The organism is Scandinavium manionii (genome assembly GCF_024764775.1).
In the GTDB taxonomy this organism is placed as follows: domain Bacteria; phylum Pseudomonadota; class Gammaproteobacteria; order Enterobacterales; family Enterobacteriaceae; genus Scandinavium; species Scandinavium manionii.
The window spans coordinates 112,827-169,550 of record NZ_JALIGC010000032.1 but is presented as its reverse complement, the minus strand read 5'-3'; the positions used below and the strand labels follow the sequence as shown (position 1 = coordinate 169,550).

Below are 56,724 nucleotides of genomic sequence, written 5' to 3'. Positions count from 1 at the left end.
TCACATTCCCGTACACCGCCGCCGCAACGTACGGGTCGGCTTCAGCCCAGGCCTGGGCCGCTTCAAGCGACTCAAACTCTGCAATCACCGTCGAACCGCTAAAACCGGCTGCGCCAGGATCGTTACTGTCCACGGCGGGCATTGGGCCTGCGGTCAGCAGACGCCCTTCGTCGTGCAGCAACTGCAGACGGGCAAGATGAGCAGGGCGAACCGACGAACGTTTTTCCAGAGAGTCGGCGACATCTTCAGCATAAATCACGTAAAGCACGGGTACAGTCCTTATCGGTAAATTGTCGAAACACGTTATTTGAAAGCGCGGATGACTGCAATGCAAAGATTCCTGGAGGCCTGACAGGGTGCGACAAGTGTGCTTTTTTTCGCCAACAGCGGCAGAAAGTTGACCGAAGATAAGATGGCTTATTGAATATGATTGCTATTTGCATTTAAAATCGAGGCATCATTTTTCAACTGCAGCGATTATGACTTCAATGACCTTCGATATACCTCGCCGTTTTCCGTGGCCCACGTTGCTTTCTGTGGTCATTCACGGAGCCTTAGTGGCGGGTTTACTCTATACCTCGGTACATCAGGTTATTGAACTGCCCGCACCTGCGCAGCCTATTTCGGTGACGATGGTCGCACCGGCCGATCTGGAGCCGCCTCAGGCTGTTCAACCGCCTCCGCAGCCGGTCGTTGAACCTGAGCCGGAACCCGAACCTGAAGTGGTTCCTGAGCCGCCAAAAGAAGCGCCGGTGGTGATTCATAAGCCTGAACCTAAACCGAAGCCAAAGCCAAAGCCAAAGCCAAAGCCGAAACCGAAACCGGTGAAAAAGGTGGAACAGCCGAAGCCACAGCCGAAACCGGTTGAGCCGCGTCCGGCGTCGCCATTTGAAAATTCGACGACCCAGAGCCGTCCGGCGACAAATACCGCGCCTGCACCCAGCAAACCGGCCGTAACCGCACCTACCGGCCCGCGGGCATTAAGCCGTGGTGAGCCGCAGTATCCGGCCCGCGCCCAGGCGTTGCGTATTGAAGGTAAAGTGCGCGTGAAGTTTGACGTTACGGCAGATGGCCGCGTGGATAATCTTGAGATCCTCTCAGCCCAGCCGTCGAACATGTTTGAGCGTGAGGTGAAAACCGCGATGCGCAAATGGCGCTACGAACCGGGTAAACCGGGTTCGGGGATTGTCATGAATATTGAATTCCGCCTCAAAGGCGTTTCGATTAACTAGCACAGCAATTAATAAAACAAGCCCCGTTAAACGGGGCTTGTTTTATGCGGCCAGCACGCGATCCAGTGCCTTTTGCGCGTTCACCAGATGCTGCCCGCCGAACAGAATGGCGCGGTTAAGCAACGTGTAGAGCTGGTAAACCGGCTGCCGGTCGAGAAAATCAAGTGGTAGCGGCGAGACCGCTTGATAGCCATCATAAATTTGCGGCGGTTGTTCCGGGTGCAGCGGTAGCATCGCTAAATCGCATTCACGGTCGCCCCAATAGCAGGCCGGGTCGAAAATATAGGGGCCAGACGGGCCGAGTGCGCAGTTGCCAGACCACAAATCGCCGTGCAGCAGCGAAGGCTGGGGCTGGTGCGAACTCAGACGCTGGTGGATGTGCTCGACGATGGCATCAATGTTTCCGAACGCGAGGCCTTTTTCGGCGGCGAGCTCCAGCTGCCAGCCAATACGCTGTTCCGCAAAGAAGGTTGACCAGCGTCGTTGCCAGGCATTGGGTTGAGGCGTAGTGGAAAGGTCGTTGTCGAAATCGAGGCCAAACTGCGGTTGCTCGCTCCATTGATGAAGACGAGCCAGCTGCTGGCCGAGCAGGAAGGCGTTGTGCGCATCCAGCGGTCGGGGGGGAAGAAACTCCATCACCACAAAGCTGTAATCACGGTCACTGCCAACGGCGTACACCTCGGGTACGGCAACGGTTTCGCTACGCGCCAGCAGATCGAGTTGATCGGCTTCCGCAGTGAAGATGGGCAGCATTTCTCGCTCATCGCATTTGACGAAATAGTCCTGACCGCTGACGCGTAAATGCCATGCGGCGTGGATTTCTCCGCCGGGCAGTTCATTGCGCAGCTCGATTTCGCCGTCTCCGTGCTCTTTCAACAGGCTACAGATCGCTTGCCACATGCTCTCTCTCCCCATGTTTTCTGCCAGATCATAAGGTTAGCGCATAAATGCGGTGGAAAAACTCGAACTGACGCACAACTGTGCGTTTTAACTTGCCGTATTGGTCGTGTTGTCCTGCAGCCAGTGTTCAAAGGTCACAACGCTGACGTCAGGCTGGTGACCAATTGCGGTTTCCGCCAGGCCGGTGGTGAGGGCTTTGATATCGTCTTCACTTTGCGGACTGACGAGGCCAAACGTATTGGTGCCCAGATCGTGTACTTTACCGTCGTCGTCGCTCAACGTCAGCGTAAACCCGGCGCGGGTCAGATGGTTATTGAGCTCATTGATTTCGGTCAGCGTCTGTTCATGAAAACTGACGGTTACCACGTAACGCGTGATTTCGCCGCTCATCGGGAACCTCGTTGTTAAGCATGGAGTTTTATAGCATAGCCGATTACCGTGATTTTTCGACTCCCGCCACGGTTGCCACCGGAGTGACGGTCAGCTTCGGCACAAGTAATCGTAAATCGTTCGCGTGTTTTCCAGTGAGCACAAACGCGTGCCCTGGTTGATGGTCGCGGCACTCCCGGCGGCCACGCCGTAACGGACCATTTCGTCGAGCGACGCGCTTTCAGCAAGTTTCAGGGTCATTGCGCCGACCATGCTGTCACCAGCCCCGACTGTGCTCTGGCTTTTAACCGGTGGCGGTACGACCTGCACGCTGCCAGTAGCGTCGACACCCAGGGCTCCTTGTGGTCCCAATGAGACCACGACGCGTCGCGCTTTTCCGCTGCGGACAATCTCTTCGGCAGCTTTACGTACGTCATCAGGCTGGGTTAATTCCCGCTGCACCAATGCGCTCAGTTCTTTCTGATTCGGTTTCACCAACTCAATGCCACCGACGTCCAGCGCGGCGGAAAGGGCGTCGCCGGAGCTGTCCACCACGCAGCGTATGCCATGCTGCTGGGCCGATTTGATAAGCTCTACCAGCCTCGCAACGCCCACGCCCGGCGGCAGACTGCCGCTGATCACCAGAATAGCGCCAACTTCGATTTGCAGGACTTTCAGTTCAATCCGGCGGAATTCGTCTTCATTTAACGCAGCACCAGGCATCACAAAGCGATACTGTTCACCGCTGGTTTCGACATGCACGTGCAGGTTTTGACGTGTCCAGTCATGAGCGGAGACCGTCTGCACCGGCACTTGCTCATCAGCCAGCAGGGAGATCAGATGCTCGCCGGTGGCGCCACCAGCCGGGAAAATCGCCGTGGATTTTCCGCCGAGAAACGTAATGGCGCGGGCAACGTTTATCCCTCCGCCGCCGGGTTCAAACACCGGGGCGCTACAGCGTAATTTGCCTTCAGGATAGATTTGCGGAGTCAGCGTTGCGCTGTCGAGAGAGGGTGCCAGCGTAAGCGTATAGATGTTAACCATTCGATTACCTCCATTTATGACCCAGACGAGTCGCCGATTTTATGGTCAGCGGTAAGCCTGGCACCTTACGGGAGGTTAAGAAAGTGACAAGAATATGATTTTTCGCAAATTTACAATCCTTTCTGGCTGCGTTTATATATGAAATAAAATGCTATTTGAGATCCCTCTTATTCAAAAAATGAAACAAGAATTCATTGCTATGTTATTCACGCCTTTTTATAATTTGTTACCTTTCTTAGGACCGCCTGTTGTTGATCCTCGCGAAAGTTTCCGGGACCGTAATGGTCTCTTTTTTTGTTGTACGGACTCATAATAAATGAAGCTTTTCAAGACAGTACCCGCAGTAGTTGTTCTGGCGGGGGGCCTTTTTGCGTCACTGCACGCCGTGGCCGATAATACCGTTTTTACTGTCATGGACGACCCTTCCACAGCGAAGAAACCGTTTGAAGGTAAAATCAACGGCGGTTACCTGGCACAGTCTGGCAATACTAAAAGTTCTTCTCTGACTGCTGATTCCACACTGACCTGGTACGGCGATACGACAGCATGGTCGCTGTGGGGTAACGCCAGCAACACGTCTTCTAACGATGAACGCTCGTCTGAAACCTATTCAGTCGGCGGCCGTTCGCGTTACAACATTACCGACGCTGACTATCTGTTCGGCCAGGCAAGCTGGTTGACCGACCGTTATAACGGCTATCGTCAACGCGATGTGTTCACGGCCGGTTACGGTCGTCAGATCCTCAACGGGCCGGTCCACAGCCTGCGCTTTGAATTCGGTCCTGGTGTGCGTTACGACGAATACACCAACGATGAAACCAAAACTCAGCCGCTGGGTTATGCTTCCGGCACCTACGCCTGGCAGATGACCGACACCACCAAATTTACCCAGGGTCTCTCGGTGTTTGGGGCAGATGACACTACCGTCAACTCCGAGACGGCGCTGGACGTTGCCATTAACGATAACTTTGGTCTGAAAGTGGCCTACAACATCACCTGGAACTCCGAGCCGCCATCATCGGCACCGGAGCATACGGACCGCCGTACGACGGTGACGTTGGGTTATAAGATGTAATTTTTCAGGCCGGAGCAATCCGGCCTGATTGTTTCCGCATTATGAAAACAGCTCCGCCAGCCACGGAATGCCCAGTGCACCCGGCGCGAGAATGCCGAAGGCCTACAGCGGCCAGACGATGAGCGCCCTGAGTGCCAGTTGCGGATGGACGCTGATAAAATCAATGGTGCTTTGTATCAATCCCGTGAAATCCATTTTGTGTCCCTCGTGGTAAAACGGATGAAACAGTGATACACCGTGAGACTTTAACGAAAGACTAGCAGTCAGGAGATCCCCGAAATGCCCGTTGCGCCATCCATTGATTTAAATAGCGATTTAGGCGAAAGCTACGGCCAGTGGACAATGGGCGATGACGCCGCAATTTTGCCGCTGGTCAGCAGTGCCAACGTGGCCTGCGGGTTTCATGCGGGGTCACCGGCGGGCATTCTTGAAACGCTGCGTGCTGCACAGCGCCTGGGCGTAAACGTCGGGGCGCATGTTTCCTATCCTGATTTGGTCGGATTCGGCCGCCGGAATATGGATATCGCCAGCGATGAATTGACCGCCGACGTGATTTACCAAATCGGCGCTTTGCAGGGGTTAGCCGCGGCGGCGGGGACGCGAGTGTGTTACGTCAAGCCGCACGGGGCACTGTATAACACCATTGCGCATGACAAGCGTCAGGCGAGGGCGGTCATCGCCGGTTTGCGGGAAGTAGACGCATCGTTATCGCTGGTGGCATTGGCGGGTTCGGCGCTTATCGACTGGGCGCAAGATGCGGGCATTCATACCGTGGCAGAAGCCTTTGCCGACCGAGCTTATCACCGGGATGGCACGCTGGTGTCCCGACGTGAATCAGGGGCCGTCATTCACGATGCGAATGAGGTGGCTGAACGAGTGGTGCGGATGATTATCGACGGCGGGGTGATCTCCATTGAAGGCGAGTTCACCGCTATTCGTGCGGATTCCATCTGCGTACACGGCGACAGCCCGGGCGCGGTGGAGATGACGCGGCAGATACGCCAGAGACTGGATGCAGAAGGGGTTGTCGTCAGGGGATTTAAGCAGGGCGCTTAACGCGCCCTGCGGTTGTCAGCAGACGAGCGCCTGTGGACGAAGATCGTTGCCGGAAGGGCGCTGATAAATGCGCAGGCCAAACTCTTCAATCACCGCATAAACATGGTCGAAAATATCGGCCTGAATCGCCTCATATTTCAGCCATTCCACGGTATTAGTAAAGGCATAAATTTCCAGCGGCAGACCTTCAGCGCCTGGCGGCAGCTGGCGAACCATCAGCGTCATGTCTTTGCGGATTTTCGGATGCTGATGCAGGTATTCTGTCAGCCAGGCACGGAAAGCACCGATGTTAGTCATGCTTTCGCCATTGAGCACGCTCTGCGCGGCATTGCCGTTCGCCACTTTCTGGCTTTGCTCTTTAAGCCAAGGTTTCAGCAGATCAACCTTACCCAGACGCTGCAGCTCATCGGCTGACATGAAGTGAATGCTGGTGCTATCAATGAACACACTACGTTTGATACGACGCCCGCCGGAAGCTGACATATAGCTCCAGTTTTTGAAGGCATCAGACACCAGTGCATAGGTCGGGATAGTGGTGATGGTGTTATCCCAGTTCTGCACTTTCACCGTCGTCAGGCCGATATCAATTACCGTGCCGTCTGCGCCGTATTTTGGCATTTCTAGCCAGTCACCCATATGCAGCATGGTATTGGCGGAAAGCTGGATCCCTGCGACCAGACCGAGCAGCGGGTCTTTAAACACTAACATCAACACGGCCGCCATGGCACCCAGGCCGCTAAACAGAATGGCTGGGGACTTACCAATCAGCAGGGAAATCATTAGGATAGCGACAATCGATGCGGCGACCAGCTTCACACCCTGGAAAATTCCACGCAGCGGTAATTGCACAGAAAACTTGTACTGGTGCGACAGCTTGAGGATGACGTCCAGCAGCGAGAAGAAGGAGAGCAGGGCGAACAGCAGGATCCACAACTGCACACAGATGTTGAAAAACAGCCCTACGTGGCTGCCGGTTTCGAGATAGAAACTGAGCTGCACGCTGACCAGGATACCCTGCAAAGTCAGCGAAATGCGGTGGAATAACTTATTTTGCGTGAATATTTTCAACCAAGGACGGCTACCCTGTTCCGCATGTTTTTCAATTTTTCTTAAAATAAGCCGTAAAATGAAATGCGCCACGAGTGCGGTCAGGAAAATATAACCGAACACAATAAACAGTGAAGAAGGGTTGTTCAGATCGATGCCATATCGCTGTAAAAAGGCCAGTAGGTGACGCATAAACGCTCCGGGCAAAGGCGCGTATGGTGTGGAAAAAGAGAGTAGCTGGCAATCAACAGGATGTTTCAAGTCTTTATTTAAATTTCAGTGAGGGGCGGGATTGATGCGGGTAGGTCGTATTGCAGAATACTCCTGACGGGATCACATTTTTTTCATAAAGAAGGACCATTTCAGGGGTACGCTAAATAAACGGTGTTCACCGCTAATCAACCGGCTACAGCCGGTTTTTTCTTGCAAACAGGCTGCGAGCGCGGGCGGGGCAAAAGCCCATGTTCTTCATTGGCTTTAATAAATATCAAATGCCGTGTACTATGACCGTTCGTTATCGGCAAGTGAAGGTATGTACATTTTGGTTTTGTACACCCTGATGTACCCAGTTTGCAGAGTGAAGCAAATAAAGCCTTTAAAACTGCTGGTATGACTAAATAAATTATTTTTGCATGTGCTCTTTCGTGTGGGGCACCACTGTGAATAAGGATATGAAATGCCTGTAATTACTCTTCCTGATGGCAGTCAACGCCAGTTCGACCACGCTGTAAGCCCCATGGATGTTGCTCTGGACATTGGTCCAGGTCTGGCGAAAGCCACCATCGCTGGCCGTGTTAACGGTGAGCTGGTAGATGCTTCCGATCTCATTGAACAAGACGCCACTCTGTCGCTGATTACCGCGAAAGATGCTGACGGTCTGGAGATCATTCGTCACTCCTGCGCGCACCTGCTGGGACACGCTATCAAACAGCTGTGGCCGCATACCAAAATGGCTATCGGTCCGGTCATTGATAACGGTTTCTACTACGACGTTGACCTCGACCACACGCTGACCCAGGAAGATATCGACGCCCTCGAAAAGCGGATGCACGAGCTGGCTGAGAAGAACTACGATGTCATCAAGAAAAAGGTGAGCTGGAGCGAAGCGCGCGAAACATTTGTGAATCGCGGTGAGAACTATAAAGTCTCCATTCTTGATGAAAACATCGCCCATGATGACAAGCCTGGCTTGTATCATCACGAAGAATACGTCGACATGTGCCGTGGTCCACACGTGCCGAACATGCGTTTTTGTCATTACTTCAAACTGATGAAAACAGCAGGCGCCTACTGGCGCGGCGACAGTAGCAATAAAATGCTGCAGCGTATCTACGGTACTGCATGGACCGATAAGAAAGCGCTGAACGCCTATCTGCTGCGTCTTGAAGAAGCGGCAAAGCGTGACCACCGTAAGATCGGTAAACAGCTTGACCTGTATCATATGCAGGAAGAAGCGCCGGGTATGGTGTTCTGGCATAACGACGGCTGGACTATCTTCCGTGAACTGGAAACTTTCGTGCGCTCTAAGCTGAAAGAGTACCAATATCAGGAAGTAAAAGGCCCGTTCATGATGGACCGTGTGCTGTGGGAAAGAACCGGGCACTGGGACAACTACAAAGATGCGATGTTCACCACCTCTTCTGAGAACCGTGAATACTGCATCAAGCCGATGAACTGCCCAGGTCACGTGCAGATTTTCAACCAGGGACTCAAATCCTATCGCGATCTGCCGCTGCGTATGGCGGAGTTCGGTAGCTGCCATCGTAACGAGCCATCGGGCGCGCTGCATGGCCTGATGCGCGTTCGTGGGTTTACCCAGGATGATGCACATATCTTCTGTACTGAAGACCAGGTGCGTGATGAAGTCAACGCCTGCATTCGTATGGTCTACGATATGTATAGCACCTTTGGCTTCGAGAAAATCGTCGTCAAACTGTCTACGCGTCCTGAAAAACGCATTGGTAGTGATGAAACATGGGATCGTGCGGAAGCCGATCTGGCCGTGGCTCTGGAAGAAAACAACATCCCGTTCGAGTATCAACTGGGTGAAGGTGCCTTCTACGGCCCGAAAATTGAATTTACACTGTATGACTGCCTCGATCGTGCATGGCAGTGCGGAACAGTACAGCTGGATTTCTCCCTGCCGCAGCGTCTTAACGCCTCTTATGTTGGCGAAAGTAACGAGCGTCAGGTGCCGGTGATGATTCACCGCGCCATTTTGGGTTCCATCGAACGCTTCATCGGTATTCTTACCGAAGAGTTCGCAGGGTTCTTCCCAACCTGGATTGCACCTGTGCAGGTCGTGGTGATGAATATCACTGATTCTCAGGCTGATTACGTCAACGAATTGACTCGTAAACTGCAAAATGCGGGCATTCGCGTAAAAGCAGACTTGAGAAATGAGAAGATTGGCTTTAAAATCCGCGAGCACACATTGCGTCGTGTCCCGTATATGCTGGTTTGTGGCGACAAAGAGGTTGAAGCAGGCAAAGTTGCCGTGCGCACCCGTCGCGGAAAAGACCTCGGCACTGTGGACGTAAACGAAGTGATCGAGAAGCTGCTTAACGAAATACGCAGCCGCAGTCTTCAACAACTGGAGGAATAAAGTATTAAAGGCGGAAAACGAGTACAAACGGCACGTCCGAATCGTATAAATGGCGAGATTCGAGTTCAGGAAGTTCGCTTAACAGGTCTGGAAGGCGAACAGCTTGGTATAGTGAGTCTGAGAGAAGCTCTGGAAAAAGCTGAAGAAGCAGGAGTGGATCTGGTAGAGATCAGCCCTAACGCCGAACCGCCAGTTTGCCGAATCATGGACTACGGCAAATTCCTCTATGAAAAAAGCAAATCTTCTAAGGAACAGAAGAAAAAGCAAAAGATTGTTCAGGTTAAGGAAATTAAATTCCGTCCTGGCACCGACGATGGCGATTACCAGGTAAAACTCCGCAGCCTGGTACGCTTTCTCGAAGAGGGCGATAAGGCCAAAATCACGCTGCGTTTCCGCGGACGTGAGATGGCCCACCAACAGATTGGTATGGAAGTGCTTAATCGCGTCCGTGACGATCTGAGTGAACTGGCAGTAGTCGAATCCTTCCCAACAAGGATCGAAGGCCGTCAGATGATCATGGTGCTCGCTCCTAAGAAGAAACAGTAAGGCCTTCAAGTAGCATTGACCGTGGGACCCTCGGGTCTCACAGTCTTTGTTCGCCTACGTTTCATTTTTCAACAATGCGAAGTGGAAGTTATTAAGATGCCAAAAATTAAGACCGTACGCGGTGCTGCTAAGCGCTTCAAAAAAACCGGTAAAGGTGGTTTTAAGCACAAGCACGCTAACCTGCGTCATATTCTGACCAAAAAAGCTACTAAGCGTAAACGTCACCTGCGCCCGAAAGCCATGGTTTCTAAAGGCGATCTGGGTCTGGTAATCGCGTGCCTTCCGTACGCATAAGTCGTTAACGTTTAACTTTTATTAATCAAGAATATAGAACAGGAGAGCTCATATGGCTCGCGTAAAACGTGGTGTAGTTGCCCGTGCACGTCACAAGAAAATTTTGAAACAAGCCAAAGGCTACTACGGTGCGCGTTCACGCGTATACCGCGTTGCCTTCCAGGCAGTTATCAAAGCAGGTCAGTATGCTTACCGTGACCGTCGTCAACGTAAGCGTCAGTTCCGTCAACTGTGGATTGCGCGTATCAACGCAGCAGCACGTCAGAACGGTATTTCTTACAGCAAATTCATCAACGGCCTGAAAAAAGCCTCTGTTGAAATTGACCGTAAGATCCTGGCTGACATCGCAGTATTCGACAAAGTAGCGTTCACCGCTCTGGTCGAAAAAGCGAAATCTGCACTGGCATAAGCCAGTTGAAGAGGGAGGCTTGCCTCCCTCTTCTCTTTCAAATTATCGTTAAGAATCAGTAAGACGTTGACTTTTCAGAGTGAAAACTTTCCAATAAGTTCTTCACTGCCCTTATCAGACAAGGTAACGCAAGCATGAATGCTGCTATTTTCCGCTTCTTTTTTTACTTTAGCACCTGAATCCAGGAGGCTAGCGCGTGAAAGACGAAACGAAAAACAGCGCCAGAAAGCCTCCCCAGGGAGGCTTTTTTCGTATATAGAATTCAAGAGATTAAGTCCGCAAACGGGTGTTTGCACCGACATTATTGAGGAAAACCATGTCACATCTCGCAGAGCTGGTTGCCAGTGCCAGGGCAGCTATTAATGAAGCTTCAGATGTCGCCGCGCTGGATAACGTGCGTGTCGAATATCTGGGTAAAAAAGGGCATCTGACCCTTCAGATGACAACCCTGCGTGAATTGCCGGCGGAAGAGCGCCCGGCCGCAGGTGCCGTTATCAACGAAGCCAAAGAGCAGGTCCAGCAGGCGCTTAATGGGCGTAAAGCCGCTCTGGAAGGGGCCGCCCTGAATGCGCGTCTGGCCGCAGAAACTATCGATGTTTCTCTGCCGGGGCGTCGTGTTGAAACCGGTGGTTTGCACCCCGTTACCCGTACCATCGACCGCATTGAAAGTTTCTTCGGTGAGCTCGGCTTTACCGTGGCGACTGGCCCGGAAATCGAAGATGACTATCACAACTTCGATGCCCTGAATATTCCAGGCCACCACCCGGCACGTGCTGACCACGACACTTTCTGGTTCGACGCAACGCGTCTGCTGCGTACCCAGACCTCTGGCGTACAGATCCGCACCATGAAAGACCAGCAGCCGCCTATCCGCATTATTGCTCCGGGCCGCGTCTATCGTAACGATTACGATCAGACCCACACTCCAATGTTCCATCAGATGGAAGGCCTGATTGTTGACACCAACATCAGCTTTACCAATCTGAAAGGCACGCTGCACGACTTCCTGCGTAACTTCTTTGAAGAAGATTTGCAGATTCGTTTCCGTCCGTCCTATTTCCCGTTCACCGAACCGTCCGCAGAAGTTGACGTGATGGGCAAAAACGGCAAATGGCTCGAAGTGTTGGGCTGCGGCATGGTTCACCCGAACGTACTGCGTAATGTCGGTATCGATCCGGAAGTTTACTCCGGCTTCGCCTTCGGCATGGGTATGGAGCGTCTGACCATGCTGCGCTACGGCGTCACCGACCTGCGTGCATTCTTCGAAAACGATCTGCGTTTCCTCAAACAGTTTAAATAAGGGCAGGACAGAACAATGAAATTCAGTGAACTGTGGTTACGCGAATGGGTTAACCCGGCGATTGACAGCGAAGCGCTGTCTGGCCAAATCACCATGGCAGGCCTGGAAGTGGACGGCGTTGAGCCCGTTGCAGGCGTGTTCAATGGCGTTGTAGTGGGTGAAGTGGTTGAATGCGGTCAGCATCCAAACGCCGATAAACTGCGTGTGACCAAAATTAACGTTGGTGGCGAGCGACTGCTGGACATCGTCTGCGGTGCGCCAAACTGCCGTCAGGGCCTGAAAGTGGCCGTCGCGACCATCGGTGCCGTTCTGCCTGGCGACTTCAAAATCAAAGCAGCGAAACTTCGCGGTGAGCCGTCCGAAGGCATGCTGTGTTCGTTCTCTGAACTGGGGATTTCTGACGATCACAGCGGCATTATCGAACTGCCTGCTGATGCCCCGCTGGGAACCGACATCCGCGAATACCTGAAACTCGATGACAACACCATCGAAATCAGCGTTACCCCGAACCGTGCTGACTGCTTAGGTATCATCGGCGTGGCGCGTGACGTCGCGGTCCTGAACCAGCAGCCGCTGAACGAGCCAGAAATGGCGCCGGTTGCCGCAACCATCAGTGACACTTTCCCAATTAACGTCGAAGCTGCCGACGCGTGCCCACGTTATTTGGGGCGCGTCGTCAAAGGCATCAACGTTAAGGCGCCAACGCCGCTGTGGATGAAAGAAAAACTGCGTCGTTGTGGCATCCGTTCTATCGATGCGGTGGTGGATGTGACCAACTACGTATTGCTGGAACTGGGTCAGCCGATGCACGCGTTCGACCTCGACCGCATCGACGGCGGCATCGTGGTGCGTATGGCGAAAGAGGGTGAACCTCTGGTTCTGCTGGACGGTAACGAAGCCAAACTGAGTACGGATACGCTGGTCATCGCTGACCACAACAAAGCCCTGGCAATGGGCGGTATCTTCGGTGGTGAGCATTCCGGCGTGAATGACGAAACCCAGAACGTGCTGCTGGAATGTGCATTCTTCAATCCGCTGTCCATCACGGGTCGTGCGCGTCGTCAGGGTCTGCATACCGATGCTTCCCACCGCTACGAACGTGGCGTGGATCCGGCGCTGCAATACAAAGCGATGGAACGTGCAACACGTTTGCTCCTGGACCTTTGCGGCGGGGAAGCGGGCCCGGTCATTGATGTGACCAACGAAGCCACTCTGCCGAAGCGCGCCAGCATTACGCTGCGTCGTAGCAAACTGGACCGCCTGATTGGCCATCACATTGCCGATGAGCAGGTTAGCGATATCTTGCGCCGTCTGGGTTGTGAAGTGACCGAAGGTCAGGACCAGTGGCAGGCCGTCGCGCCAAGCTGGCGTTTCGATATTTCAATCGAAGAAGATCTGGTGGAAGAAGTCGCCCGCGTTTACGGCTACAACAATATCCCGGATGCGCCAGTTCAGGCGGGTCTGATCATGGGGAATCACCAGGAAGCTAACTTGTCTCTTAAGCGTGTGAAAACCATGCTGAATGACAAAGGTTACCAGGAAGTCATCACCTACAGCTTCGTCGATCCGAAAGTGCAGCAGGTGATCCACCCGGGCGAAGAAGCGCTGATCCTGCCAAGCCCAATCTCTAGCGAAATGTCCGCGATGCGTCTTTCTCTGTGGACTGGCCTGCTGAGTACTGTGGTCTACAACCAGAACCGCCAGCAGAGCCGTGTGCGTATCTTCGAAAGCGGTCTGCGTTTCGTTCCGGACACCCAGGCGCCATTGGGCATCCGTCAGGACGTGATGTTGAGCGGCGTTATCTGCGGTAACCGCTATGAAGAACACTGGAATCTGGCGAAAGAGACAGTTGATTTCTATGATATAAAAGGCGATCTCGAATCCGTTCTGGACCTGACCGGCAAACTGGGTGATATCCAGTTCAAAGCTGAAGGCAATCCAGCGCTGCATCCGGGACAGTCTGCGGCGATTTATCTGAAAGGCGAACGTATTGGTTTCATTGGGGTTGTTCATCCTGAGCTGGAACGTAAACTAGACTTGAACGGTCGCACGATGGTGTTTGAACTGGAGTGGAACAAGCTCGCAGACCGCGTGGTGCCTCAGGCGAAAGAGATTTCTCGCTTCCCTGCGAACCGTCGTGACATCGCTGTGGTCGTGGCAGAAAACGTTCCTGCAGCCGATATTCTCAATGAGTGTAAGAAAGTTGGCGTAAATCAGGTAGTTGGCGTAAACTTGTTTGACGTGTACCGCGGTAAGGGCGTAGAGGAAGGTTTCAAGAGCCTCGCTATCAGCCTGATCCTTCAGGATACCAGCCGTACACTCGAAGAAGAGGAGATTGCCGCTACCGTTGCCAAATGTGTAGAGGCATTAAAAGAGCGATTCCAGGCATCATTGAGGGATTGAACCTATGGCGCTTACAAAAGCTGAAATGTCAGAATATCTGTTTGATAAGCTTGGGCTTAGTAAACGGGATGCCAAAGAACTGGTAGAGCTGTTTTTCGAAGAGATTCGTCGCGCTCTTGAAAACGGTGAGCAGGTAAAACTCTCCGGTTTTGGTAACTTCGATTTGCGCGATAAAAATCAACGTCCCGGGCGCAACCCGAAGACGGGCGAAGATATTCCCATTACAGCCCGGCGCGTGGTGACCTTCAGACCCGGCCAGAAGTTGAAAAGTCGTGTCGAAAACGCTTCGCCCAAAGCAGAATAATTTCTGATTAACCAAAAAGGCCGCTCTTGCGGCCTTTTTTCTTTTCTGCGAGCATCAGGCACAATAAAATCAGACACTTCACCTCATTATCTCAGGACATCATGCAACGACTCGCCCAACGTCAGCAGCAACGAAACCAGCGATGGCTGGGACTTTTGCTGTTGCTCCTTCTGCTCGCGGTGTTCATCAGCCTGTGCGCGGGTGATGCGTGGATTGCGCCGGGCGAATGGTTTACCGCTCGCGGTGAGTTGTTTGTCTGGCAAATTCGCCTGCCGCGTACCGTGGCCGTGGTGCTGGTGGGCGCTGCACTGGCGGTGTCCGGGGCGATTATGCAGGCATTATTTGAAAACCCGCTGGCGGAGCCTGGCTTGTTGGGCGTATCTAACGGCGCGGGTGTCGGACTGATAGCCGCCGTATTGCTGGGGAAAGGGCTACCAAACTGGGCGCTGGGCCTGAGTGCCATTGTCGGCGCGCTGACCATCACCGTGATATTACTGCGCTTTGCGCGCCGTCACTTATCGACCAGTCGGCTGCTGCTTGCGGGCGTGGCGCTGGGGATTATTTGCAGCGCGGCAATGACCTGGGCCGTCTATTTTTCGACGTCGTTTGACCTACGCCAGTTGATGTACTGGATGATGGGCGGGTTTGGTGGCGTGGACTGGCATCAGGGTTGGCTAATGCTGGCGCTTGTGCCCGCGATTGGCTGGGTTTGCCTGCAATCGCAGCCGCTGAATTTATTGTCGCTCGGCGAAACGTCTGCCCGCCAGCTCGGGCTGCCACTGTGGCTGTGGCGAAGGCTTCTGGTGCTGGCGACGGGCTGGCTGGTGGGCGTCAGCGTGGCGCTCTCTGGTGCCATTGGCTTTATCGGGCTGGTTATTCCCCATATGCTGCGGCTGTGCGGCCTGACCGACCATCGTGTGCTTCTGCCTGCCTGTGTGCTGGCAGGAGGCGCAACGCTGCTGTTCGCCGATATCGTGGCCCGTATGGCGCTGGCTTCGGCGGAATTGCCTATAGGCGTCGTCACGGCGACCCTGGGCGCACCCGTATTTATCTGGCTACTATTAAGGGCTGGCCGATAAGCGCCGGCTGATAACCCAAGAGGACGCTATGCAACACGATATTCTTAACACCAATGTCACAACCATCGACGGTGAAAACGTCAATCTCGAACAGTTCAAAGGCAATGTATTGCTGGTGGTGAACGTCGCTTCCCAGTGCGGGCTGACGGCACAGTACGAGCAGCTGGAAAATATTCATGAAGCCTGGAGCAAAGACGGTTTCGCCGTGCTGGGCTTCCCATGCAACCAGTTCCTCGGCCAGGAGCCGGGCAGTGACGAAGAAATTAAAACGTTCTGCAGCACTACGTATGGCGTGACGTTCCCGATGTTCAGCAAAATCGATGTCAACGGCGAGCAGCGTCATCCGCTGTATCAGAAACTGACCTCAGCCGCCCCGGTCGCCGTCGCGCCAGAAAGCAGCGGTTTCTACGAGCGTATGGCCAGTAAAGGCCGGGCGCCGAAGGAGGAAGGCGATATTCTGTGGAATTTCGAAAAATTCCTGATTGGTCGTGATGGCGAAGTCATTCAGCGTTTCTCTCCGGACATGACGCCTGAAGATCCGATTGTGATGGAATCCATCAAGCTGGCGCTGGCGAAGTAATCATGTCGCTGATGCAGTTGCAGGGTGTGGCAGAACCGGGACGATTGCACCCGGTCAGCGCAGACGTTTGTCAGGGTGAAATGGTGCATCTTGTCGGCCCCAACGGCGCAGGAAAAAGCACGCTGCTCGCCAGAATGGCAGGCTTAAGCCAGGGCGCGGGGCAGGTTATGCTAAACGGTAGACCGTTGACTGACTGGCCTGCACCAGAACTGGCGCGCCATCGGGCGTATCTGACGCAACATCAGACGCCGCCCTTTGCGATGCCGGTCTGGCATTACCTGACGCTGCATCAGCCCGACAAAACGCAGCACGCATTACAGCAAGAAATCGCCGAAAAGTTGGGTCTGGGGGATAAACTAGCCCGCCAGGTGAACCAGCTTTCCGGCGGTGAATGGCAGCGCGTCCGTCTTGCGGCGGTGGTGCTGCAAATTCACCCGCAGGGAAACCCGGAAGGGAAGCTGCTGTTGCTGGATGAGCCGATGAACAGCCTGGATGTGGCCCAGCAGAGTGGGCTGGATAAACTGCTGACCGAGCTAAGACTTGCCGGTGTTACGGTAGTCATGAGCAGCCACGACTTGAATCACACGTTACGCTTCGCCAGCCAGACGTGGTTATTGCGTCGGGGGCGAATGCTGGCCAGTGGCGACACGCCGCACGTTTTGACGATCGAAAATCTGACGGCTGCGTATGATATGCCCTTCAAAATGCTAAACGCGGACGGCGTACAGATCTTAATTTCTGCGCTGTAACCTTAAGGTTTCTTGCAACTTTGCAAATTCGCAGGCTAAATTATTCTTATAAAAAATATCAGAGGAAACGCCAGGATATGCGTCTCTTATTTATTTTAGTGGCAGCGTTAATTTTAGCCGGGTGCAGCAGCCATCGTGCGCCGCCGCCTAACCCACGCCTTTCGGACTCCATCACAGTTATTGCCAATCTTAATGATCAGCTGGCAAACTGGCGCGGCACGCCATATCGCTACGGGGGAAGTACTCGCGGTGGTGTGGATTGCTCTGCGTTCGTAATGATGACCTTCCGGGACCAGTTTGATTTACAGCTGCCGCGTGATACCAAACAGCAGTCGAAAATCGGCACCGAAATTGATAAGCATGATTTATTGCCGGGCGACCTGGTATTCTTCAACACCGGTTCGGGCGGAAACGGTCTGCATGTCGGCATCTACGACACGGATAATCAATTTATTCATGCCTCAACCAGCCAGGGCGTCACGCGCTCCTCACTGGATAATGTCTACTGGCGAAAGCACTTCTGGCAAGCCAGACGTATTTAGTCGTAAAAACAAAAGGGCCTGATGGCCCTTTTTTGTTAGCAGATAAATATAAAAAAGCACTACGAAATAATTATCAATTGTCATGGCATTCCGCTAATGAATCTCTGGATTGTGCGATTACACGAATATGGATTACAATCATCCCAATGATAAAGCAAAGGAATTCTTGAATTACAAAGGGACGAATGAAATTAATCTTTTTAAAATCAAAGATTTTGTTTTCGACTGGAACCATGCAGCAGCGACCAGGGAGCTCCCTTGAACAAGGGTGGACGTAATGATTGTTACTCTGGATAAAGCCTGGAAAACCGAATTATTATTCCTGCCTGCCAGAAATGGTGGGGGGCAACTTGTCGGATTAGAAATAATCGCGAACGTTGTTGGCGTGGATGATGCGGTGCGTACGCCGACCACGCTGGTGACGTCCCGCCTGAGCGCTGAACAGGAAGTCATCCTGTTTCGCGAAAAACTCGCGTTACTCGAAACCTGCCGAATATTTTTTATTCAACAGCAATTAATTGCGTGGATTAATATAACGCCGGCAATTGCCTTTGCGTTGTTAACACAAAAAGTGTTGGCGGAAGAGGCCGCGCGATTTGCCTTTCTGGAGTTTACGGTCAATGAAAACTTTCCAGAATTGAATGCCATCGACAAAAATCATTTGCTGGTTCAACTGGCAAATCTTTTCCCGCTGATGCTGGCCAATTTTGGTGCCGGAGACGCATCCACCCAGGCTGTTTTCAGTGGGTTGTTCAAACGCGTTATGCTGGATAAAAACTTTATTCAGCAACAGGCGTTATTATTATCGTTTGATCCCTTTATGCGGGCCATAATCGCCCAGGTACAGCCCTGCTGTAGTGCGATTATGGCGGCAGGTGTGGACAACCCGCAGATCCTTGAACGTCTGGAGCCCTGGGGTCTGAGCGCATATCAGGGATTACTGTGGCCCACCGTTGATAGCGCATCGCTAACCCGTCTGATGCAGGAATAACCCTGTATCTCGCCCGTATTTATCTGCCCTCACAGGCACTACACTACAGACAGGAGGAACCATGACCCTGTCTTTTACCCATCACTGGCGCGATGAGCTGCCAGGTTTTTATACCGAACTGTCACCGACGCCGCTGGCTAATGCACGCCTGATTTGGCACAACGCGGCGCTGGCGCAGAGTCTCGATCTGCCTGAATCGCTGTTCAGGCCTGAAAAAGGCGCGGGCGTGTGGGGCGGCGAAACGTTGCTGCCTGGAATGCTGCCTCTCGCGCAGGTCTACAGTGGCCATCAGTTTGGCGTCTGGGCCGGTCAGCTTGGCGACGGACGCGGCATCTTGCTCGGCGAACAGCAGTTGGCCGACGGACGTCGTTACGACTGGCACCTGAAAGGCGCAGGACTGACGCCGTATTCCCGAATGGGCGATGGGCGCGCGGTATTGCGCTCCACGTTACGCGAAAGTCTGGCGTCTGAGGCGATGTTCGCGCTCGGCATTCCGACCACGCGTGCGCTATCAGTGGTAACCAGCGACACGCCGGTATACCGAGAAACGGTTGAGCAGGGCGCTATGTTGATGCGTCTGGCGGAAAGTCATGTGCGTTTCGGCCATTTCGAACACTTCTACTACCGCCGTGAACCGGAAAAGGTACGTGAGCTGGCGGATTATGTGATTCGTCATCACTGGCCGCAGCTGGGATCCGAAACCGAAAAGTATGCGCTGTGGTTCCGTGACGTTGTCACCCGTACTGCGCGTCTGATTGCCCTCTGGCAAACCGTTGGCTTCTGTCACGGGGTGATGAACACGGACAATATGTCTATTCTGGGTCTGACCATGGACTACGGTCCGTACGGTTTCCTCGATGATTATCAGCCAGGCTTTATCTGCAATCACTCTGACCATCAGGGTCGCTACAGCTTTGATAATCAGCCTGCGGCGGCGCTGTGGAACCTGCAACGCCTGGCGCAGTCGCTGTCGCCATTTATCTCGGTGGATGTGCTCAACGATGCGCTGGACGGTTATCAGGAAGCATTGCTGGTGGAATACGGTCAGCGGATGCGCGGCAAGCTCGGTCTGTTCTCGGAGCAAAAGGGCGACAACGAACTGCTGAACAGGCTGTTTAGTCTGATGGAGCGTGAGGGCAGCGATTACACCCGTACTTTCCGTATGTTGAGCGAGACGGAACAGCAGAGTGCGAGTTCACCGTTGCGCGATGAGTTTATCGATCGGGCGGCGTTTGATACGTGGTTTAGCGACTATCGCGCGCGCTTGCAGCAGGATCGGGTGGATGACGCCACGCGCCAGCAAAGTATGAAGCAGGTGAATCCGGTGGTGGTGTTACGCAACTGGCTGGCACAGCGCGCCATCGAGCAGGCTGAACGCGGGGACTATGCCGAGTTTGAGCGTTTGCATGAGGCGTTACGTGACCCGTTTGCAGACCGGAGTGATGACTATGCCAGCCGTCCGCCTGAGTGGGGAAAGCGGCTGGAAGTGAGTTGTTCGAGCTGACGTTACGGGGCTAAAAACACCTGTGGCGTGTGGCTGCCGGGGTGCTGACCGATGTGCACTTCGGCGCCATACCAGCGGCTCAGGGTGTCCGCCTGCAACACTTGTTGCGCGCTGCCCTGAGCCACTATCTCTCCCTCATGAAGCAGGATAAGCCTGTCAGCCCAAAGTGCGGCCAGATTGAGATCGTGCAGCACCGCGCAGACGTGAAGATTTCCGGCCTGCGTCAGACTTTTCAACAAGCGAAGCACATGCTGCTGATGATATAAATCCAGCGCCGACGTTGGCTCATCAAGAAATAACCAGCCCTGTGGCGCATCGTTCACCCATAGCTGCGCCAGCGCGCGCGCCAACTGAACCCGCTGTTGCTCCCCACCTGAAAGGGCATTGTATTTCCGGCCTGACAGCGGGGCGCACCCGGTCAGAGCCATGACTTGTTCAACGACTTTTCGGCTATTGCTCTGTTCCCGCGGTGCGCGCCCCATGGTAATCACATCTTCCACAGGCCAGTCGAAACCCAGTTGGCTTTGCTGGCGCATTACAGCCCGCTGGCGAGACAGCGTCTGAGGCGTCCAGGCGGATAAAGGTTTATCGTTCAGCAGACAGTGCCCGTTATCCGGCGGAAAATAACCGGTCAGCACGCGCAGTAGCGTCGATTTTCCCGCGCCATTGGGGCCAATCAGCGCCACCAGTTCGCCGGGTACCAGCGTCAGATTGATGTCACGTAACACCGGGGAGTAGCACAGATTAATGGCCTGTAAGCGATTAGCCATGTTGGCCTCCACGACGGAAAATCATCCATAAAAACCACGGCGCGCCGAGCAGGCTGGTCAACAGACCGACCGGCATTTCCGCAGGCGCAACCAGCGTACGAGCCACGGTGTCTGCAACCAGCAGCAAAATGGCACCGACCAGCACCGAACCGGGAATGACCGCCCGATGATCGGCCCCGAGCCACATGCGTAGCAAGTGCGGCACCACCAGCCCGATAAAGCCAATCACGCCGCTGACCGCTACCGCCGCTGCAACCAGCAGAGCGCTGCACATCAATAAGCGTCGCTGGATCTGACGTACGTTCACGCCGAGGTAATGCGCCTCTTCATCACCCAGCTGCAGCAAATTCAGCGGTTTTGCCAGCCGCCAGATAATGAACACCGTCGGCAGCATCAGCGAGGCCGTCGTCAGCAGCGTTGACCACTGCGCCTGACCGAGACTGCCCATACCCCACAGCGAGAGTTGACGCAGCTGCGCATCGTTGCTGAGCCACGACAGCACGCCCACCGCCGCGCCACACAGCGCGTTAATCGCAATCCCCACCAACAGCAAGCGCGAGAGCGAATTGTCGTTACGCTGGCTGAGGACGAAAATCACCATTGTCACCGCCAGGCTGCCGAGAAACGCCGCCAGCATCGGGGCGTACAACATCAGCACCATCGGCAGTGATAAGGGTAAAACCACCCACATCGCTACCGCCAGCGCGGCACCGCTGCTGATCCCCAGCAGGCCAGGATCCGCCAGCGGATTGCGAAACAGCCCTTGCATCACGCAGCCCGCCAGCGCCAGCGAGCCGCCGATGGTCAGCGCCAAAAGCACGCGAGGCAAACGAATGGTGAACCAGATTTGACGCAGCGCGCTGTCGCCACGCCAGAGTATATCTAACGGCAGCTTCAGTGCGCCAAAGGTGGTGGCGCCCAGCGTTAACAGCGTTAGCAAGGCCAGAAGTGACCACAGAGAACGGGAAACCAACGGCGTCATCAGGGAAGTTGCTCCGCTTTATGCCGCAGCTGTTGAATCGCTTCCGGGGTGCGAATGCTGAAACCTAACAACGCCATGTCATCGATCTGCAGCACCTGTTTATTGCGCCCGGCCGGAGTTTGCGCCAGACCTGGCAACGTCCACAACCCGTTTTCGCCGCCCATGCCTTTAACGCCATCGGTTGAAATCACCACCAGATCCGGCTGGCTGGCGATCACACCTTCCTGAGAAAGCGGCTGATACCGGTTAAAGCCCTGCATGGCATTTTGTAGCCCCGCAGCACGAATAGCCGAATCGGCCCCGGTTTGCTGCCCGGCGGCCATGGCGCTCATGCCGCCGTGGCTGAGAATAAACAGCACGCGTTTATTGAGTTGCGTTTTAGGCAACGCGTCCAGAGCCTGCTTCATCTGTTGACGGAGCTGCTCGCCTTCGGCGTCTTTATGTAATGCTTCGGCGACGATGCGAATTTTGTCGTCAATCACGGAAACGTCGTTACTACCCGGAACCGTCACTACCATCACGCCGTTTTGTTCGACCTGTTTCAACGCAAGTGATGGTTGGGCCTGCACGCTGGCGAGAACGGTCGTCGGGCGCGTGGCGAGAATGCCTTCGGCGTTCAGCTGACGCAGATAGCCCACGTCAGGTAATTTCAACGCTTCAGGCGGCCACATGCTGGTACTGTCTCGTGCAACGAGGGCGCTTTGCGCCCCCAGTGCGTAGACAATCTCCGTCACGTCGCCGCCAAGCGTTACCACTTTTTGAGCTGCCGCCCCTGTCAGCAGAGGCAGGGCGGCCATCAACGCGACGACGGCTCTCATGCGGCCAGCCCTTTGGCAATCAGCGCTTCAACCTGCGCACGCCACTGGGTTTGTTCCGGTTCGCCTTCGGTGCGTTGACCATAAAGCTGCGCAATCTGCGTGCCGTCGGCGGCGAACAGTTCGAGGCTGGTGACGTGGCCATCGGCGGTCGGTTTGCGCGTCACCCAGGTTTCGGCGATGGTGTCTTCGCGCAGGTGCAAAGTGAAGGCTGAATTAAAGATGTTCAGCCAACCTTTCATCGGCACGACTTTTTCGATAGCGCCGGTGAAAATTTGCACGCAACCACGGTTACCAACGAAGACCATAATCTCGTTTGCATCCTGATAGGCATTCGCCAGCAGGCGCGCTACGGCATCGTTATCCACCTGACACGCCAGGTCATCACCCACCAGGCGGAAAGCCTGCTGACGGCTCAGATTGTGACGCTTAAGCAGGGTGAAGAACTGGTGCACGTCGGTCATCGCACGCCATTCACCGTCGAGGGTTATACCATCGATATCTCCACTGGTGGTCGGTACATCAACCGCTTTCAGTTCGAGCGCCGGGTTATCGGCATGGATAAAGCGGGTCAGAATATCAGCCCACGCGGTCATGTCGGTGGCGTCTGTGGTGTACACCTTCAGCAGCGCGTCGCCCTGATGGTCAAAGAATTGAACGCTCTGACGCTCGCCGCGGGCGCTGGTTTCGCTGATGTGGAAAACGCTGGCCCACTGATTGAGGAACAGGCGCAAGTCGAGCGCACGCGGATTGAGCACCAGACCAGCATGGCCGCTGAGGTGCTGATTGGTGAAGCTGCCGACCTGTTCGTGAACGGCGTATTCGTTACGGCAGATGCATTTCACGTCGCCGGCGGCTTCAAGGGCAGTCAGCACGTCGCGCACTTCACCCTGTAAACGCCAGGCATCGTGGCCTACCCGCGCCCAGGTCAGTTCCGCTTCGCTGATGTGCATCATTGCGGCGATGTCACGCGCATATTTTCCCGGATTTTCTTCTTTTAATGCCAGCCAGCGTGTGTAGTGATTCATTGTCATATTCCTTCCAGATGAAATACCCCGGCGAACCGGGGTTGGGTGATTACCACTGATAACTCACGAAAATCTTACCGTTCTGGCCATCCTGCGGGATGCCCTGCGGTGAGTAATATTCTTTGTCGAAGGCGTTGCCAAACACCAGCGAGGTGGTCAGGCCGCTCAGCGCCTGCTGGCCTTTATAGCTCACGTAGAAATCGTTCACGCCATAGCCCGCCTGCGGGGTGGCGCTTATGCTCTTCGTGTCTTCTGCGAAGGTGCCAATCCAGCCCACCGAGAAACCGCTCTGGGCAATCGGGACGTCGAGACGAGAGGTGACGGTATCCGGGTTAATTGAGGTCAGCCAGTCGCCGGTATCGGTGTCTTTGCCGCGAGTCCGGTTGTATGCCACGTCGAGGCTGAACAGGTCAGTGGTGTATTTGGTCATCACATCCCAACCCCAGATTTTTGCGTTCGGCACATTGATGGAGGTGGTTGAGGCCGCCGCGAAATCAACAGACGTGGTGATGTAATCTTTGGCATTAGTGTCGAAGTAGCTGGCTTTAAACTCGAACGCATCGTTCGCCAGCATCACGTCGTCAAAGCGCAGACCAAAGCCGTACTCCTGCGTTTCGTTGGTTTCCGGGCGCAGGTTCGGATTCGGTACCCAATAGTTAGTGTAGAAACTGCCAATGGAGAAATGTCTGGAGTCGTTATACATCTCGCCCATCGTCGGCGCGCGGAAGGCCTGTGCCCAGGAGCCAAACAGCATCAGCCAGTCGGTTGGGCTGATGGTCATGCCTGCCCGGGAAGACCATTTATCTGCATCGACGTCGTCATAGCCATCGCTGGTGCCGCGATAGTTGTCGTAGCGCGTGCCGCCAAGAATAGTAACCGGCAGGTCGCGCAGGGTGATTTCGTCCTGCAGCCAACCAGAGCTGAAGTTAATGCGCGCGTTCGGGAAACCAGTGGTCATGCCGCCAGGGTTTTGCTCCTGACGGTAGTATTCGCCGCCGTAGGTCAGCAGGTGTGAGGCGAAGCTGTCGGTGAACAGGCGCGTGCGGTTTTCAACTTTCCCACCTTTGGTGGTTTGTTTGCGGAATTCGCCGGAGTCGTCGAGGTTCTGCGCGTTGATGCGCACTTCTGACCAGTAGCCTTTGACGTCGGCATTCAGCCAGTCGTTGCCTTCCGGCGCGATGTTGTACGTCAACTGCGCGTCGCGCTGAATGGTAGAGCGGTCGGTCATCGGGTTGCTGCTGTCAGACGCTTGTGGCGTTTGCGGGTTTTTGGGCTCCTGCGCGGCGTTGTTGTAATACCGCAGGGAACCGCTCAGCTTCTGCGCCGGGTCGATTTTCCAGCTACCTTTGGCGAGGAAGTTAGTAATGCTTTCGTCATTCGGGGCTGTGAAACCATCGCTCTGTTTCAAATCGCCGCGGTCACGACTGGACCAGGAGACAATCCCGTCGAGGGTATCGGTACGACCAAAGGCGCTGGCACCCATGCCAAGGCTGTTATCGCCAGTGCCGCCGGTGCCAAACACGCGGTAGCCGCTGTTCTGACCCACATGCAGCAGGTCTGCTGCATCAACGGTGTCATAGGAAATCACGCCGCCCAACGCGCCGCTACCATACAGCAACGCGCCGGGGCCACGTACGACTTCGATACGCTTGATAAGCGCCGGGTCGAGGAACGTGCTGTTGAGGTGGCCAGTGTCGGTGCCCTGACGAATGCCATCGACCATGACCAGCACGCCGCGACGGTCGTAGCCGCGCAGGTTGATGTCCTGACCGTTGGTACGGCCGGTGCCGTCAATGGTCAAACCCGGAACCTGGCGCAGCATATCTGCGGCGGAGCTGGCAGTCTGGCCTTCAGGGGTGTCGGCGTCGATAACGGTAACCATCATTGGTGCTTCAAACGCGCTGCGTTCGTTGCCGGTGGCAGTTACGGTCATTTGTTCAGAGGCAGCGAAAGCCGGAGTGGTGATGGCGCCGAATACAGCCAGTGCGACCAGCGATGGGCGCAGCGACGCGGAATGCAGGTGTAGCATGCAACTCTCCATGAAAAGTGAAAAGCGCTGGCTGCCTCGGCGAGTCCCTGGGTGGCTGGCGAAATGTTGTGTGTAAGGTTGTTATTTAGTCAGGATCAGTTTGCCGGCATGGGTCTGGCGCAGTAAGTACTGCTGGCCATCATGCTCAATGATGACGCGACCTTCCGCACCCAGCAGGGTTTTGCTGCTCACGCGGCGATCTTCAGCCTGCGGTTGCGGAGTCGGGGATCTTTTGCCTGCGGTCAGGAATGTATCCGATGATGTCATAGTGTTAAAAATAGCAATCAATGTAACAATGATAATCATTATCAACAAATCAAAAAACTCAGCAACCCCTTTTGTGAAAAATAGGTGACTGGATCAAAAAAGATTGTTTCGGTACAGGAGGATATTGTCCGGCGACGTACTTTATTAGCCGACGATGGCTGCCGGTTTTTGAAGGGAGCGAGGAGAGGTAAACGGGAGATTTCCGTGCCGGGCAACGTGTTTCGCCCGACACGAAAAGCACACTCAGAAGCGGGTATCAATCGCCGCAGCAAGTTTATCCAACAGAATTTCGCTGTCTTCCCAGCTCAGACAAGGATCGGTGATCGACTGCCCGTACACCAGTGGCTGTCCGCCCACGATTTTTTGCGTGCCTTCGCGCAGGAAGCTTTCCGCCATAATCCCGGCAATCGCCGTCGAACCATTGCGAATTTGCTGACAGATATCGTCACACACTTCCAGCTGACGGCGGTGCTGTTTCTGGCAGTTGCCGTGGCTGAAATCGATAACCAGTTGTTCCGGCAGGTCGAATTCGTGCAGCGTATCGCAGGCGACCGCAATGTCTGACGCATGATAGTTCGGCTTTTTGCCGCCGCGCATGATGATGTGACCGTACGGGTTACCGCTGGTCTGATAAATCGTCATCTGACCGTTTTTGTCCGGCGAGAGGAACATATGACTGGCGCGCGCGGCACGGATTGCATCCACGGCAATGCGGGTATTACCGTCAGTGCCGTTTTTGAACCCGACCGGGCAGGAGAGCGCGGAGGCCATTTCACGGTGAATTTGACTTTCCGTTGTACGCGCACCAATGGCGCCCCAGCTGATTAAATCGGCGATGAACTGACCGGTCACCATATCGAGAAACTCGGTGGCAGTGGGGACGCCCAATTCATTGACCTGCAGCAGCAGCTTGCGTGCCTGCTCGATACCGTGATTTACGCGGTAGCTGCCGTTGAGATCCGGATCGGAAATCAGGCCTTTCCAGCCCACTACCGTACGCGGTTTTTCGAAATAGGTACGCATCACGATTTCAAGGCGCGACTGGTGTTTTTCACGCAGCGACTGCAGACGATGCGCGTAATCCATTGCTGCATCCAGGTCATGGATGGAGCAGGGGCCAATCACCACTAACAGACGTTTATCTTCGCCGTTGAGGATTTTTTCGATGCGACGGCGGGAGGCGGTAACGTGACCGGCAACCCCGGAAGTGACAGGGTAACGTTGCGCCAGTTCAGCAGGCGTTACCAGACTGTCGATGCGCGCCGAACGCAGTTCATCAGTTTTGTTCATTGGAACTCTCAGAATTTGGTGGCTTCTACGGCAGGAATACCGGAAGTGATGCGCATCACGATAAACCAATCTCTGCTGAATTCAAGGTTCAACACCGATTCAGCAACGTGATGCGCATACATTGCAAAAAGATGATAGCGCATTTTGCAATGATGTACTAGTGTGTTAGTACATGCGGCGATTGAGTCCCATCATGTCGAGGATTTTGGTTGCGATTTCTTCCACCGAATAGTTAGTACTGTTGATCCACGGGATTTGGTTTTTACGGTACAGCGCTTCGACTTCGGTGACTTCCATACGGCACTGGCGCATCGATGCATAGCGGCTGTTTTCGCGGCGCTCTTCACGAATGGCGGCCAGACGTTCCGGGTCGATGGTCAGCCCGAATAATTTATGCTGTAACGGTTTCAGCGCGGCGGGCAGCACCAGATTATCCATATCGTCGGCGATAAACGGATAGTTGGCGGCGCGGATCCCAAACTGCATTGCGAGGTAAAGGCTGGTCGGGGTTTTGCCGCAGCGTGAAACGCCGAGCAAGATCACCTGCGCCTGATCGAGATTGCGCAGCGAAACGCCGTCATCGTGTGCCAACGTGTAGTCAATGGCGGCGATACGGGCATCATATTTAGTGAGATTCCCTGGCGTAAGGCCGTGGGTGCGATGAGCAATCGGCGTCGGGTCGAGCTTCAGTTCTTCCTGCAACGGCGCAACCAGCGCCTGCACGATGTCCTGACAGAAGCCTTCGCTTTGCAGAATGATGGTGCGAATTTCCGGAATGACAATCGAATAGAAGACCAGCGGACGGATGCCAGATTGCTGATAAATCGCGTCAATCTGTTCCTTTACCGCCTTCGCCCGGCTTTCGCTTTCGACAAACGGCAGGGTAATGCTGTTGACCGACACCGGGAATTGCGACATCACCGCGTGCCCTAGCACCTCGGCGGTAATGGCGGTACCGTCAGAAATGTAAAACACATGGCGATCGACATTTATATCCATTTTGACCATCCGGTAAGATTAAGTTAATTCCATGAAGCCTATATTTATTTTAATCACATCTGAGTCAGTTTTGTCTCGAATTTAAAAATGAAACGTGGTTTTTATTTTATGTGAAAAGGGGTGTTCATTTTTATGGTGGAGGGCTATAAACCGTCTTTTTATGTGGGATTCCTCAATAATCATAGAGTTAAGGGTTTTCGGGGAACTTTCTTAAAAAGCAAAAAATTATTCTGCTTGAACGATTCACCTTTTTTCCCGTCACGTTAATTATGGCAGGATAAATAACGAAGCCAGCCTTTCTCTGGCGATTTTCTTAATTCATATAAGGATTGTTTCGATGTCCAACAATGGCTCGTCACCGCTGGTGCTTTGGTATAACCAACTCGGCATGAATGATGTAGACAGCGTTGGAGGCAAAAATGCCTCCCTGGGTGAAATGATTACTAATCTGTCCGATTTGGGCGTTTCCGTACCCAACGGGTTTGCTACCACGGCTGATGCTTTCAATCAGTTCCTCGACCAGAGCGGCGTGAACCAGCGTATTTATCAGTTGCTGGATGAAACCGACATCGACGACGTCTCCGCCCTGGCGAAAGCCGGTGCGCAAATTCGGCAATGGATTATCGACACTCCCTTCACAGCAGAGCTGGAACAGGCGATTCATCAGGCCTATAACCAGCTTTCGTCTGACGACGCCGATGCGTCGTTTGCCGTGCGTTCTTCCGCGACTGCCGAAGATATGCCGGATGCTTCCTTCGCCGGTCAACAGGAAACGTTCCTTAACGTTCAGGGCTACGACGCGGTGCTGGTGGCGGTGAAGCATGTCTTCGCCTCCCTGTTTAACGACCGCGCGATTTCCTACCGTGTGCATCAGGGCTATGACCATCGCGGCGTCGCGCTCTCAGCGGGCGTGCAGCGTATGGTGCGTTCCGACCTCGGTTCCGCTGGCGTCATGTTCTCCATCGATACCGAATCCGGCTTTGATCAGGTGGTGTTCATCACCTCTGCCTTCGGCCTTGGCGAAATGGTGGTGCAGGGCGCGGTTAACCCGGACGAGTTTTACGTCCACAAGCCGACGCTGGAGAAAGGTCGCCCGTCCATCGTGCGCCGCACCATGGGCTCGAAAAAGATTCGTATGGTGTATGCCCCAACCCAGGAACACGGTAAGCAGGTGCGCATCGAAGATGTGCCGCAGGCTGATCGCGATCGCTTCTCGTTGACCGACGACGAAGTGCAGGAACTGGCAAAACAGGCGATACAGATTGAGAAACACTACGGTCGCCCGATGGACATTGAGTGGGCCAAAGACGGTCACACCGGCAAACTGTTTATCGTGCAGGCGCGTCCGGAAACCGTGCGTTCTCGAGGCCAGGTGACAGAACGTTATACGCTGCACGCGCAGGGCAAAATCATTGCCGAAGGTCGTGCTATTGGGCATCGCATCGGCGCAGGACCGGTGAAAGTCATTCACGATATCAGTGAAATGAACCGCATTCAGCCGGGTGATGTATTAGTTACCGACATGACCGACCCGGACTGGGAACCGATCATGAAAAAGGCGGCGGCGATTGTTACCAACCGCGGCGGACGGACCTGTCACGCAGCAATTATCGCCCGTGAATTGGGCATTCCGGCAGTCGTCGGCTGTGGCGATGCGACCGAGCGCATGAAGGATGACGAGAAAGTCACCGTGTCCTGTGCCGAAGGCGACACCGGTTACGTTTACGCCGAAATGCTCGACTTCAGCGTGAAAAGCTCCACCGTCGACACCATGCCGGATCTGCCACTGAAAATCATGATGAACGTTGGCAACCCGGATCGTGCGTTTGACTTTGCCTGCCTGCCGAACGAAGGCGTCGGTCTGGCGCGTCTGGAATTCATCATCAACCGCATGATCGGCGTGCACCCACGCGCGCTGCTGGAATTTGACGACCAGGACGCGAAGCTGCAAAACGAAATTCGCGAAATGATGAAAGGCTACGACTCGCCAAAAGAGTTCTATGTTGGCCGTCTGACCGAAGGGATCGCTACGCTCGGCGCGGCGTTCTACCCGAAACGCGTGATTGTGCGTCTCTCTGACTTTAAATCTAACGAATACGCCAATCTGGTGGGCGGCGAGCGTTACGAGCCGGAAGAAGAGAACCCAATGCTGGGCTTCCGTGGCGCGGGTCGCTACGTGGCTGACAGCTTCCGCGACTGCTTCGCGCTGGAGTGCGACGCGGTGAAACGTGTGCGTAACGAAATGGATCTCACCAACGTGGAAATCATGATCCCGTTCGTGCGTACCGTGGATCAGGCGAAAGCGGTGATCGATGAGCTGGCGCGTCAGGGCCTGAAACGTGGCGAAAACGGCCTCAAAATCATCATGATGTGCGAGATCCCATCCAACGCGCTGCTGGCGGAACAGTTCCTCGAGTATTTCGACGGCTTCTCTATCGGCTCGAACGACATGACTCAGCTGACGTTGGGTCTGGACCGTGACTCCGGCGTGGTGTCTGAACTGTTCGATGAACGCAACGAGGCGGTGAAAGCGCTGCTGTCGATGTCGATTCGCGCGGCGAAGAAGCAGGGTAAATACGTCGGCATCTGCGGTCAGGGTCCGTCTGACCATGAGGATTTCGCCGCCTGGCTGATGGAAGAGGGAATCGACAGCCTGTCGCTGAACCCGGATACCGTGGTACAGACCTGGCTGAGCCTCGCCGAACTGCGTAAGTAATTGCTCAATCAACGCCCCGGCAGCTTGCGCTGTCGGGGCTTTTTTATGCACGGCGCAGTTTGTCGAGCGCCTTCACAGAATTGAAACAAAACGAAAAATCATAACTTCGCTGTTAATTTCGACAATTGTCGCCCTTCGCCCGGTTCTGAATACTGCTTCTCAACCAGATAAACCTTAACGGAGGGGAAGTTGATGACCGCACTGTATAAGGATGCGCAGCGTCCAGTCGCTGAACGTGTTGCTGATTTGCTGGCGCGAATGACGCCAGAAGAGAAGTTTGCCCAGATGCACGCCTATTGGCTGGTGCTGAGTGAAACCGGCGATCACCGCGAACGCAGCGACATGAGTGATGAATTTGCCGGGGTATCCGCTCAGGCTTCGTTAAATGAGCGGCTGAAACTCGGCGTCGGGCAAATCACCCGTCCAATGGGGACACACATTGTTGATGCCCGAACCGGGGTGCGCGCCGCAAACCGCCTGCAAAAAATGCTAGTGGAAGAGACGCGGCTCGGTATTCCGGCCTTGTTCCATGAGGAGTGCCTGGTGGGTCTGCTGTGCAAAGACGCAACGTTATTCCCATCTTCACTGAACTACGGTTCGACCTGGGATCCTGAACTGATTCGCTATGCCGCGGAATGTATCGGGGAGGAGGCTCGCGCGACCGGATGCCATCAGGGGCTGGCACCGGTACTGGACGTGTCGCGCGACGTGCGCTGGGGCCGCACCGAAGAAACCTTTGGTGAAGATCCGTGGCTGGTTGGCGTCATGGCCAGCGCCTACGTCGAAGGTTTACAGGGCGAAAAACGCGATTTACTGGCCACGCTGAAACACTATGTCGGTCATTCATTCAGTGAAGGGGCGAGAAACCATGCGCCTGTCCATCTGGGGTTCTGCGAACTGAACGATACCTTCCTGCTGCCGTTTGAAATGGCGGTGAAACTCGCTAACGCCGGTTCGGTGATGCCTGCCTATCACGATATTGATAACCAGCCGGGGCATAGCGATGGGTTCCTGATGACCACCGTGTTGCGTGAGCAGTGGGGTTTTGACGGCATCATCGTGGCGGATTATGGCGGAATAAGTTTGCTGCACCAGCATCATGGCGTGTCGCACGACGCGGCAGAGTCTGCCGCGCTGGCCTTTAATGCCGGATTAGACGTGGAACTGCCGAAGGATGATTGTGCGCGTCATCTGGCGCAGGCCGTGGAGCGGGGGCTGATAACGATGGCGAAAATAGATGAAATCGTGGCGCGGACGCTGACAGAGAAATTCCGACTTGGGCTGTTTGAGCAGCCTTACACCGATGAAAACGCGATTGAACTGCAAAGTGCGCAAACGCGGCAGGCGGCGCGGGATGTGGCCACGCGCTCACTGACGCTGCTGGAAAACAACGGCGTGCTGCCGTTTATCGGGAAACCGCGCGTGGCGGTGATTGGCCCGACGGCGGACGATCCGCTGGCGCTGCTGAGCGGCTACAGCTTCCCGGTACACCTGATTATCAGCGATATGCTTGAGCAAACGTCGCAAGTCACCACGCCGCTGGCGGCACTGCGACAGACGCTGGGTGAAGAGAATGTCCGCTATGCCAGGGGCTGCCATATCATCGAAAAACGCATGGCGGGCGCACCGGTCTTTCCGGGAGACAGCAGTGGTAAAGCGCTGCAGCAGTCTCCGGTCAGTATGGACACCTCGCTTATTCCTGATGCGCTGCGGGTAGCGCAGGAAAGCGATGTGATCGTGGCCTGTGTGGGCGATCTGGCCGGGCTGTTTCAGAGTGGTACCGTCGGCGAGGGCTCCGATACCGACTCACTGAATCTGCCGGGGGTTCAGCAGCAATTATTAACCGCGCTGGTGGCGACCGGCAAACCGGTGGTGGTCGTGATGACCGGCGGCCGGCCGTATAACCTGCAAGGGCTGGAAGATAGCGTTGCTGCACTGTTGATGGCCTGGGCGCCGGGTCAGGAGGGCGGCTGGGCCATTGCCGATGTCCTGACCGGACGCGCCGAACCGCAAGGGCGGCTGGTGGTCAGCGTACCGAAAAGCGCTGGGGCGATGCCGTATTACTACAACCACAAACTGAAAAGCGGCGGCACGCCGTTCGCTTTCCATTTCGGCAGTCGCTATCCATTTGGCTACGGTAAAGGCTGGACGCAGTTCCAATGGAGCGATCTGACGCTTATCACGCCTGAAGTGGCTATCGATGGAGATATTGTAGTGCAGGTCACGCTGACCAACATCGGTGAACGTCGCGGCAGCGAAGTGGTGCAGCTGTATGTGCGCGATAACGTGGCGTCGATGGTACGTCCGGTGAAAGAGCTGAAAGCGTTCCAGCGCGTAGAGCTGATTCCGAACCAGTCGGCGACGCTGGCCTTCCATGTGCCCGTCGACATGCTGAACTTTACCGACCGTAACGGGAAACGTATCGTCGAACCGGGTGAATTTACGCTGATGGCGGGGTCATCATCGGCAGATGTTCATGGCTCGGTGATCGCTAAGGTCAGCGGAACCACACGAGAATTGGCGAAAAACTGGCAGATGCTGAGCCGCTGTGAGGTCAAATAAAGGATAAAAAAAAGCCCATCGTGGGAGATGGGCAAAGACTACACACAGCAATTCGTTGTTTCACTCAGGGGATTTCCATGCTTATAAATCAAGGTGTTGATTTATAACCGTGAGCTAATAGTAGGCATGCAGAATTTTTGCGTCGATCAGATTGGTCTTAATCGTTAAAAAAACGTAAAGGATTTGAGAGTTCTGAATGGGCGTTAGCGGTGATTGTGAGCAGAATAACGGCGCAGTGGGGCAATAACGATAAGTAATGCTTAAGTATCAGGCCCGGTGCAAGGGTGCGTCCGGGCCACGTTTTATCAGCTGCCGAGCTTGTCGTGGCTAGCTTCCAAAGTCTCAAGTTCCTCAAGCACTTCTTCAGCATCGTCAGACGGTGGCGGCACTTCTCGCACCCAGGCATCAAACAGACGCCAGGAGACTGCCAGCAGAACCGGGCCAATGAACAAGCCAATCATACCAAACGCAATCAGGCCGCCGATAACGCCGGTGAGGATAAGTATCATCGGCAGGTCTGCGCCCATACGAATCAGCATCGGACGGATGAAGTTATCCATGGTGCCCACCACGCAGCTCCACACCAGCAGCACGGTGCCCCAGGTGGTATCGCCGGTCCAGTACAGCCAGATGATGGACGGAATAAGCACCACCAACGGACCGAGCTGTACCAGACAGGAGAAAATCATCACCACGGTCAGCAGCGTCGCGTAAGGCACGCCGGAAATCGCCAGGCCGATACCGCCCAGAACCGCCTGCACCAGCGCGGTGACGACCACGCCAAGCGCCACGGCGCGAATGGCTTGTCCTGCCAGCAGCACCGCCGCATCGCCACGTTTAGCCGCCAGGCGAGTGGCAAAGTAACGCACGCCGAAGGCCACTTTTTCACCCTGCCAGTACAGCAGCGCACTGAACAACAGCATCAGACCGCAGTGCATCATAAAGCGGCCAATATGCGCCGCCTGGCCAACAAACCAGGTGGTGGTGGTGCCGATATATGGGCGAACCTTAGCCATGATAGCCGAGCCGCCCATGTCCAACAGGCTGTGCCAACCTGCGTACAGTTTGCTGCCGACCAGCGGAATGCTGTTCAGCCAGGCGAGATCCGGCGGCGAAATATTGCCAGCGCTAATCGCGTGAACGAGTGGCGTGCTGCCATCCACCAGGCTGTTGACCAGCAACGCGATTGGAATAACGAACAGTAAAAAAAGCAGCAGGGTCATCACCAGTACCGCCAGTGAGCGGCGGCCAAGCAGTAAACGCTGGAGTTTTAGCAGGACTGGCCAGGTGGCGATAACGATTGTCGCGGCCCACGCAAAGCCCAGAACGAAGGGTTGTACTATCCACAAGCATGCCACGATCATGAGGCTTAAAAACAGCACCGACAGCAGGATCTGCGGTAAATCTCGGGGCCGATGAAGGGTTGTCATACATTTTATACCTTTGTGATTACGCCCACTGAAGGGCGCAGATGATAAATCCGTTTACTGATAATAATATCAACAATTTCGTGATGATGATCGCCCTGAAATCCGATAAGCGTATCAGTAAAAAATGTGATACAACGATTAGGCTATACGCAAACGATAAAACAGACACAACAACATCGTTATTACACCATCGTCCAACACAACTTAGTCAGGCAGGGTCAAGCGTCATGATCCCACAGATTTCTCAGGCACCCGGCGTTGTTCAGCTGGTGCTGAATTTTTTGCAGGCACTGGAGCAACAAGGTTTTACCGGCGATACCGCCACCCGTTATGCCGACAGGCTGACGATGGCGACCGATAACAGCATATATCAGCTCCTCCCCGATGCCGTGGTTTTCCCCCGTTCAACCGCTGACGTCGCGCTGCTTTCACGCATTGCCGATGAAGAGCGTTTCCGCTCGCTGGTCTTCACGCCTCGCGGCGGCGGGACGGGTACCAACGGCCAGTCGCTGAACCAGGGCATTGTCATTGATATGTCTCGCTATATGAATCGCATCATTGAAATCAATCCCGAAGAGGGTTGGGTGCGGGTCGAAGCGGGCGTTATCAAAGATCAGCTTAATCAGTTTCTGAAACCCTACGGGTATTTTTTCGCACCTGAACTGTCAACCAGTAACCGCGCCACGCTTGGCGGGATGATCAACACCGATGCGTCCGGACAAGGATCAATGGTGTATGGCAAAACCTCTGACCACGTGCTGGGCGTGCGGGCGGTGTTGCTGGGTGGCGATATTCTTGATACACAGCCGATGCCGGTGCTGCTGGCGGAAACGCTGGCCAAAGAGCAGTCGGCGAGCGGGCGCATTTACCGCACGGTGTATGAGCGCTGCAAAGAAAATCGTCAGCTGATTATCGACAGCTTCCCAAAACTGAACCGTTTCCTCACCGGTTACGATCTGCGTCATGTCTTCAATGACGAGATGACCGAATTTGACCTGACCCGCGTGTTGACTGGGTCGGAAGGCACGCTGGCATTCATCACCGAAGCGCGCCTGGATATCACGCGCCTGCCGAAAGTGCGTCGCCTGGTGAACGTCAAGTATGATTCCTTCGATTCGGCGCTGCGTAATGCGCCATTTATGGTCGATGCACGTGCGATGTCGGTGGAAACCGTCGATTCGAAAGTCCTGAATCTGGCGCGGGAAGATATCGTCTGGCACTCCGTTAGCGAACTCATTACCGACGTGCCGGACAAAGAGATGCTCGGCCTGAATATCGTGGAATTTGCCGGTGATGATGAAGAACTGATCGCAGGCCAGGTGAGCGCGCTGTGCCAGCGTCTTGATGCGCTGATCGCCGCAGGCGAGGGCGGCGTTATCGGCTGGCAACGTTGTAATGAACTGGACGGCATCGAGCGTATTTACGCGATGCGTAAAAAAGCGGTTGGCCTGCTTGGCAATGCCAAAGGCGCTGCCAAACCAATTCCGTTTGCCGAAGACACCTGCGTGCCGCCGGAGCATCTGGCAGATTACATCGTTGAATTCCGTGCGCTGCTCGACGGGCATGGCCTCAGCTACGGTATGTTTGGTCACGTTGATGCGGGCGTGCTGCACGTTCGCCCGGCCCTGGACATGTGCGACCCGCAGCAGGAAATCCTGATGAAGCAGATTTCCGATGACGTCGTCGCGCTGACGGCAAAATACGGTGGCCTGTTGTGGGGCGAACACGGCAAAGGTTTCCGTGCAGAGTATAGCCCGGCCTTCTTTGGCGACACGCTGTATGGCGAACTGCGCAAAGTGAAGGCGGCATTCGACCCGAATAACCGTCTTAATCCAGGGAAAATCTGTCCGCCGGAAGGGGTGGATGCGCCGATGATGAAGGTGGATGCGGTCAAACGCGGCACCTTCGACCGGCAAATCCCGATTTCGGTGCGTACCTCCTGGCGCGGTGCGATGGAGTGTAACGGCAACGGCCTGTGCTTTAACTTCGATGCGAACAGCCCGATGTGCCCGTCGATGAAAATCACCAGCGACCGAATGCATTCGCCAAAAGGACGCGCCACGCTGGTGCGTGAATGGCTGCGTTTGTTGGCGGATCGCGGGATTGATCCGCTCAAGCTTGAAAAAGAGCTGCCGGAAAAACGCGCCAGCCTGCGCGGCCTGATAGAGCGGACGCGCAACAGCTGGCATGCCAATAAAGGCGAATACGATTTCTCACACGAAGTGAAAGAGGCGATGTCCGGCTGTCTGGCCTGCAAAGCCTGTTCAACGCAGTGCCCGATCAAAATCGACGTGCCGGATTTCCGCTCGCGCTTCCTGCAGCTGTATCACACCCGTTATTTGCGCCCGATGCGCGATCACGTGGTTGCCACGGTTGAAAGCTATGCGCCGCTGATGGCGCGCGCGCCGAAAACCTTCAACTTCTTTATCAGCCAGCCGTGGGTGAAAAGCTTGTCGAAGAAGCACATCGGCATGATTGACCTGCCGCTGTTGTCGACACCTTCGTTGCAGCAGCAGATGGTGGGGCATCGCTCGGCGAATCTGACTCTCGAACAGCTCGAAGCGCTGAGCCCGGAACAAAAAGCGAAAATGGTGCTGGTGGTGCAGGATCCGTTCACCAGCTACTACGATGCGCAGGTGGTGGCAGATTTCGTCCGGCTGGTGGAGCGTGTCGGCTATCAGCCGGTCGTACTGCCGTTTTCGCCGAACGGTAAAGCGCAACACATTAAAGGCTTCCTGACGCGTTTTGCAAAAACGGCACAGAAAACGGCCGATTTCCTCAACCGGGTGGCGCAGCTCGAGATGCCAATGGTGGGCGTCGATCCGGCGCTGGTGCTGTGCTATCGCGACGAATACAAGCAAACGCTTGGCGAAAAACGCGGGGATTTTCAGGTTCAGCTGGTGCATGAGTGGTTGCCGAAAGCGCTGGAGAATACTGAAATGCGAGACGTCAGCGGTGAGGCCTGGTATCTGTTCGGTCATTGCACCGAAGTGACCGCCTTGCCAATGGCACCCAAACAGTGGGCGTCTATTTTCGCCCGCTTTGGCGCGAAGCTGGAAAGCGTCAGCGTGGGTTGCTGCGGCATGGCCGGAACCTATGGGCACGAAGTGAAGAACCACGAGAACTCATTGGGCATTTATGCTCTGTCCTGGCAGCAGGCGATGCAACGCCTGCCTCGCAACCGCTGTCTGGCCACGGGATATTCCTGTCGCAGTCAGGTGAAGCGCGTTGAGGGCAGCGGCGTACGCCATCCGTTGCAGGCTTTACTGGAGATTATGGGATGATCTGGAAACGTAGCGCGACACTGGATGCGCTCAACGCGATGGGTGAGGGCAACATGGTTGGCCTGCTGGATATTCGCTTTGAGCGTCTGACCGACGATAGCCTGGAAGCCACCATGCCGGTGGACCGCCGGACACATCAGCCGTTTGGCCTGCTGCACGGTGGTGCGTCGGTGGTGCTGGCCGAAACGCTGGGCTCTGTGGCGGGTTATCTTTGCACTGAAGGCAATGAGAAAGTGGTGGGGGTGGAGGTTAACGCCAATCACATTCGCGCCGTGCGGAGCGGACGGGTGCGTGGCGTCTGTAAAGCCCTGCACGCCGGACGCCGCCATCAGGTCTGGCAGATAGAGATCTTCGATGAGCATGGCAAATTGTGCTGCTCTTCCCGACTCACCACGGCGGTGGTTTAGAATCATTGAACAAAAAGTGAACGGCGAAAGCACCGAATACCGGTGCTTTTCTCCATCATTTCTGGCGAATTGATTCAATAACCGGCATTCCTCGAATTAATGATAAGAATTGCTGACGTTTATTGTGCTTAACCCTAAGAATGATCCCGTTTTATTCCTGCGCAGTTAACGGTAGCTTCAGATTAATTCACTATCTTTTTCCTGACAGATGTTGCATCCTCATCGCAGCAGTTCGCCTGCACTCCACGGAAGCCGCTTTTGTCTCTATTCAGGATCCATTTTGCAAAGAGACTTTTGGCGTTTCGGTTAAAACTGGCTTTTAACCAACGTGAAAATTCACAACGTATCGCCTAAAGATTGATGATTTCTTTCGTTTTTTCCTTATGCGCTACTGGTTCACATGCTTACAGGAATTAACGATGGCAAAAGCCTTCGACAAAACGTTACTGCACCCTCGCAACTGGTTAACCTGGTTTGGTTTAGGTGTGCTGTGGCTGCTAGTCCAACTTCCCTATCCGCTGCTGTATATTATCGGGTCTTCTCTCGGGCGCGCCGCGCGACCATTTTTGAAAAGAAGAGAAAAGATTGCGTCAAGAAATTTAACACTCTGTTTCCCGGATATGACTGCCGAAGCAAAAGAGAAATTAATTGAGCAGAACTTTATTTCTCTCGGAATGGGTTTAATTGAAACCGGTATGGCCTGGTTCTGGAGCGATGCCCGGGTTAGAAAATGGTTTGATGTAGAAGGTTACGAAAACCTGACCAAAGCGCTCGAAAACAAAAAAGGCGTCATGGTGGTCGGGGTGCATTTCATGTCGCTGGAACTCGGCGGCAGAACGATGGGCTTGTGCCGTCCGATGATGGCAACCTACCGGCCGCACAACAGCAAGTTGATGGAGTGGGTGCAGACCAAGGGGCGTCTGCGTTCCAATAAAGCGATGATCGATCGCCGTAATCTGCGGGGCCTGGTGAGCGCGTTGAAAAACGGGGAAGCGGTCTGGTTTGCACCTGATCAGGATTACGGCCCAAAAGGCAGTACCTTTGCGCCATTCTTCTCCGTGCCGCAAGCGGCAACCACTAACGGTACGTTTGTGCTTCAACGCTTATCAGGCTCCGACCTGCTGACCATCACCATGGTGCGTAAAGCCAATAACCGGGGTTACAGTCTGTACATCAGTGAAGCACTGACCGATTACCCGACTGAAGACGAGTTCAAGGCCGCGAGCTATATGAACAAGGTTATCGAGAAAGAAATTCTGCGCGCACCAGAGCAGTATTTATGGGTGCACCGCCGATTCAAAACGCGCCCGGTAGGCCAGGCGTCGCTCTACTAACGAACCTGTATTTTCTGAAAGCCCCGTGCGCATCTGCAACGGGGCTTTTTTATTGCAACCGCAGAAAGCAATTCCTATCTCATAAATTGGTATTTTCTATACATCTTTTCATTGTCACATTTTTTCTCCGCCATTGAAGTTAAAGCATTTATTTTTCAATGCATTGAACATTTCCCGATAGCCCTGTTCACTCTGCGCACAGGGTCTATGCTTAGTAAAAGCCCTCTGTTGGAGGCATTCCGCTGAAAGCCCCTGCTGACAAGGGGTTGAAGTGATAATCATTATCACTAACATAGAGGGATGCCCTGATGGCTTCAACGTATAAGGTGGACCTATGGAATTGCATTCAGAAACCTTCAACCCGGCTGATTTTTCCTGGCGCGGAATCAGCCTGACGCCTGCCGCGGCGGCGCACGTGTGCGATCTGGCAATCAAGCAGGGCGTGCAAGGGATCCGTCTGGGGGTGAAAACCTCCGGCTGTGCGGGTTTTGCTTACGTACTGGATACCGTCACCGAACCGAAAGCAGACGACCTGCTGTTCGAGTCTGACGGCGCGAAGCTCTGGGTATCGTTACAGGCGATGCCCTTTATCGACGGCACGGAAGTGGATTATGTGCGCGAAGGCTTAAATCAGATCTTTAAGTTTCACAACCCGAAGGCCCAGCATGAATGTGGCTGTGGTGAAAGTTTCGGGGTGCAGGCGGAGTAATTATGTCACGTAATACTGAAGCAACTGACGATGTCAAAACCTGGGCCGGTGGTCAGCTCAATTATAAAGAAGGGTTCTTTACCCACCTGCAGACCGACGAACTGGCGAAAGGGATCAGCGAAGAGGTGGTGCGCGCCATTTCTGCCAAACGCAACGAACCAGAGTGGATGCTCGAATTTCGCCTGAACGCGTTTCGGGCGTGGCTCGAAATGGAAGAGCCGCACTGGCTGAAAGCGCATTACGACAAACTGAATTATCAGGATTACAGCTACTACTCCGCGCCGTCATGCGGTAACTGCGATGAAACCTGCGCCTCAGAACCGGGTGCGGTGCAGCAAACCGGGGCCAATGCGTTCCTGAGTCAGGAAGTCGAGGATGCGTTTAGCCTGCTCGGTGTGCCGGTCCGTGAAGGTCGTGAGGTGGCGGTCGATGCGATTTTCGACTCCGTTTCTGTGGCGACCACTTACCGGGAAAAGCTGGGCGAGCAGGGTATTATTTTCTGTTCGTTCGGCGAGGCTATCCATGACTATCCCGAACTGGTGCAGAAATATCTCGGCACTGTGGTGCCAGGCAACGATAACTTCTTTGCGGCACTGAACGCCGCGGTCGCCTCTGACGGCACCTTTATTTATGTGCCAAAAGGCGTGCGCTGCCCGATGGAACTGTCGACCTATTTCCGCATAAACGCTGAAAAAACCGGTCAGTTCGAGCGCACAATTTTGGTGGCCGATGAAGGCAGCTATGTGAGCTATATCGAAGGCTGCTCGGCCCCGGTACGCGACAGCTACCAGCTGCACGCCGCGGTGGTGGAAGTGATCATCCACAAAGATGCGGAAGTGAAATATTCCACGGTTCAGAACTGGTTCCCGGGCGATAACAACACCGGCGGCATTCTGAATTTTGTTACTAAACGCGCGCTGTGCGAAGGCGAAAACAGCAAAATGTCATGGACCCAGTCGGAAACCGGCTCGGCCATTACCTGGAAATACCCGAGCTGTATTTTGCGCGGCGATAACTCCATCGGTGAGTTCTTCTCGGTGGCGCTGACCGCCGGACATCAGCAGGCCGACACCGGCACCAAGATGATCCACATCGGCAAAAACACCAAATCGACCATTATCTCGAAAGGCATCTCCGCCGGACACAGTCAGAACAGCTATCGCGGCTTAGTCAAAATCATGCCGACGGCGACCAACGCCCGTAACTTCACCCAGTGTGACTCGATGCTGATTGGCCCGGACAGCGGGGCTCACACCTTCCCGTACGTTGAATGTCGCAACAACAGCGCTCAGCTTGAGCACGAGGCCACAACCTCGCGCATCGGTGAAGACCAGCTGTTCTACTGCTTGCAACGCGGTATCAGCGAAGACGACGCGATTTCAATGATCGTTAACGGTTTCTGTAAGGACGTTTTCTCAGAGCTGCCGCTGGAGTTTGCGGTCGAAGCACAAAAATTGCTGGCAATAAGCCTCGAACATAGCGTCGGTTAAGCATTAAGGGACACCCATGTTAAGCATTAAAGATTTACAGGTAGCGGTAGAAGATAAAGAGATCCTGCGCGGGCTTAGTCTGGACATTCGCCCGGGTGAAGTGCATGCCATCATGGGGCCGAATGGCTCGGGGAAAAGTACGCTGTCGGCGACGCTGGCCGGGCGTGAAGATTACGAAGTGACCGGCGGAACGGTTGAATTCAAAGGCAAAGACCTGCTGGAGCTGGCGCCGGAAGATCGCGCCGGAGAAGGCATTTTCATGGCCTTCCAGTATCCGGTGGAAATTCCCGGTGTCAGTAATCAGTTTTTCCTGCAAACGGCGCTCAATGCGGTGCGGGAATATCGTGGCCAGGAAGCACTCGATCGCTTTGATTTTCAGGATCTGATGGAAGAGAAAATCAAGTTGCTGAAAATGCCGGAAGATTTGCTGACCCGTTCAGTCAACGTCGGTTTCTCCGGCGGTGAGAAAAAGCGTAACGACATTTTGCAAATGGCGGTGCTTGAGCCAGAACTGTGCATTCTTGACGAGTCCGATTCGGGGCTGGACATCGATGCGCTGAAAATTGTCTCCGACGGCGTCAATGCGCTGCGTGACGGCAAACGCGCGTTCATTATCGTCACCCATTACCAGCGTATTCTTGACTACATCAAACCGGACTTTGTGCATGTGTTGTATCAGGGCCGTATCGTTAAATCCGGCGATTTCACGCTGGTCAAACAGCTGGAGGAGCAGGGTTATGGCTGGCTTACCGAACAGCAGTAACGCGCTGCAGCAATGGCATCATCTGTTTGAGGCGCAAAGCACCGCGCGCACGGCATATTCGGAACAGCACCTGCAGCAGATGCTGCGTCTCGGTCTGCCAACGCGTAAACAGGAAAACTGGAAATACACGCCGCTGGATGGATTGCTGAACAGCCAGTTTGTCAGCGCCGAAGCGTCGATCGATGCGCAACAGCGTGACGCGCTGGCGCTGCCGGTTGATGCGCTGCGAATGGTGTTTGTGAACGGTCGATTTATCTGCGAACTGAGCGATGATCTGGCAGAGAGCGGTTTCCAGGTCACGGTCGATAACGCGCGTGAGACGTTGCCTGCGGCGGTGCAGCCGGAAGTGTTCCTGCACCTCACGGAAAGCCTGGCACAGACGGTGACGCATATTCAGGTGGCGCGCAATCAGCGCCCAGCCAGACCTTTGCTGTTGATGCATATCACCCAGGGTGTCGAAGGCGAGGAGATGAACACCGCGCATTATCGCCATCATCTGGAACTGGCGCAGGGGGCGGAAGCCACGGTGATTGAACATTACGCCAGTCTGAACGACGCGCGCCACTTTACCGGTTCACGCCTGACGATGCAGGTCGCGGACAGCGCGCATTTGCAGCATATCAAACTCGCGTTTGAAAACCCGACCAGCTTTCACTTTGGTCATAACGACATTCAGCTCGCTCAGGATGCCAGCGCGACAAGCCACAGTTTCCTGCTCGGCGGTGTGGTTCTGCGGCATAACACCAGTACCCAGCTCAACGGCGAAAACACCACGCTGCGCATTAACAGTCTGGCGATGCCGGTGAATAATGAAGTGTGCGACACCCGTACCTGGCTTGCGCATAACAAAGGCTATTGCAATAGCCGTCAGCTGCATAAAACCATCGTCAGCGATAAAGGCCGGGCGGTATTTAACGGGCTTATCAATGTTGCGCAGCACGCGATTAAAACCGACGGGCAGATGACCAATAACAATCTGCTGCTCGGAAAACTGTCAGAAGTGGACACCAAGCCGCAGCTTGAAATCTATGCCGATGACGTGAAGTGCAGCCACGGTGCGACTATCGGGCGTATTGACGACGAACAGTTGTTCTATCTGCGTTCGCGTGGAATCAAACAGCAGGCCGCCCAGCAGATGATCATGTATGCCTTTGCCGCTGAGCTGACTGAAGCCATTAGCGATGAGACCATCAGGCGTGAAGTGCTGGCGCGGATTGGCCAGCGCTTGCCGGGAGGAAGAGCATGACATTTTCCATTGAACGGGTGCGGGCCGATTTCCCACTGCTGACCCGTGAAGTCAATGGCCAGCCGCTGGCGTACCTGGACAGCGCGGCCAGCGCGCAAAAACCTAATGCGGTCATCGACGCCGAAGCGGAGTTTTATCGTCACGGTTATGCGGCGGTTCATCGCGGTATACATACCCTCAGCGCTGAAGCGACGACCCGAATGGAGCAGGTGCGCCAGCAGGCCGCTACCTTCCTGAATGCCCGTTCGGCGGAAGAACTGGTGTTTGTGCGTGGCACCACCGAAGGGATCAATCTGGTGGCCAACAGTTGGGGCGACAGTAACGTCACACAGGGCGATAACATCGTTATCAGCCAGATGGAACACCACGCCAACATCGTGCCGTGGCAGATGTTCTGTAGGCGCGTTGGCGCTGAACTGCGCGTTATCCCACTTAACGCTGACGGCACGCTGCAGCTGGATGCAATCCCCGGTCTGTTTGACGAACGCACGAAGCTGCTGGCGATAACTCAGGTGTCGAATGTGCTCGGCACGGAAAACCCCGTGAAGGCGCTGATAGAACTGGCACATCAGCACGGCGCAAAAGTGTTGATCGACGGGGCACAGGCGGTGATGCATCACGCCGTGGATGTGCAAAGCCTGGACTGCGATTTTTATGTTTTCTCAGCGCACAAGTTGTACGGCCCGACCGGCATCGGCGTACTGTACGCGAAAGACGAAATTTTGCAGGATATGCCGCCGTGGGAAGGCGGAGGCTCAATGATTGCTACCGTTAGCCTGACGGAAGGCACCACCTGGGCGAAAGCGCCGTGGCGCTTTGAAGCGGGCACGCCAAACACCGGCGGGATTATCGCCCTCGGGGCAGCGCTGGAGTATGTCAGCGGGCTGGGTCTCGACAATATTGCCGATTACGAGCACACCTTAATGCATTACGCGTTGGCGGAGCTGGCAACGGTGCCGGATCTCACGCTGTACGGCCCGCAAAATCGACTCGGCGTTATCGCGTTCAATCTCGGTAAACATCACGCCTATGATGTCGGCAGTTTCCTCGATAACTACGGCATTGCGGTGCGGACCGGACACCATTGCGCCATGCCGCTAATGGCGTTCTATAACGTGCCAGCTATGTGTCGCGCATCGCTTGCGATGTATAACACGGTTGAAGAGGTGGACCGTCTGGTGGCAGGATTGAAACGTATCCATCGTTTACTGGGCTGACAGGGAGGCTTTATGGCCGCATTGCCGGACAAAGATAAGCTGTTGCGTAACTTCAGTCGTTGCGCCAACTGGGAAGAAAAATACCTGTATATCATCGAGCAGGGCCAGCGTTTAGCCCCACTCAGCGAGGACGCGCATAACCCGGAAAACATTATTCAGGGCTGCCAGAGTCAGGTGTGGATTGTGATGAAACGCAGCGCCGACGGACGAATTGAGCTGTACGGCGACAGCGACGCCGCTATCGTTAAGGGACTGATTGCCGTCGTTTTTATTCTCTACCATCAGATGACTGCCCAGGACATTCTGGCCTTTGATGTGCGCCCGTGGTTTGAGAAAATGGCGCTCACCCAACATCTTACGCCCTCGCGTTCGCAGGGGCTCGAAGCGATGATCCGCGCAATTCGCGCGCAGGCTCTGAGTTTTAGCTAAACTAATCTTAAAATACAGCTTTCATTCTGTAACGCGAGGTGGGGATTCCACCTCGCGGTGGTTCAGCTTTCTGGCGTTCTGTCAGTGAATAAAAGGGAAACTCAGTATGAAACGCGCATCTCTCATCTCGTTAATGCTCTTAGGTGCTCTCGGCGCGTCTCAGGCCGCCAGAGCGGTTGAATACACCTTACCGGCTAACGGTAGCCGCCTTGTTGGACAAAACCAGACCTACACGGTGCAGGAGGGCGACAATAGCCTGCAAACCATTGCCCGGCGCTTTGATACCGCCGCGATGATAATTCTTGAAGCGAATAACACCATTGCGCCGGTGCCGAAACCGGGGACGCAGGTGATCATTCCGCTTCAATTACTGCTGCCTGACGTCCCGCGGGAAGGCATTGTGGTCAATCTGGCGGAACTGCGGCTCTATTATTTCCCACCGGGCGGCAATACGGTGCAGGTGTATCCGTTAGGCATCGGCCAGCTTGGGCTTGAAACACCTGAAATGACCACTCACGTCGGTCAGAAAATCCCTAATCCGACCTGGACGCCCACAGCGGGCATCCGCCAGCGCTCACTGGAAAAAGGCATTACGCTGCCTCCGGTGGTACCCGCAGGGCCTAATAACCCGCTGGGGCGCTTCGCATTGCGTCTGGCGTACGGTAACGGTGAGTATCTGATTCACGGCACCAATGCGCAGAGCAGCGTCGGGCTGCGGGTCAGCTCCGGCTGTATGCGGATGTTTACCGATGACATCAAAGCGCTGTTCGCGCAGGTGCGGGTCGGGACGCCCGTACAGGTGATTAACCAGCCGGTGAAATATTCGATTGAGCCGAACGGTACGCGCTACATGGAAGTTCACCGTCCATTGACGCAGGATGAAACCCAGAACCCGCAGACCATGACCTACGTGCTCCCGGCGGGCTATTCGCAGTTTGCCAGCGATAAAGGCACCGATAAGGTGATGGCGGATAAAGCGATGTACCGTCGGGCGGGGATCCCTGTTGTTGTCTCTTCGGGCATGACGCCGGTGGTGGCAGGGCAGAATCAGGTGATTTCCGTTCAGAATGGAACGCCTTCAACGGCGGATGAAACGCGGATGACGCAATAACGTGGAAAGGTGATTAACAGGCAAAAAAAAATGGCGCACAATGTGCGCCATTTTTATTACAGGTACTCTTACTTACGGTAAGAGTGAGCCTGGTTGTCCAGACGCTGGTTAGCGCGTGCTGCGTCGTCTTTAGCAGCTTGAACGTCAGAACGCATTGCGTTCACGTCGTTGCTCAGCTGGTCAACTTTAGCGTTCAGAGTCTGAACGTCAGAAGACAGCTGATCGATTTTAGCGTTAGAAGAACAACCTGCCAGCATAGTAGAAGCCAGGATTACCGCGCCCAGTACCAGTTTAGTACGATTCATTATTAATACCCTCTAGATTGAGTTAATCTCCATGTAGCGTTACAAGTATTACACAAAGTTTTTTATGTTGAGAATATTTTTTTGATGGGAATACACTTATTTTTGATCGTTCGCTCAAAGAAGCATCTAATGGATGTACAAAATGCAAAAGCTGTGTGAAAACAGTACGATTTCATTGGATTAATCTTAGATAATCACAATTTAAATAGTGAAATCCGATTTGCATTTTTATTAAATAAGGCTATCGCAGGAATAAAAAAAGCGCCACGAGGGCGCTTTTGTGCAAATTAAGTCGACTGAATCGAAATTACAGTACGTGCACGGATGCAGTATTGGTGGTTCCGCTTGGTACCAGCGCACCAGAAACCATCACCACAACGTCACCTTTCTGAGCCAGACCGCTCTGCAGTGCAACTTCTTTACCCAGACGGTAGAAATCATCAGTAGAAGAGATTTCTTTAACCAGCTGCGCGTTTACGCCTTTAGACAGCACCAGCTGACGTGCAGTCAGTTCGTTGGTGGTCAGCGCCAGGATGGTGGCATCCGGGAAGTATTTACGGATAGCGCGAGCAGATTTACCGCCCTGGGTCGCAACAACAATCAATGGCGCTTCCAGTTTCTCAGCTGTTTCTACTGCACCGCGGCAAACCGCTTCGGTGATGCGCAGCTTGCGGCTGTCGTTGTTGAAGTCCAGACGGCTGGTCATCACGCGGTCAGTACGTTCACAGATGGTTGCCATGATGGTCACCGCTTCCAGCGGGTATTTCCCTTTCGCAGACTCACCGGACAGCATGACTGCATCGGTACCGTCGAGGATGGCGTTAGCAACGTCACCGGCTTCAGCGCGAGTTGGACGTGGGTTCTTGATCATAGAATCCAGCATCTGGGTCGCGGTGATAACCACTTTACGAGCGCGTACACATTTTTCGATGATCATCTTCTGCGCGAAGATAACCTCTTCAACCGGGATTTCAACGCCCATATCGCCACGAGCAACCATGATGCCGTCAGACGCTTCGAGGATTTCGTCGAAGTTGTTCAGGCCTTCCTGGTTTTCGATTTTGGAGATGATCTGGATGTTTTCGCCGCCGTGGGCTTTCAGGTGCTCACGGATTTCCAGCACGTCAGAACGCTTACGGATAAAGGAAGCTGCAACGAAATCAACGCCCTGTTCACAACCGAAGATCAGGTCCTGTTTGTCTTTCTCAGCCAGTGCTGGCAGAGCGATGGAAACGCCTGGCAGGTTAACGCCTTTGTTTTCGCCCAGGTCGCCGTTGTTCAGCACTTTACAAACAACCTTGTTGCCTTCGATAGCGGTAACTTCCATACCGATCAAGCCGTCATCAACCAGAATGGTGTTGCCGACGCTCAGGTCGCTGGTGAAACCTTCGTAGGTAACAGCCACAGTTTCGGTGTTACCGACAACGGTTTTATCCGTGGTGAACGTGAAGGTCTGGCCTGCTTTCAGGGAGACGTCGTTGCCGCCTTCCAGTTTGATGGTGCGGATTTCAGGGCCTTTGGTATCCAGCAGGATTGCCGCTGACTTACCGGTTTTGCTAACCACGTTGCGCAGGTTCTTGATGCGTTGGCCGTGTTCAGCATAGTCGCCGTGAGAAAAGTTCAGACGCATCACGTTCATGCCGGCGTCCAGCATTTTGGTCAGCATCTCTTCGGATTCGGTTTTTGGACCGATGGTGCAAACAATTTTGGTCTTTTTCATGACAGTCTTAGTCTTTAAGTTGAGAGAGAAGGAATAGGAAAATTTGGATCGTGGGCGCACTGCCACGAAGGTAAACCTGTATTACGAAAGTCGCGATGCCACGAGATAAGGATAGGTGACATCAAAAAAGCGTGCAGAGGAAAGTGAGCCTGGTTTTCAGCTACGAAGGTTGGATGAAGTTTTACGTTATTTTTTATGCAGTCCAATGCGCTGAAACCATTCAAGAAAGAATCGGTGCGTATTATACGAGGTTACGGATGAAAAGGAAAATGAAAACGCCGTTTCAGAACAAGACGATAGCGCTTAACAAAATCATTACGAGGCGATCTTTACTTTGTAACAGAATCTAATGGCGAAAGTTGTCCAGAAAGACGCTATCATCAGTAATGAATTGAAAATTAATGAGTTAGTGGGAGTAAGAGATGGGCAATCAAGGTAAAGATGAAGCACTGTATCAGGAGATGTGCCGGGTGGTCGGCAAGGTCGTACTGGAGATGCGTGACCTGGGACAAGAGCCCAAACACATTGTAATTGCTGGCGTATTGCGCACATCGCTTGCTAACCAGAAAATCAAACGCAGTGAACAGACCCGCGAGGCGATGGAACGCGTCATCACCGCGCTGGCGGGTCAATAATCAGGCAATGACAAAGCGTAAAACAGCTTTCACGGCAATTTTTGAGTGATGCGCCACCAGTTGCGGGTCGTCAATTTCTGGCAGCGGGCCTTCCAGATAAAGGCTATTAAAGGTGTAAAAATTCGACACCTGGTAAAAACTGAAGCTGCTGATTAGACGATGCACGTCCCGGGCCTCAACGCCTTGTTGGAAAATGTCCTGTTGCTGACCGCGATCGAGAATATTTTCCAGAATCGACAGGGCGCTTTTGTTCAGTGGTTTCAACAAACCTGATGCATTCAGCCACTTCCCGCGCTGCATGTTCTCCATGCAAATGATCCGCATATAATCCGCATGGCTTGCGTGGTACGCCACGCTCCATTTCACCAACTGCACCAGCGCTTCGACTGGCGGTAAATTTTCCAGCCCCAGTTGCTGCTCGTTTTCACGAATGCGGACATAGACGTGCTCCAGCACCGCCTGATACAGCTGCTCCTTGGTTTTGAAGTAATAAACCACCATCCGCTTGGTGGTTTGGGCTTCTCCGGCTATCTGTTCCATTCTCGCCCCGGCCAGGCCGTGCTCGGCGAAAACCGCGATGGCAGCGGCAAAAATCTTCTCTTTCAGGCTCTGGGCTTCATCGTGAACAACAACAGACATAGCGACTCCCGCTTCTGGTAAGAACAAAAAATACACACAACGATCACAAATTAGCAACGAATTATGGCGCGCATGAACCAAATGATTCATATTCAGCTTTCCCGTGGATCATGACAGGTGACACTATGCTGCGCTCTATCGCAACCGTCTCGATATCAGGCACCTTACCGGAAAAACTGAGCGCCATTGCCGATGCAGGCTATCAGGGCGTTGAAATTTTTGAAAATGATCTGCTCTATTATACCGGTTCGCCGGCGGATATCCGACAGATGGCCGCCGATCTCGGTTTGCAGATCACGCTTTTTCAGCCCTTTCGTGATTTCGAAGGTGCCAGCCGCCCGCAGTTTGCCGCCAATCTCGAACGCGCCAGACGTAAATTTGAGCTAATGCATCAGCTCGGCTGCGACACCTTGCTGTTATGCAGCAGCGTAGCACCGGACACCAGCCCGGATATCGACCTGCAAATCAGTGACCTGCGTGCGCTGGCGGAGCTGGCTGAACGCGAAAAAATTAACGTCGGGTACGAAGCGCTGGCCTGGGGTACTCAGGTGAATCGCTGGCATCAGGCGTGGCAGCGCGTAAAAGCGGTGGATAGTCCGGCGATGGGGATTGTGCTCGACAGCTTTCACGTTCTGGCGCTGGGCGACACCTTGGCCCGGCTGGATGAAGTGCCGGTCGATAAAATTACCTTCCTCCAACTGGCGGATGCGCCGGTGATGAAAATGGACGTGCTCGAATGGAGCCGCCATTTCCGCTGTTTCCCGGGGCAGGGTGAGCTTCCAGTGGTAGACTTTGCCACCGATTTAACCCGGCGCGGCTATCGCGGTCCGTGGTCGCTGGAAGTGTTCAACGATGGTTTTCGCGCTTCGCCAAACGGCGCAACCGCGAAGGACGGCTATCGTTCTTTGCTGTGGCTGGAAGAACAAACCCGTCAACAGTTACCAGAAACCGACGCCGAACTCTGTTCGCTGCCCGCGCTGCCGGAATATCAGGGACCGGAGTTTATTGAATTTACCGCCAGCCCTGCCGAAGCGAAAAAACTCGGCACTAGCCTCAGCCAAATGGGCTTCCAGCAGCAGGGAATGCACCGCAGTAAAAAAGTGAGCCTGTGGCAAAACGGCGGCGCGCGGGTGATTGTCAATCATCAACCGCACAGTTGGGCTGATCATTTCTGGCAGCGCCACGGCGTTTCTCTGTGTGCTATGGCGCTGCGCGTTAGCCGCAGTGAGCCGATTATCTCCCGGGCAAAAGCCTACGGTTACGCCACCTGGCAGGGCGAGGTTGGGCCGAATGAAAGCACCATCCCGGCGGTATGCGCCCCGGACGGCAGCCTGATTTACCTGGTAGAAGAGGGCGATGATATCTACGCCCGCGACTTTGAACTCAACGCGTCGGTCGCGACGTCGGGCCTGCTCGGCATCGATCATCTGGCGTTAGGGATGGAGGCCGACAGCCGCGATAACTGGGTGATGTTCTTCCGCACCGTGTTTGGCTTCACGCTGGAGCATGAACAGACGATGCCCGATCCTTATGGTCTGGTGCGTAGCCTGGCGGTACACAGCCCGCAGGGAAATATTCGCCTGGCGCTGAATATTTCCCAAAGTCGCGCCACGCAGATTGCGCGTTCGGTGGCCTGCTATCAGGGGGCGGGCCTGCAACACGCGGCATTTGCCTGTGCGGATTTACCCGCAGTGCTTGAAACCTTACCCGGCGGGCTGCCTTCCGCGTTGCCTATTCCAGCTAACTATTATGAGGATTTGCGGGCGCGGTTTGGCGACAGTGAACAGGCTGATGTGCTGCAACAGCAGCAGATCCTGTACGATCGTGACGGCAACGGTGGCGAGTTTTTACATCTGTATACTCGCCCATTCAGCGCCGGACGCTTTTTCTTTGAGTTAACCGAACGACGTAACGGCTATGCGCAATACGGCGCGGTCAATGCGGCGGTCCGTCTTTCGGCCATGCAGTACAGTGAGTAAACCAGGCTGAACCAAAAGGTTCGGCTGGTGGAGTGAAAATAACAACATTCATCTGCACCCTACAAAGACAGGAAATACTATGAGCACATACAGCCATGACCACGCTGTGGACGCGGAGGCGGTCACCGCTGTACGCCGCACCCGGCGTCGGATCGGTATTCTGGCCCTGCTGGCAGTGGGCACAATGATCAACTATCTCGACCGTACGGTGCTGGGCATCGCAGCCCCGGCGCTCACCCAGGAGCTGGGCATCAACGCCGCGATAATGGGGCTGGTGTTCTCGGCGTTTGCCTGGACCTACGCGCTGGCGCAAATTCCCGGCGGCCTGTTCCTCGACCGCTTCGGCAACAAAATCACCTATTTCCTCTCCCTCACGCTGTGGTCGCTGTTCACGCTGTTTCACGGTATGGCGGTGGGTATCAAATCCTTATTACTGTGCCGCTTTGGGCTTGGGATCAGCGAAGCGCCATGCTTCCCGGTGAATAGCCGGGTAGTCAGCGCCTGGTTTCCGCAACAGGAGAGGGCAAAAGCCACGGCGGTGTACACCGTCGGCGAATATCTTGGCCTCGCCTGCTTCTCGCCGCTGTTGTTCTGGATAATGGGCAACTTTGGCTGGCGCGCGCTATTTATCAGCGTCGGCGTGGTCGGCATAGTATTCGCGATAGCCTGGTGGCGTCTGTACCGCGAACCGCACGAAGACAGCCGTTTGAGCCAGCAGGAGCGTGAATACATCGAAGCGGGCGGCGGCATTCAATCAGCCGTGGTGCAGAAAACGCAGTTCAGCTGGCCGCTGGTGCGCCAGTTGTTGAGCAAACGTCAGATTGTCGGGGCGAGTATCGGTCAGTTTGCCGGTAACACAGTGCTGGTGTTCTTCCTGACCTGGTTCCCGACATGGCTCGCCACCGAGCGTCACATGCCATGGCTGAAGGTCGGTTTCTTCGCCATTCTGCCGTTTCTCGCGGCAGCGGGCGGGGTAATGTTCGGCGGCTGGGTATCGGACAAACTGCTGAAAGCTACTGGCTCGGCTAACCTTGGACGCAAGCTGCCGATTATCGTCGGCCTGCTGATGGCAAGCTGCATCATCACTGCCAACTGGTTGCATAGCGACACCGCGGTTATCCTGGTGATGTCGTTCGCCTTCTTTGGTCAGGGAATGGTTGGCCTCGGCTGGACGCTGGTTTCTGACATGGCACCCAACGGACTCGGTGGTCTGACTGCCGGGCTGTTTAACTTCTGCGCCAACCTGGCGGGGATCCTCACGCCGCTGGTGATTGGTTTTATCGTCGCCGCCTCCGGCAGTTTCTTCTACGCGCTCATTTACATCGGCGGCGCGGCGCTGCTCGGTGTGGTGGCGTACGTCTTTATTCTTGGCGATGTCAAACGCATCGAACTCACGGAACAGCAGGATTAGGGAGCACGCATGATCATTACCGGAAACACCAGACTGATTGCGCATCTGGGCTGGCCCACGGAAAGTTTCAAAGCGCCGATGATTTACAACCCGTGGTTTGCGGCACAAAACGTGGATGTCAAAGTGGTACCGATGGGCGTGCGTCCGGAGGCCTTTGCCGCATTCGTGCCAGCACTGTTTCAGATGACTAATCTGGTGGGAGCGCTGGTGACGATGCCGCATAAAGTCGTCACCGCCGGGCTGATGCAACAACTCAGCCCGACGGCGGCGATTGCTGGAGCCTGCAATGCCATTCGGCGTGAAGAGGACGGCTCGCTCACCGGGGATATGTTCGACGGCAATGGATTCGTGCAGGGTATTCAGCGTAAAGGCTTTTGTGCAGAGAATGCCCGGGCATTAGTGGTGGGCTGTGGCGGTGTGGGATCGGCGATTGCCGCCTCTCTCGCTGCGGCCGGCGTGCCATCGCTCACGCTGTTTGACACCCGTGAGCAAACCGCTCAGGCGCTGGCCATGCGCCTGCTACGTCATTATCCGACGCTTGAAATCAGGCTGATGCAAAAGGATCCGCAGGGCCATTCGCTGGTGGTAAACGCCACACCGATGGGCATGAAACCGGGCGATCCACTACCGCTGGATGTTGATCGCCTGACGCCCGGCTCGTATGTCGGCGAAGTGGTCATGAGCCAGACGTGGACGCCGTTCTTACAGGCCGCGATGGCCCGCGATTGTCAGGTGCAGCGCGGCACCGACATGCTGTTTGAAATGATCCCCGCCTATCTGAAGTTCTTTGGCCTGCCGGTCGCTACCCCTGAACAGCTGCGTGAGCGGGCTGAGATCAGGGAATAAGTGGATTCGACTGGCGTTCCCTGTTTGCCCGGCTAAGATAATTGCTTTCGAACCGGGCAAAGATTTCACACTGATGACCACAACCCTTCACGTACTCGCTGCGGGCAGTCTCAAGCGGGCATTTATTCCGCTGTGTCAGCATTTCAGCCAACAAACCGGCATTCCTGTCTCTGTCGATTTTGGCCCGGCGGGCCTGCTGCGGGAGCGTATCGAAGCCGGTGAGCGCTGCGACCTGTTCGCTTCTGCTAACACGCAACATCCGCAAACGCTGCTGGCGAACGGACGTGCGCAGGCGACGACGACCTTTGCGTTTAATCGTCTGAACCTCACGGCACGTAAAACCGCGCAAACGGAAAATGCCGACTGGCTCAGCCTGCTGGCGAATCCTTTGCTGCGGCTCGGCACCTCAACGCCCGGCTGCGATCCGTCTGGCGATTACACTTTCGAGCTGTTGGCCCGAATCGAGGCGGACTATCCGGATATGACGCTAACCGCGCGGGCAAACAGGCTGGTGGGCGGCAGATCGTCGTTAACCGTTCCGAAAGGGGAAATTGCCAGCGCGTGGCTGATTCGCCAGGATTTGACCGACCTGTTTATCGGTTATGCGCACTACGCTCAGGCGCTGGAAAACACCGACGATTTGTACATTCTGGCGCTGCCGGATGCATATCAGACGCGCTGTGAATATCAGTTGGCGCGGCTCAGTGACGCCGCGCAACCGCTGGAACAGTTTATTGTGGCATCGGAAGGTCAGGCGTTTTTACGTGAGGCCGGTTTTTTAACGCTCAATGGAAAATAATGGGGCGATTACCTGACGTGGATAGTCATCCAGTGTCAGCGTCCTGACCGGCACGCCATAGGCCTGGTGCAGATGGCGGTCCGTCACCACATCTTCGGTTTCACCCGCCAGCCATTTCCCCTCCGGCAACAGCATCAGCGTATGGCTCGCCACCTGCAATGCATGGGTCGGATCGTGCGTTGTAAACAGCACGCTGCGCTGCTGGCGATGTGCCAGGTCGCTTATCAATTGCAGCACTACCTGTTGATTAGCCAGATCCAGCGCGGAGCAGGGCTCATCGAGCAAAATATTCTGACTGCCGCTGACCAGAGCCCTGGCAATCATCACCAGCTGCTGCTGACCACCGGAGAGCGTGCCGAAGTGTTGCTGCGCCAGTGCGGAAATGTTGAGCTGCGCCAGCGCCTTCGCGACCTGCTGTCGGTCGTCGGCTGACGGCTGTGAAAACAGCGCCACGTGGCGAGCACGGCCCATCAGCACCACGTCCTGCACCTGCCAGGCGAAGGCCGGGCGAAACGACTGCGGCACCATGCTGACACCGCCATCCACCGAAAACTGACCACCGAGTGCGGGCAACACCCCTGTCAGCGTATCCAGTAAGGTACTTTTTCCGCGTCCGTTCGCGCCGAGTACGGCCCAGATCTTCCCCGGCTGACAGGCAAAACTGAGTGGCGAAAACAGCGGCTGGCCGTGACCGTACAGCAGTTCGCTGACGGATAACGAAGCGGTGATCATTGGGCACTCCGGCGTTGGCTGTAAATCAGCAAAAATGTGAAGGCCGGCGCGCCGACCAGGGCGGTGATAATGCCGATGGGAATTTCGGCATTCGTCAGGGTGCGGGCAAGATCGTCGACCACGATCATAAACCCGCCGCCGAGCCAGAACGCGGTTGGCAACAGGCGGCGATGGTCAGCCCCGACTAACAGCCGCGCCAGATGCGGAATCACCAGCCCGACCCAGGCAATGCTGCCGCTGACCGCCACTTGAGCGGCAACCAGAAGCGCACAGCTGACCAGCACCCCGCGACGCAGCGGTTTCACCGATACGCCGAGCGCCCGCGCATCTTTCTCATCCAGTGACAGCAAATTGATGCGCCAGCGCAGGGCGAACAGCACCGCACCCGCCAGCAGCACCGGCCCGGCGACCAGTATTACTTTGTGCCAGTTGGCGGTAGCAAAACTGCCGAGCAGCCAGAATACGATGTTGGGTAACACCTCTTCGGTGTCGGCGAGATACTGCATCAAACTGACCAGTGCAGCGAAAAATCCGCTGAGGATAATGCCCGACAAAATAAGCATCAGTGTACTTTCGCGCCCTTGTAAAGTCGCAATCAGATACACCAGCCCCAGTGCCGCCAGGCCGAAACCGAAGGTCGAACCCATCATTAACAGCGGACTCAGTCCCAACAATATCGCCAGCGTACCGCCAAAAGCCGCGCCGGATGTCACACCAATAATGTGCGGATCGACCAGCGGGTTACGAAACA

At 54.8% G+C, this 56,724-nt stretch carries 54 protein-coding genes, 1 other RNA gene and 1 other annotated feature (2 of these 56 running past the window's edge); of the genes, 34 read left to right on the top strand and 21 right to left on the bottom strand.

What is annotated here, in order from left to right:
* Positions 1-268, bottom strand: partial view of a YciI family protein gene (locus MUU51_RS03915; protein WP_159767623.1) — the 5' portion only. The gene continues 29 nt to the left of window position 1, outside the view; the window shows 268 of its 297 coding nt (coding positions 1-268); it begins with the start codon at positions 266-268; its stop codon lies beyond the left edge, outside the window.
* A gap of 220 nt (positions 269-488) precedes the next feature.
* Between MUU51_RS03915 and tonB the strand changes: the two genes are divergently transcribed.
* Complete coding sequence (gene tonB / locus MUU51_RS03910; protein ID WP_258967156.1) at positions 489-1,232, top strand: TonB system transport protein TonB; 744 nt, start codon at positions 489-491, stop codon at positions 1,230-1,232.
* Between the two features lie 42 nt (positions 1,233-1,274).
* Here tonB and MUU51_RS03905 read toward each other — a convergent pair whose 3' ends face one another.
* The 3 genes from MUU51_RS03905 to pfkB all read right to left on the bottom strand — a co-directional run bounded on the left by MUU51_RS03905 (position 1,275) and on the right by pfkB (position 3,545).
* The gene (locus tag MUU51_RS03905) at positions 1,275-2,132 is read right to left on the bottom strand and encodes a fructosamine kinase family protein (protein ID WP_159767629.1); all 858 of its coding nucleotides are present in this window, start codon (positions 2,130-2,132) and stop codon (positions 1,275-1,277) included.
* An 87-nt stretch (positions 2,133-2,219) separates the two neighbouring features.
* On the bottom strand, positions 2,220-2,522 hold the full coding sequence (gene ghoS / locus MUU51_RS03900) for a type V toxin-antitoxin system endoribonuclease antitoxin GhoS (protein WP_159767632.1): 303 nt from the start codon (positions 2,520-2,522) through the stop codon (positions 2,220-2,222).
* 90 nt (positions 2,523-2,612) lie between these two features.
* Positions 2,613-3,545 carry a 6-phosphofructokinase II gene (pfkB, locus tag MUU51_RS03895; RefSeq protein ID WP_159767635.1) on the bottom strand — a complete coding sequence of 311 codons (933 nt, stop codon included), beginning with the start codon at positions 3,543-3,545 and terminating at the stop codon, positions 2,613-2,615.
* Between the two features lie 316 nt (positions 3,546-3,861).
* Here pfkB and MUU51_RS03890 point away from each other — a divergent pair, with 316 nt between their 5' ends.
* Together MUU51_RS03890 and MUU51_RS03885 are read left to right on the top strand one after the other, a co-directional pair.
* Positions 3,862-4,620: a DUF481 domain-containing protein gene (locus MUU51_RS03890; RefSeq protein ID WP_125353186.1), complete on the top strand. Its 759-nt coding sequence runs from the start codon at positions 3,862-3,864 to the stop codon at positions 4,618-4,620.
* A 279-nt stretch (positions 4,621-4,899) separates the two neighbouring features.
* The gene (locus MUU51_RS03885) at positions 4,900-5,676 is read left to right on the top strand and encodes a LamB/YcsF family protein (RefSeq protein ID WP_258967151.1); all 777 of its coding nucleotides are present in this window, start codon (positions 4,900-4,902) and stop codon (positions 5,674-5,676) included.
* Positions 5,677-5,691: 15 nt separating this feature from the next.
* On the opposite strand, the gene MUU51_RS03880 is transcribed toward MUU51_RS03885, so the two are convergent.
* The gene (locus tag MUU51_RS03880; RefSeq protein WP_258967150.1) at positions 5,692-6,915 is read right to left on the bottom strand and encodes a mechanosensitive ion channel family protein; all 1,224 of its coding nucleotides are present in this window, start codon (positions 6,913-6,915) and stop codon (positions 5,692-5,694) included.
* Positions 6,916-7,399: 484 nt separating this feature from the next.
* Here MUU51_RS03880 and thrS point away from each other — a divergent pair, with 484 nt between their 5' ends.
* The 14 genes from thrS (at position 7,400) to selO (ending at position 20,029) form a co-directional block, all read left to right on the top strand.
* Positions 7,400-9,328, top strand: coding sequence for a threonine--tRNA ligase (gene thrS, locus MUU51_RS03875; protein ID WP_258967149.1), 1,929 nt, complete (start codon positions 7,400-7,402; stop codon positions 9,326-9,328).
* 3 nt (positions 9,329-9,331) lie between these two features.
* Positions 9,332-9,874 (top strand): translation initiation factor IF-3, encoded by a 543-nt coding sequence (infC, locus tag MUU51_RS03870; protein ID WP_110508565.1) that lies wholly within the window; start codon positions 9,332-9,334, stop codon positions 9,872-9,874.
* Positions 9,875-9,970: 96 nt separating this feature from the next.
* Positions 9,971-10,168: a 50S ribosomal protein L35 gene (rpmI, locus tag MUU51_RS03865; protein ID WP_001124225.1), complete on the top strand. Its 198-nt coding sequence runs from the start codon at positions 9,971-9,973 to the stop codon at positions 10,166-10,168.
* Between the two features lie 52 nt (positions 10,169-10,220).
* Positions 10,221-10,577 (top strand): 50S ribosomal protein L20, encoded by a 357-nt coding sequence (gene rplT, locus MUU51_RS03860; protein WP_002440151.1) that lies wholly within the window; start codon positions 10,221-10,223, stop codon positions 10,575-10,577.
* A gap of 129 nt (positions 10,578-10,706) precedes the next feature.
* Positions 10,707-10,830, top strand: a sequence feature (Phe leader region).
* A complete protein-coding gene (gene pheM, locus MUU51_RS03855) occupies positions 10,712-10,756 on the top strand; it encodes a pheST operon leader peptide PheM (RefSeq protein ID WP_001386830.1) in 45 nt (14 codons plus the stop codon). It overlaps the preceding feature by 45 nt.
* Positions 10,831-10,893: 63 nt before the next feature.
* Positions 10,894-11,877, top strand: a complete 984-nt coding sequence (gene pheS, locus MUU51_RS03850; RefSeq protein ID WP_258967148.1) for a phenylalanine--tRNA ligase subunit alpha — start codon at positions 10,894-10,896, stop codon at positions 11,875-11,877.
* A 15-nt stretch (positions 11,878-11,892) separates the two neighbouring features.
* Positions 11,893-14,280 (top strand): phenylalanine--tRNA ligase subunit beta, encoded by a 2,388-nt coding sequence (gene pheT, locus MUU51_RS03845; protein ID WP_159767647.1) that lies wholly within the window; start codon positions 11,893-11,895, stop codon positions 14,278-14,280.
* A gap of 4 nt (positions 14,281-14,284) precedes the next feature.
* On the top strand, positions 14,285-14,584 hold the full coding sequence (gene ihfA, locus MUU51_RS03840; RefSeq protein ID WP_006820203.1) for an integration host factor subunit alpha: 300 nt from the start codon (positions 14,285-14,287) through the stop codon (positions 14,582-14,584).
* 101 nt (positions 14,585-14,685) lie between these two features.
* On the top strand, positions 14,686-15,663 hold the full coding sequence (gene btuC / locus MUU51_RS03835) for a vitamin B12 ABC transporter permease BtuC (RefSeq protein WP_159767650.1): 978 nt from the start codon (positions 14,686-14,688) through the stop codon (positions 15,661-15,663).
* Positions 15,664-15,691: 28 nt separating this feature from the next.
* Positions 15,692-16,243, top strand: a complete 552-nt coding sequence (locus MUU51_RS03830; protein ID WP_159767653.1) for a glutathione peroxidase — start codon at positions 15,692-15,694, stop codon at positions 16,241-16,243.
* A 2-nt stretch (positions 16,244-16,245) separates the two neighbouring features.
* Entirely contained in the window at positions 16,246-16,992 is a 747-nt protein-coding gene (btuD, locus tag MUU51_RS03825; RefSeq protein ID WP_374684784.1) for a vitamin B12 ABC transporter ATP-binding protein BtuD, read from the top strand.
* Between the two features lie 77 nt (positions 16,993-17,069).
* Positions 17,070-17,534: an NlpC/P60 family protein gene (locus MUU51_RS03820; RefSeq protein WP_159767656.1), complete on the top strand. Its 465-nt coding sequence runs from the start codon at positions 17,070-17,072 to the stop codon at positions 17,532-17,534.
* A 277-nt stretch (positions 17,535-17,811) separates the two neighbouring features.
* Positions 17,812-18,525, top strand: coding sequence for an EAL domain-containing protein (locus MUU51_RS03815; protein WP_159767659.1), 714 nt, complete (start codon positions 17,812-17,814; stop codon positions 18,523-18,525).
* 61 nt (positions 18,526-18,586) lie between these two features.
* Positions 18,587-20,029 (top strand): protein adenylyltransferase SelO, encoded by a 1,443-nt coding sequence (gene selO, locus MUU51_RS03810; RefSeq protein WP_258967147.1) that lies wholly within the window; start codon positions 18,587-18,589, stop codon positions 20,027-20,029.
* A 2-nt stretch (positions 20,030-20,031) separates the two neighbouring features.
* Here the strand turns inward: selO and MUU51_RS03805 are convergent, their stop codons facing one another.
* From MUU51_RS03805 to ppsR, 8 genes are all read right to left on the bottom strand, one after another.
* Positions 20,032-20,757 (bottom strand): heme ABC transporter ATP-binding protein, encoded by a 726-nt coding sequence (locus MUU51_RS03805; RefSeq protein WP_445326608.1) that lies wholly within the window; start codon positions 20,755-20,757, stop codon positions 20,032-20,034.
* 34 nt (positions 20,758-20,791) lie between these two features.
* A complete protein-coding gene (locus tag MUU51_RS03800; protein ID WP_258967146.1) occupies positions 20,792-21,781 on the bottom strand; it encodes a FecCD family ABC transporter permease in 990 nt (329 codons plus the stop codon).
* Complete coding sequence (locus MUU51_RS03795) at positions 21,781-22,599, bottom strand: heme/hemin ABC transporter substrate-binding protein (protein WP_258967145.1); 819 nt, start codon at positions 22,597-22,599, stop codon at positions 21,781-21,783. The genes MUU51_RS03800 and MUU51_RS03795 overlap by 1 nt, the downstream gene beginning before the upstream one ends.
* The gene (locus MUU51_RS03790; protein ID WP_258967144.1) at positions 22,596-23,624 is read right to left on the bottom strand and encodes a hemin-degrading factor; all 1,029 of its coding nucleotides are present in this window, start codon (positions 23,622-23,624) and stop codon (positions 22,596-22,598) included. The genes MUU51_RS03795 and MUU51_RS03790 overlap by 4 nt, the downstream gene beginning before the upstream one ends.
* 49 nt (positions 23,625-23,673) lie before the next feature.
* Positions 23,674-25,653 carry a TonB-dependent hemoglobin/transferrin/lactoferrin family receptor gene (locus MUU51_RS03785; protein ID WP_159767677.1) on the bottom strand — a complete coding sequence of 660 codons (1,980 nt, stop codon included), beginning with the start codon at positions 25,651-25,653 and terminating at the stop codon, positions 23,674-23,676.
* A gap of 81 nt (positions 25,654-25,734) precedes the next feature.
* Positions 25,735-25,959: a hemin uptake protein HemP gene (gene hemP / locus MUU51_RS03780; RefSeq protein WP_159767680.1), complete on the bottom strand. Its 225-nt coding sequence runs from the start codon at positions 25,957-25,959 to the stop codon at positions 25,735-25,737.
* Positions 25,960-26,163: 204 nt separating this feature from the next.
* A complete protein-coding gene (gene aroH / locus MUU51_RS03775) occupies positions 26,164-27,210 on the bottom strand; it encodes a 3-deoxy-7-phosphoheptulonate synthase AroH (protein WP_159767683.1) in 1,047 nt (348 codons plus the stop codon).
* Between the two features lie 165 nt (positions 27,211-27,375).
* Positions 27,376-28,209, bottom strand: a complete 834-nt coding sequence (gene ppsR, locus MUU51_RS03770; RefSeq protein WP_159767686.1) for a posphoenolpyruvate synthetase regulatory kinase/phosphorylase PpsR — start codon at positions 28,207-28,209, stop codon at positions 27,376-27,378.
* A 337-nt stretch (positions 28,210-28,546) separates the two neighbouring features.
* Between ppsR and ppsA the strand changes: the two genes are divergently transcribed.
* On the top strand, positions 28,547-30,925 hold the full coding sequence (ppsA, locus tag MUU51_RS03765) for a phosphoenolpyruvate synthase (protein ID WP_258967143.1): 2,379 nt from the start codon (positions 28,547-28,549) through the stop codon (positions 30,923-30,925).
* Between the two features lie 192 nt (positions 30,926-31,117).
* On the top strand, positions 31,118-33,487 hold the full coding sequence (locus MUU51_RS03760) for a glycoside hydrolase family 3 N-terminal domain-containing protein (protein WP_258967142.1): 2,370 nt from the start codon (positions 31,118-31,120) through the stop codon (positions 33,485-33,487).
* A 3-nt stretch (positions 33,488-33,490) separates the two neighbouring features.
* Here the strand turns inward: MUU51_RS03760 and rprA are convergent.
* Positions 33,491-33,598, bottom strand: an RNA gene (gene rprA, locus MUU51_RS03755) — antisense sRNA RprA.
* 194 nt (positions 33,599-33,792) lie between these two features.
* A complete protein-coding gene (ydiK, locus tag MUU51_RS03750) occupies positions 33,793-34,917 on the bottom strand; it encodes an AI-2E family transporter YdiK (protein ID WP_159767695.1) in 1,125 nt (374 codons plus the stop codon).
* A gap of 227 nt (positions 34,918-35,144) precedes the next feature.
* Here ydiK and ydiJ point away from each other — a divergent pair, with 227 nt between their 5' ends.
* The 10 genes from ydiJ to ldtE all read left to right on the top strand — a co-directional run bounded on the left by ydiJ (position 35,145) and on the right by ldtE (position 46,907).
* Positions 35,145-38,201: a D-2-hydroxyglutarate dehydrogenase YdiJ gene (ydiJ, locus tag MUU51_RS03745; RefSeq protein ID WP_159767698.1), complete on the top strand. Its 3,057-nt coding sequence runs from the start codon at positions 35,145-35,147 to the stop codon at positions 38,199-38,201.
* Positions 38,198-38,608, top strand: a complete 411-nt coding sequence (menI, locus tag MUU51_RS03740; RefSeq protein ID WP_159767701.1) for a 1,4-dihydroxy-2-naphthoyl-CoA hydrolase — start codon at positions 38,198-38,200, stop codon at positions 38,606-38,608. The genes ydiJ and menI overlap by 4 nt, the downstream gene beginning before the upstream one ends.
* A 419-nt stretch (positions 38,609-39,027) precedes the next feature.
* Positions 39,028-39,942 (top strand): kdo(2)-lipid IV(A) palmitoleoyltransferase, encoded by a 915-nt coding sequence (lpxP, locus tag MUU51_RS03735; protein ID WP_159767704.1) that lies wholly within the window; start codon positions 39,028-39,030, stop codon positions 39,940-39,942.
* Between the two features lie 334 nt (positions 39,943-40,276).
* Positions 40,277-40,651, top strand: coding sequence for a Fe-S cluster assembly scaffold SufA (sufA, locus tag MUU51_RS03730; protein ID WP_125353141.1), 375 nt, complete (start codon positions 40,277-40,279; stop codon positions 40,649-40,651).
* Between the two features lie 2 nt (positions 40,652-40,653).
* Positions 40,654-42,141, top strand: coding sequence for a Fe-S cluster assembly protein SufB (gene sufB / locus MUU51_RS03725; protein ID WP_159465487.1), 1,488 nt, complete (start codon positions 40,654-40,656; stop codon positions 42,139-42,141).
* Between the two features lie 16 nt (positions 42,142-42,157).
* Complete coding sequence (sufC, locus tag MUU51_RS03720) at positions 42,158-42,904, top strand: Fe-S cluster assembly ATPase SufC (protein WP_159767707.1); 747 nt, start codon at positions 42,158-42,160, stop codon at positions 42,902-42,904.
* Entirely contained in the window at positions 42,879-44,150 is a 1,272-nt protein-coding gene (gene sufD / locus MUU51_RS03715; RefSeq protein ID WP_258967141.1) for a Fe-S cluster assembly protein SufD, read from the top strand. The genes sufC and sufD overlap by 26 nt, the downstream gene beginning before the upstream one ends.
* Complete coding sequence (gene sufS, locus MUU51_RS03710; RefSeq protein ID WP_258967140.1) at positions 44,147-45,367, top strand: cysteine desulfurase SufS; 1,221 nt, start codon at positions 44,147-44,149, stop codon at positions 45,365-45,367. The genes sufD and sufS overlap by 4 nt, the downstream gene beginning before the upstream one ends.
* Positions 45,368-45,379: 12 nt before the next feature.
* The gene (gene sufE, locus MUU51_RS03705) at positions 45,380-45,796 is read left to right on the top strand and encodes a cysteine desulfuration protein SufE (RefSeq protein WP_258967139.1); all 417 of its coding nucleotides are present in this window, start codon (positions 45,380-45,382) and stop codon (positions 45,794-45,796) included.
* Between the two features lie 106 nt (positions 45,797-45,902).
* The gene (ldtE, locus tag MUU51_RS03700) at positions 45,903-46,907 is read left to right on the top strand and encodes a L,D-transpeptidase LdtE (RefSeq protein ID WP_159767719.1); all 1,005 of its coding nucleotides are present in this window, start codon (positions 45,903-45,905) and stop codon (positions 46,905-46,907) included.
* Positions 46,908-46,975: 68 nt separating this feature from the next.
* On the opposite strand, the gene MUU51_RS03695 is transcribed toward ldtE, so the two are convergent.
* From MUU51_RS03695 to ynhH, 3 genes are all read right to left on the bottom strand, one after another.
* The gene (locus MUU51_RS03695) at positions 46,976-47,212 is read right to left on the bottom strand and encodes a major outer membrane lipoprotein (RefSeq protein ID WP_034455915.1); all 237 of its coding nucleotides are present in this window, start codon (positions 47,210-47,212) and stop codon (positions 46,976-46,978) included.
* A 307-nt stretch (positions 47,213-47,519) separates the two neighbouring features.
* Complete coding sequence (gene pykF, locus MUU51_RS03690; protein WP_159767722.1) at positions 47,520-48,932, bottom strand: pyruvate kinase PykF; 1,413 nt, start codon at positions 48,930-48,932, stop codon at positions 47,520-47,522.
* 14 nt (positions 48,933-48,946) lie between these two features.
* A complete protein-coding gene (gene ynhH, locus MUU51_RS22235; RefSeq protein ID WP_445326607.1) occupies positions 48,947-49,138 on the bottom strand; it encodes a protein YnhH in 192 nt (63 codons plus the stop codon).
* Positions 49,139-49,354: 216 nt separating this feature from the next.
* On the opposite strand from ynhH, the gene fumD reads away from it, so the two are divergent.
* Positions 49,355-49,567 (top strand): fumarate hydratase FumD, encoded by a 213-nt coding sequence (gene fumD, locus MUU51_RS03685; RefSeq protein ID WP_159767725.1) that lies wholly within the window; start codon positions 49,355-49,357, stop codon positions 49,565-49,567.
* Here fumD and MUU51_RS03680 read toward each other — a convergent pair whose 3' ends face one another.
* On the bottom strand, positions 49,568-50,206 hold the full coding sequence (locus MUU51_RS03680; protein ID WP_159767728.1) for a TetR/AcrR family transcriptional regulator: 639 nt from the start codon (positions 50,204-50,206) through the stop codon (positions 49,568-49,570).
* A 125-nt stretch (positions 50,207-50,331) separates the two neighbouring features.
* Here MUU51_RS03680 and MUU51_RS03675 point away from each other — a divergent pair, with 125 nt between their 5' ends.
* The 4 genes from MUU51_RS03675 to MUU51_RS03660 all read left to right on the top strand — a co-directional run bounded on the left by MUU51_RS03675 (position 50,332) and on the right by MUU51_RS03660 (position 55,241).
* Complete coding sequence (locus MUU51_RS03675; protein ID WP_258967138.1) at positions 50,332-52,185, top strand: bifunctional sugar phosphate isomerase/epimerase/4-hydroxyphenylpyruvate dioxygenase family protein; 1,854 nt, start codon at positions 50,332-50,334, stop codon at positions 52,183-52,185.
* A gap of 79 nt (positions 52,186-52,264) precedes the next feature.
* On the top strand, positions 52,265-53,596 hold the full coding sequence (locus MUU51_RS03670; RefSeq protein ID WP_258967137.1) for an MFS transporter: 1,332 nt from the start codon (positions 52,265-52,267) through the stop codon (positions 53,594-53,596).
* 9 nt (positions 53,597-53,605) lie between these two features.
* Complete coding sequence (locus tag MUU51_RS03665; RefSeq protein ID WP_258967136.1) at positions 53,606-54,442, top strand: shikimate dehydrogenase family protein; 837 nt, start codon at positions 53,606-53,608, stop codon at positions 54,440-54,442.
* A gap of 70 nt (positions 54,443-54,512) precedes the next feature.
* On the top strand, positions 54,513-55,241 hold the full coding sequence (locus tag MUU51_RS03660) for a substrate-binding domain-containing protein (RefSeq protein WP_235033617.1): 729 nt from the start codon (positions 54,513-54,515) through the stop codon (positions 55,239-55,241).
* Here MUU51_RS03660 and MUU51_RS03655 read toward each other — a convergent pair.
* Both MUU51_RS03655 and MUU51_RS03650 read right to left on the bottom strand, forming a co-directional pair.
* Entirely contained in the window at positions 55,221-55,970 is a 750-nt protein-coding gene (locus MUU51_RS03655) for an ABC transporter ATP-binding protein (protein WP_159768756.1), read from the bottom strand. The two genes, MUU51_RS03660 and MUU51_RS03655, sit on opposite strands and share 21 nt — an antisense overlap.
* On the bottom strand, positions 55,970-56,724 hold the 3' portion of the coding sequence (locus MUU51_RS03650) for a FecCD family ABC transporter permease (protein WP_258967135.1). The gene runs 250 nt beyond the window's last position; only the last 755 of its 1,005 coding nucleotides appear in the window; its start codon lies beyond the right edge, outside the window; it ends in the stop codon at positions 55,970-55,972. The genes MUU51_RS03655 and MUU51_RS03650 overlap by 1 nt, the downstream gene beginning before the upstream one ends.

Excerpts from the sequence above, each read along its gene's own strand:
- tonB (WP_258967156.1), top strand. The coding sequence starts at position 489 with ATGACCTTCGATATACCTCGCCGTTTTCCGTGGCCCACGTTGCTTTCT.
- MUU51_RS03905 (WP_159767629.1), bottom strand. The coding sequence starts at position 2,132 with ATGTGGCAAGCGATCTGTAGCCTGTTGAAAGAGCACGGAGACGGCGAA.
- ghoS (WP_159767632.1), bottom strand. The coding sequence starts at position 2,522 with ATGAGCGGCGAAATCACGCGTTACGTGGTAACCGTCAGTTTTCATGAA.
- pfkB (WP_159767635.1), bottom strand. The coding sequence starts at position 3,545 with ATGGTTAACATCTATACGCTTACGCTGGCACCCTCTCTCGACAGCGCA.
- MUU51_RS03890 (WP_125353186.1), top strand. The coding sequence starts at position 3,862 with ATGAAGCTTTTCAAGACAGTACCCGCAGTAGTTGTTCTGGCGGGGGGC.
- MUU51_RS03885 (WP_258967151.1), top strand. The coding sequence starts at position 4,900 with ATGCCCGTTGCGCCATCCATTGATTTAAATAGCGATTTAGGCGAAAGC.
- MUU51_RS03880 (WP_258967150.1), bottom strand. The coding sequence starts at position 6,915 with ATGCGTCACCTACTGGCCTTTTTACAGCGATATGGCATCGATCTGAAC.
- thrS (WP_258967149.1), top strand. The coding sequence starts at position 7,400 with ATGCCTGTAATTACTCTTCCTGATGGCAGTCAACGCCAGTTCGACCAC.
- rpmI (WP_001124225.1), top strand. The coding sequence starts at position 9,971 with ATGCCAAAAATTAAGACCGTACGCGGTGCTGCTAAGCGCTTCAAAAAA.
- rplT (WP_002440151.1), top strand. The coding sequence starts at position 10,221 with ATGGCTCGCGTAAAACGTGGTGTAGTTGCCCGTGCACGTCACAAGAAA.
- pheS (WP_258967148.1), top strand. The coding sequence starts at position 10,894 with ATGTCACATCTCGCAGAGCTGGTTGCCAGTGCCAGGGCAGCTATTAAT.
- pheT (WP_159767647.1), top strand. The coding sequence starts at position 11,893 with ATGAAATTCAGTGAACTGTGGTTACGCGAATGGGTTAACCCGGCGATT.
- ihfA (WP_006820203.1), top strand. The coding sequence starts at position 14,285 with ATGGCGCTTACAAAAGCTGAAATGTCAGAATATCTGTTTGATAAGCTT.
- btuC (WP_159767650.1), top strand. The coding sequence starts at position 14,686 with ATGCAACGACTCGCCCAACGTCAGCAGCAACGAAACCAGCGATGGCTG.
- MUU51_RS03830 (WP_159767653.1), top strand. The coding sequence starts at position 15,692 with ATGCAACACGATATTCTTAACACCAATGTCACAACCATCGACGGTGAA.
- btuD (WP_374684784.1), top strand. The coding sequence starts at position 16,246 with ATGTCGCTGATGCAGTTGCAGGGTGTGGCAGAACCGGGACGATTGCAC.
- MUU51_RS03820 (WP_159767656.1), top strand. The coding sequence starts at position 17,070 with ATGCGTCTCTTATTTATTTTAGTGGCAGCGTTAATTTTAGCCGGGTGC.
- MUU51_RS03815 (WP_159767659.1), top strand. The coding sequence starts at position 17,812 with ATGATTGTTACTCTGGATAAAGCCTGGAAAACCGAATTATTATTCCTG.
- selO (WP_258967147.1), top strand. The coding sequence starts at position 18,587 with ATGACCCTGTCTTTTACCCATCACTGGCGCGATGAGCTGCCAGGTTTT.
- MUU51_RS03800 (WP_258967146.1), bottom strand. The coding sequence starts at position 21,781 with ATGACGCCGTTGGTTTCCCGTTCTCTGTGGTCACTTCTGGCCTTGCTA.
- MUU51_RS03795 (WP_258967145.1), bottom strand. The coding sequence starts at position 22,599 with ATGAGAGCCGTCGTCGCGTTGATGGCCGCCCTGCCTCTGCTGACAGGG.
- MUU51_RS03790 (WP_258967144.1), bottom strand. The coding sequence starts at position 23,624 with ATGAATCACTACACACGCTGGCTGGCATTAAAAGAAGAAAATCCGGGA.
- MUU51_RS03785 (WP_159767677.1), bottom strand. The coding sequence starts at position 25,653 with ATGCTACACCTGCATTCCGCGTCGCTGCGCCCATCGCTGGTCGCACTG.
- hemP (WP_159767680.1), bottom strand. The coding sequence starts at position 25,959 with ATGATTATCATTGTTACATTGATTGCTATTTTTAACACTATGACATCA.
- aroH (WP_159767683.1), bottom strand. The coding sequence starts at position 27,210 with ATGAACAAAACTGATGAACTGCGTTCGGCGCGCATCGACAGTCTGGTA.
- ppsR (WP_159767686.1), bottom strand. The coding sequence starts at position 28,209 with ATGGATATAAATGTCGATCGCCATGTGTTTTACATTTCTGACGGTACC.
- ppsA (WP_258967143.1), top strand. The coding sequence starts at position 28,547 with ATGTCCAACAATGGCTCGTCACCGCTGGTGCTTTGGTATAACCAACTC.
- MUU51_RS03760 (WP_258967142.1), top strand. The coding sequence starts at position 31,118 with ATGACCGCACTGTATAAGGATGCGCAGCGTCCAGTCGCTGAACGTGTT.
- ydiK (WP_159767695.1), bottom strand. The coding sequence starts at position 34,917 with ATGACAACCCTTCATCGGCCCCGAGATTTACCGCAGATCCTGCTGTCG.
- ydiJ (WP_159767698.1), top strand. The coding sequence starts at position 35,145 with ATGATCCCACAGATTTCTCAGGCACCCGGCGTTGTTCAGCTGGTGCTG.
- menI (WP_159767701.1), top strand. The coding sequence starts at position 38,198 with ATGATCTGGAAACGTAGCGCGACACTGGATGCGCTCAACGCGATGGGT.
- lpxP (WP_159767704.1), top strand. The coding sequence starts at position 39,028 with ATGGCAAAAGCCTTCGACAAAACGTTACTGCACCCTCGCAACTGGTTA.
- sufA (WP_125353141.1), top strand. The coding sequence starts at position 40,277 with ATGGAATTGCATTCAGAAACCTTCAACCCGGCTGATTTTTCCTGGCGC.
- sufB (WP_159465487.1), top strand. The coding sequence starts at position 40,654 with ATGTCACGTAATACTGAAGCAACTGACGATGTCAAAACCTGGGCCGGT.
- sufC (WP_159767707.1), top strand. The coding sequence starts at position 42,158 with ATGTTAAGCATTAAAGATTTACAGGTAGCGGTAGAAGATAAAGAGATC.
- sufD (WP_258967141.1), top strand. The coding sequence starts at position 42,879 with ATGGCTGGCTTACCGAACAGCAGTAACGCGCTGCAGCAATGGCATCAT.
- sufS (WP_258967140.1), top strand. The coding sequence starts at position 44,147 with ATGACATTTTCCATTGAACGGGTGCGGGCCGATTTCCCACTGCTGACC.
- sufE (WP_258967139.1), top strand. The coding sequence starts at position 45,380 with ATGGCCGCATTGCCGGACAAAGATAAGCTGTTGCGTAACTTCAGTCGT.
- ldtE (WP_159767719.1), top strand. The coding sequence starts at position 45,903 with ATGAAACGCGCATCTCTCATCTCGTTAATGCTCTTAGGTGCTCTCGGC.
- MUU51_RS03695 (WP_034455915.1), bottom strand. The coding sequence starts at position 47,212 with ATGAATCGTACTAAACTGGTACTGGGCGCGGTAATCCTGGCTTCTACT.
- pykF (WP_159767722.1), bottom strand. The coding sequence starts at position 48,932 with ATGAAAAAGACCAAAATTGTTTGCACCATCGGTCCAAAAACCGAATCC.
- fumD (WP_159767725.1), top strand. The coding sequence starts at position 49,355 with ATGGGCAATCAAGGTAAAGATGAAGCACTGTATCAGGAGATGTGCCGG.
- MUU51_RS03680 (WP_159767728.1), bottom strand. The coding sequence starts at position 50,206 with ATGTCTGTTGTTGTTCACGATGAAGCCCAGAGCCTGAAAGAGAAGATT.
- MUU51_RS03675 (WP_258967138.1), top strand. The coding sequence starts at position 50,332 with ATGCTGCGCTCTATCGCAACCGTCTCGATATCAGGCACCTTACCGGAA.
- MUU51_RS03670 (WP_258967137.1), top strand. The coding sequence starts at position 52,265 with ATGAGCACATACAGCCATGACCACGCTGTGGACGCGGAGGCGGTCACC.
- MUU51_RS03665 (WP_258967136.1), top strand. The coding sequence starts at position 53,606 with ATGATCATTACCGGAAACACCAGACTGATTGCGCATCTGGGCTGGCCC.